The sequence below is a fragment of the Pseudomonas putida genome (assembly GCF_002741075.1).
Taxonomy (GTDB): domain Bacteria; phylum Pseudomonadota; class Gammaproteobacteria; order Pseudomonadales; family Pseudomonadaceae; genus Aquipseudomonas; species Aquipseudomonas putida_T.
In genome coordinates, this window is the sequence record NZ_CP016634.1 from 541333 (window position 1) to 598071 (window position 56739).

General features: G+C 62.5%; 52 protein-coding genes and 7 tRNA genes (2 of these 59 cut by a window edge). 49 read left to right on the forward strand and 10 right to left on the reverse strand.

Features of this window, described 5'->3' with window-relative positions:
• A protein-coding gene (locus IEC33019_RS02930) for an acyl-CoA dehydrogenase (protein WP_099593024.1) crosses the window boundary here: on the reverse strand, nt 1-33 show its start. 2415 nt of this gene lie to the left of the window's left edge; 33 of the gene's 2448 nt are visible here — the first part of the coding sequence; its start codon is at nt 31-33; the stop codon falls past the left edge of the window.
• A gap of 185 nt (nt 34-218) precedes the next feature.
• On the opposite strand from IEC33019_RS02930, the gene IEC33019_RS02935 reads away from it, so the two are divergent.
• From IEC33019_RS02935 to IEC33019_RS02945, 3 genes are all read left to right on the forward strand, one after another.
• Entirely contained in the window at nt 219-842 is a 624-nt protein-coding gene (locus tag IEC33019_RS02935) for a glutathione S-transferase (RefSeq protein ID WP_070092600.1), read from the forward strand.
• 141 nt (nt 843-983) lie between these two features.
• On the forward strand, nt 984-1916 hold the full coding sequence (locus tag IEC33019_RS02940) for an ABC transporter ATP-binding protein (RefSeq protein ID WP_070092599.1): 933 nt from the start codon (nt 984-986) through the stop codon (nt 1914-1916).
• On the forward strand, nt 1913-2692 hold the full coding sequence (locus IEC33019_RS02945; protein WP_070092598.1) for an ABC transporter permease: 780 nt from the start codon (nt 1913-1915) through the stop codon (nt 2690-2692). Before IEC33019_RS02940 ends, IEC33019_RS02945 begins: the two co-directional genes overlap by 4 nt.
• On the opposite strand, the gene IEC33019_RS02950 is transcribed toward IEC33019_RS02945, so the two are convergent.
• Entirely contained in the window at nt 2576-3217 is a 642-nt protein-coding gene (locus IEC33019_RS02950) for a DUF2062 domain-containing protein (RefSeq protein ID WP_139139875.1), read from the reverse strand. The genes IEC33019_RS02945 and IEC33019_RS02950 overlap by 117 nt on opposite strands.
• 143 nt (nt 3218-3360) lie before the next feature.
• Between IEC33019_RS02950 and IEC33019_RS02955 the strand changes: the two genes are divergently transcribed.
• The 8 genes from IEC33019_RS02955 (at nt 3361) to murB (ending at nt 10233) form a co-directional block, all read left to right on the forward strand.
• Nucleotides 3361-5580 (forward strand): DNA internalization-related competence protein ComEC/Rec2, encoded by a 2220-nt coding sequence (locus IEC33019_RS02955; RefSeq protein ID WP_070092597.1) that lies wholly within the window; start codon nt 3361-3363, stop codon nt 5578-5580.
• A 110-nt stretch (nt 5581-5690) separates the two neighbouring features.
• Complete coding sequence (locus IEC33019_RS02960) at nt 5691-6326, forward strand: MotA/TolQ/ExbB proton channel family protein (protein ID WP_070092596.1); 636 nt, start codon at nt 5691-5693, stop codon at nt 6324-6326.
• Nucleotides 6323-6757, forward strand: coding sequence for an ExbD/TolR family protein (locus IEC33019_RS02965; protein ID WP_070092595.1), 435 nt, complete (start codon nt 6323-6325; stop codon nt 6755-6757). The genes IEC33019_RS02960 and IEC33019_RS02965 overlap by 4 nt, the downstream gene beginning before the upstream one ends.
• Nucleotides 6757-7767 carry a tetraacyldisaccharide 4'-kinase gene (lpxK, locus tag IEC33019_RS02970; protein ID WP_070092594.1) on the forward strand — a complete coding sequence of 337 codons (1011 nt, stop codon included), beginning with the start codon at nt 6757-6759 and terminating at the stop codon, nt 7765-7767. Before IEC33019_RS02965 ends, lpxK begins: the two co-directional genes overlap by 1 nt.
• Before the next feature lie 42 nt (nt 7768-7809).
• Nucleotides 7810-7995, forward strand: a complete 186-nt coding sequence (locus tag IEC33019_RS02975) for a Trm112 family protein (protein ID WP_003247142.1) — start codon at nt 7810-7812, stop codon at nt 7993-7995.
• Complete coding sequence (gene kdsB / locus IEC33019_RS02980) at nt 7992-8756, forward strand: 3-deoxy-manno-octulosonate cytidylyltransferase (protein WP_070092593.1); 765 nt, start codon at nt 7992-7994, stop codon at nt 8754-8756. The genes IEC33019_RS02975 and kdsB overlap by 4 nt, the downstream gene beginning before the upstream one ends.
• Nucleotides 8756-9220, forward strand: coding sequence for a low molecular weight protein-tyrosine-phosphatase (locus IEC33019_RS02985; protein WP_070092592.1), 465 nt, complete (start codon nt 8756-8758; stop codon nt 9218-9220). Before kdsB ends, IEC33019_RS02985 begins: the two co-directional genes overlap by 1 nt.
• On the forward strand, nt 9217-10233 hold the full coding sequence (gene murB, locus IEC33019_RS02990; protein ID WP_070092591.1) for a UDP-N-acetylmuramate dehydrogenase: 1017 nt from the start codon (nt 9217-9219) through the stop codon (nt 10231-10233). The genes IEC33019_RS02985 and murB overlap by 4 nt, the downstream gene beginning before the upstream one ends.
• Before the next feature lie 98 nt (nt 10234-10331).
• Here murB and rne read toward each other — a convergent pair whose 3' ends face one another.
• Nucleotides 10332-13517 carry a ribonuclease E gene (gene rne, locus IEC33019_RS02995; RefSeq protein ID WP_070092590.1) on the reverse strand — a complete coding sequence of 1062 codons (3186 nt, stop codon included), beginning with the start codon at nt 13515-13517 and terminating at the stop codon, nt 10332-10334.
• 909 nt (nt 13518-14426) lie between these two features.
• Here rne and rluC point away from each other — a divergent pair.
• Genes rluC through IEC33019_RS03015 form a run of 3 tightly spaced genes read left to right on the forward strand, consistent with a single transcriptional unit; the run spans nt 14427 to nt 17064 of the window.
• Complete coding sequence (gene rluC, locus IEC33019_RS03005; RefSeq protein ID WP_070092589.1) at nt 14427-15383, forward strand: 23S rRNA pseudouridine(955/2504/2580) synthase RluC; 957 nt, start codon at nt 14427-14429, stop codon at nt 15381-15383.
• Between the two features lie 6 nt (nt 15384-15389).
• Entirely contained in the window at nt 15390-16079 is a 690-nt protein-coding gene (locus IEC33019_RS03010) for an HAD family hydrolase (RefSeq protein ID WP_070092612.1), read from the forward strand.
• On the forward strand, nt 16072-17064 hold the full coding sequence (locus IEC33019_RS03015) for a S49 family peptidase (RefSeq protein WP_070092588.1): 993 nt from the start codon (nt 16072-16074) through the stop codon (nt 17062-17064). Before IEC33019_RS03010 ends, IEC33019_RS03015 begins: the two co-directional genes overlap by 8 nt.
• A gap of 106 nt (nt 17065-17170) precedes the next feature.
• On the opposite strand, the gene IEC33019_RS03020 is transcribed toward IEC33019_RS03015, so the two are convergent.
• Complete coding sequence (locus IEC33019_RS03020) at nt 17171-17749, reverse strand: Maf family protein (RefSeq protein WP_070092587.1); 579 nt, start codon at nt 17747-17749, stop codon at nt 17171-17173.
• Nucleotides 17750-17845: 96 nt separating this feature from the next.
• Here IEC33019_RS03020 and IEC33019_RS03025 point away from each other — a divergent pair, with 96 nt between their 5' ends.
• From IEC33019_RS03025 to IEC33019_RS03100, 16 genes are all read left to right on the forward strand, one after another.
• Nucleotides 17846-18373, forward strand: a complete 528-nt coding sequence (locus tag IEC33019_RS03025) for a YceD family protein (RefSeq protein WP_043214407.1) — start codon at nt 17846-17848, stop codon at nt 18371-18373.
• Between the two features lie 13 nt (nt 18374-18386).
• Nucleotides 18387-18569 carry a 50S ribosomal protein L32 gene (gene rpmF, locus IEC33019_RS03030; protein ID WP_008096416.1) on the forward strand — a complete coding sequence of 61 codons (183 nt, stop codon included), beginning with the start codon at nt 18387-18389 and terminating at the stop codon, nt 18567-18569.
• 3 nt (nt 18570-18572) lie between these two features.
• The gene (plsX, locus tag IEC33019_RS03035; RefSeq protein ID WP_081337452.1) at nt 18573-19583 is read left to right on the forward strand and encodes a phosphate acyltransferase PlsX; all 1011 of its coding nucleotides are present in this window, start codon (nt 18573-18575) and stop codon (nt 19581-19583) included.
• Between the two features lie 124 nt (nt 19584-19707).
• On the forward strand, nt 19708-20646 hold the full coding sequence (gene fabD / locus IEC33019_RS03040; RefSeq protein WP_070092586.1) for an ACP S-malonyltransferase: 939 nt from the start codon (nt 19708-19710) through the stop codon (nt 20644-20646).
• Between the two features lie 16 nt (nt 20647-20662).
• Nucleotides 20663-21403 carry a 3-oxoacyl-ACP reductase FabG gene (gene fabG, locus IEC33019_RS03045; protein WP_070092585.1) on the forward strand — a complete coding sequence of 247 codons (741 nt, stop codon included), beginning with the start codon at nt 20663-20665 and terminating at the stop codon, nt 21401-21403.
• A gap of 206 nt (nt 21404-21609) precedes the next feature.
• A complete protein-coding gene (gene acpP, locus IEC33019_RS03050; RefSeq protein WP_070092584.1) occupies nt 21610-21846 on the forward strand; it encodes an acyl carrier protein in 237 nt (78 codons plus the stop codon).
• A gap of 152 nt (nt 21847-21998) precedes the next feature.
• The gene (gene fabF, locus IEC33019_RS03055) at nt 21999-23243 is read left to right on the forward strand and encodes a beta-ketoacyl-ACP synthase II (RefSeq protein WP_070092583.1); all 1245 of its coding nucleotides are present in this window, start codon (nt 21999-22001) and stop codon (nt 23241-23243) included.
• Entirely contained in the window at nt 23243-24064 is an 822-nt protein-coding gene (pabC, locus tag IEC33019_RS03060; RefSeq protein ID WP_070092582.1) for an aminodeoxychorismate lyase, read from the forward strand. The genes fabF and pabC overlap by 1 nt, the downstream gene beginning before the upstream one ends.
• Before the next feature lie 3 nt (nt 24065-24067).
• Entirely contained in the window at nt 24068-25225 is a 1158-nt protein-coding gene (mltG, locus tag IEC33019_RS03065) for an endolytic transglycosylase MltG (protein ID WP_070092581.1), read from the forward strand.
• Nucleotides 25226-25234: 9 nt separating this feature from the next.
• A complete protein-coding gene (tmk, locus tag IEC33019_RS03070; protein ID WP_070092580.1) occupies nt 25235-25867 on the forward strand; it encodes a dTMP kinase in 633 nt (210 codons plus the stop codon).
• Entirely contained in the window at nt 25860-26846 is a 987-nt protein-coding gene (locus IEC33019_RS03075) for a DNA polymerase III subunit delta' (RefSeq protein ID WP_099593026.1), read from the forward strand. The genes tmk and IEC33019_RS03075 overlap by 8 nt, the downstream gene beginning before the upstream one ends.
• 33 nt (nt 26847-26879) lie before the next feature.
• Nucleotides 26880-27665 (forward strand): TatD family hydrolase, encoded by a 786-nt coding sequence (locus IEC33019_RS03080; RefSeq protein WP_070092578.1) that lies wholly within the window; start codon nt 26880-26882, stop codon nt 27663-27665.
• 423 nt (nt 27666-28088) lie between these two features.
• Nucleotides 28089-28724: a TetR/AcrR family transcriptional regulator gene (locus IEC33019_RS03085; RefSeq protein ID WP_043215450.1), complete on the forward strand. Its 636-nt coding sequence runs from the start codon at nt 28089-28091 to the stop codon at nt 28722-28724.
• Nucleotides 28725-28833: 109 nt separating this feature from the next.
• Complete coding sequence (locus IEC33019_RS03090; protein ID WP_070092577.1) at nt 28834-29802, forward strand: GTP 3',8-cyclase MoaA; 969 nt, start codon at nt 28834-28836, stop codon at nt 29800-29802.
• A gap of 66 nt (nt 29803-29868) precedes the next feature.
• The gene (locus tag IEC33019_RS03095) at nt 29869-30474 is read left to right on the forward strand and encodes a DUF4823 domain-containing protein (protein ID WP_070092576.1); all 606 of its coding nucleotides are present in this window, start codon (nt 29869-29871) and stop codon (nt 30472-30474) included.
• Nucleotides 30475-30484: 10 nt separating this feature from the next.
• Complete coding sequence (locus IEC33019_RS03100; protein ID WP_070092575.1) at nt 30485-31042, forward strand: DUF1285 domain-containing protein; 558 nt, start codon at nt 30485-30487, stop codon at nt 31040-31042.
• 179 nt (nt 31043-31221) lie between these two features.
• Here the strand turns inward: IEC33019_RS03100 and IEC33019_RS03105 are convergent.
• Both IEC33019_RS03105 and IEC33019_RS03110 read right to left on the reverse strand, forming a co-directional pair.
• Nucleotides 31222-31297 (reverse strand) — tRNA-Asn (locus tag IEC33019_RS03105).
• Nucleotides 31298-31359: 62 nt separating this feature from the next.
• Nucleotides 31360-32556, reverse strand: coding sequence for an amino acid aminotransferase (locus IEC33019_RS03110; protein ID WP_070092574.1), 1197 nt, complete (start codon nt 32554-32556; stop codon nt 31360-31362).
• Between the two features lie 287 nt (nt 32557-32843).
• On the opposite strand from IEC33019_RS03110, the gene uvrB reads away from it, so the two are divergent.
• Complete coding sequence (gene uvrB / locus IEC33019_RS03115) at nt 32844-34859, forward strand: excinuclease ABC subunit UvrB (protein ID WP_070092573.1); 2016 nt, start codon at nt 32844-32846, stop codon at nt 34857-34859.
• A 68-nt stretch (nt 34860-34927) separates the two neighbouring features.
• On the opposite strand, the gene IEC33019_RS03120 is transcribed toward uvrB, so the two are convergent.
• Nucleotides 34928-36418 carry a DHA2 family efflux MFS transporter permease subunit gene (locus IEC33019_RS03120; protein WP_170831776.1) on the reverse strand — a complete coding sequence of 497 codons (1491 nt, stop codon included), beginning with the start codon at nt 36416-36418 and terminating at the stop codon, nt 34928-34930.
• Nucleotides 36419-36467: 49 nt separating this feature from the next.
• Nucleotides 36468-37523, reverse strand: a complete 1056-nt coding sequence (locus IEC33019_RS03125; RefSeq protein WP_070092571.1) for an HlyD family secretion protein — start codon at nt 37521-37523, stop codon at nt 36468-36470.
• Nucleotides 37524-37666: 143 nt separating this feature from the next.
• Here IEC33019_RS03125 and gltX point away from each other — a divergent pair, with 143 nt between their 5' ends.
• The 12 genes from gltX to IEC33019_RS03185 all read left to right on the forward strand — a co-directional run bounded on the left by gltX (nt 37667) and on the right by IEC33019_RS03185 (nt 43855).
• Entirely contained in the window at nt 37667-39148 is a 1482-nt protein-coding gene (gene gltX, locus IEC33019_RS03130; protein WP_070092570.1) for a glutamate--tRNA ligase, read from the forward strand.
• Nucleotides 39149-39434: 286 nt separating this feature from the next.
• Nucleotides 39435-39510, forward strand: a tRNA-Ala gene (locus IEC33019_RS03135).
• Nucleotides 39511-39589: 79 nt separating this feature from the next.
• Nucleotides 39590-39665: transfer RNA gene (locus tag IEC33019_RS03140), tRNA-Glu, on the forward strand.
• A gap of 51 nt (nt 39666-39716) precedes the next feature.
• Nucleotides 39717-39792, forward strand: a tRNA-Ala gene (locus IEC33019_RS03145).
• A gap of 43 nt (nt 39793-39835) precedes the next feature.
• A tRNA-Glu gene (locus tag IEC33019_RS03150) sits at nt 39836-39911 on the forward strand.
• A gap of 68 nt (nt 39912-39979) precedes the next feature.
• Nucleotides 39980-40055, forward strand: a tRNA-Ala gene (locus IEC33019_RS03155).
• A 42-nt stretch (nt 40056-40097) separates the two neighbouring features.
• A tRNA-Glu gene (locus IEC33019_RS03160) sits at nt 40098-40173 on the forward strand.
• 171 nt (nt 40174-40344) lie between these two features.
• Entirely contained in the window at nt 40345-40884 is a 540-nt protein-coding gene (locus IEC33019_RS03165; protein ID WP_070092569.1) for a TetR/AcrR family transcriptional regulator, read from the forward strand.
• Nucleotides 40885-40909: 25 nt separating this feature from the next.
• Nucleotides 40910-41743 (forward strand): alpha/beta fold hydrolase, encoded by an 834-nt coding sequence (locus IEC33019_RS03170; RefSeq protein WP_070092568.1) that lies wholly within the window; start codon nt 40910-40912, stop codon nt 41741-41743.
• Nucleotides 41744-41787: 44 nt separating this feature from the next.
• On the forward strand, nt 41788-42222 hold the full coding sequence (locus IEC33019_RS03175; RefSeq protein WP_070092567.1) for an acyl-CoA thioesterase: 435 nt from the start codon (nt 41788-41790) through the stop codon (nt 42220-42222).
• 51 nt (nt 42223-42273) lie between these two features.
• On the forward strand, nt 42274-43254 hold the full coding sequence (locus tag IEC33019_RS03180; protein ID WP_099593028.1) for a tRNA dihydrouridine synthase: 981 nt from the start codon (nt 42274-42276) through the stop codon (nt 43252-43254).
• Between the two features lie 157 nt (nt 43255-43411).
• Nucleotides 43412-43855: an Hsp20 family protein gene (locus IEC33019_RS03185; RefSeq protein WP_070092565.1), complete on the forward strand. Its 444-nt coding sequence runs from the start codon at nt 43412-43414 to the stop codon at nt 43853-43855.
• A gap of 152 nt (nt 43856-44007) precedes the next feature.
• Here IEC33019_RS03185 and IEC33019_RS03190 read toward each other — a convergent pair whose 3' ends face one another.
• Both IEC33019_RS03190 and IEC33019_RS03195 read right to left on the reverse strand, forming a co-directional pair.
• Entirely contained in the window at nt 44008-47307 is a 3300-nt protein-coding gene (locus IEC33019_RS03190) for a PAS domain S-box protein (protein WP_070092564.1), read from the reverse strand.
• 58 nt (nt 47308-47365) lie between these two features.
• A complete protein-coding gene (locus IEC33019_RS03195) occupies nt 47366-48244 on the reverse strand; it encodes a LysR family transcriptional regulator (protein WP_070092563.1) in 879 nt (292 codons plus the stop codon).
• A 131-nt stretch (nt 48245-48375) separates the two neighbouring features.
• Here IEC33019_RS03195 and leuC point away from each other — a divergent pair, with 131 nt between their 5' ends.
• The 6 genes from leuC to IEC33019_RS03225 all read left to right on the forward strand — a co-directional run.
• Nucleotides 48376-49809 carry a 3-isopropylmalate dehydratase large subunit gene (leuC, locus tag IEC33019_RS03200; protein WP_070092562.1) on the forward strand — a complete coding sequence of 478 codons (1434 nt, stop codon included), beginning with the start codon at nt 48376-48378 and terminating at the stop codon, nt 49807-49809.
• On the forward strand, nt 49806-50450 hold the full coding sequence (leuD, locus tag IEC33019_RS03205; RefSeq protein WP_043206841.1) for a 3-isopropylmalate dehydratase small subunit: 645 nt from the start codon (nt 49806-49808) through the stop codon (nt 50448-50450). Before leuC ends, leuD begins: the two co-directional genes overlap by 4 nt.
• Before the next feature lie 117 nt (nt 50451-50567).
• Nucleotides 50568-51650 carry a 3-isopropylmalate dehydrogenase gene (gene leuB, locus IEC33019_RS03210; RefSeq protein WP_070092561.1) on the forward strand — a complete coding sequence of 361 codons (1083 nt, stop codon included), beginning with the start codon at nt 50568-50570 and terminating at the stop codon, nt 51648-51650.
• Nucleotides 51651-51713: 63 nt separating this feature from the next.
• The gene (asd, locus tag IEC33019_RS03215; protein ID WP_070092560.1) at nt 51714-52826 is read left to right on the forward strand and encodes an aspartate-semialdehyde dehydrogenase; all 1113 of its coding nucleotides are present in this window, start codon (nt 51714-51716) and stop codon (nt 52824-52826) included.
• 302 nt (nt 52827-53128) lie between these two features.
• Complete coding sequence (locus tag IEC33019_RS03220) at nt 53129-54133, forward strand: aspartate-semialdehyde dehydrogenase (RefSeq protein ID WP_070092559.1); 1005 nt, start codon at nt 53129-53131, stop codon at nt 54131-54133.
• A gap of 71 nt (nt 54134-54204) precedes the next feature.
• Nucleotides 54205-56739, forward strand: partial view of a FimV/HubP family polar landmark protein gene (locus IEC33019_RS03225; protein WP_070092558.1) — the 5' portion only. It continues 165 nt past the right edge of the window; only the first 2535 of its 2700 coding nucleotides appear in the window; its start codon is at nt 54205-54207; its stop codon lies off the right edge, out of view.

A 56739-nucleotide genomic window follows, 5' to 3' on the forward strand; every position in this document is an offset into this window, starting at 1 on the left:
GAGCACCAACACCACTAACCACAGCAGCAACATAGTCCTTCCTCCATGGAACATTGGGTTCGAGCTATCCCACAGAGCTTAGACCTGCCTGGCGGGACGGCTCGGCCTGAACAGTGACAGGGTATGGCAGCAAGCGTTCAGCCCAGTCGGGTGTTTCACCAAACCAGCGGGTGGATTGGAGTAGACTATCGCCCCTCTGCATACCAAAGGATGCTGTCATGCTGAAGATCTGGGGCCGGAAGAATTCAAGCAATGTGCGCAAGGCGTTGTGGATTGCCCATGAACTGGGCCTGGACTTCGAAGCGATAGACGCTGGCGGCGCCTTCGGGGTGGTGGACGAGCCGTATTATCGGGCGCGCAATCCCAATGGCCTGGTGCCTATGCTCGAAGATGGCGAGCTGGTGCTTTGGGAATCCAATACCATCGTGCGCTACCTGTGCGCCCAGTATGGTCGCGAGCAGGGCTGGTATCTGGACGACCCGCGCCAGCGCGCCCTGGCGGACAAATGGATGGATTGGACCACCTCGTCTTTCGCCACGCCCTTCCGGCCGTTGTTCTGGGGCCTGCTGCGCACGCCAGAGCACCAGCGCGACTGGGTGGCGATCAATGCCGCCCACAAGCAATGCGCGCAGTTGTTGTCGATCGCCGACCAGGCCCTGGCGCACCAGCCTTACCTGTCCGGCCAGCAGATCGGCATGGGCGATATTCCCTTGGGCAGTTTCATCTACGCCTGGTTCGAGATGCCGATCGAACGACCCGATATGCACCACTTGCGGGCCTGGTACGAGCGTCTGCGCCAGCGCCCGGCGTACCAGGCTGCGGTGATGACGGCATTGACCTGAACACCTCGGCCAGTTCGATAGTCATTATCGATACACATGACTGTACTTGCGTGGCCAAGGCTTGCACCATTGGTCGCACTCACTGCGCCAGTGATCAGCCCTGGCGTGTCCTGAACCCTTTTTCTCGGTACCTGACCCGCTATGAGTTCCGCCCTGTCCATTCGACAGCTGACCAAGACCTACGGCAACGGCTTCCAGGCCCTCAAGGGCATCGACCTGGATGTCGCCGAGGGCGACTTCTTCGCCTTGCTCGGCCCCAACGGCGCTGGCAAGTCCACCACCATCGGGATCCTTTCGACCCTCGTCAACAAGACCAGCGGCACGGTGAATGTCTTCGGGCATGACCTGGACCGTGACCCCGCCGCGCTCAAGCGTTGCCTGGGCGTGGTGCCCCAGGAATTCAACTTCAACCAGTTCGAGAAAACCTTCGACATCGTGGTCACCCAGGCGGGGTACTACGGCATCCCGCCCAAGCTTGCCAAGGAGCGCGCCGAACAGTACCTGACCCAATTGGGCCTGTGGGACAAGCGGGACGTGCAGTCGCGCTCGCTCTCCGGCGGCATGAAGCGCCGCTTGATGATCGCCCGAGCGCTGATTCATGAACCACGCCTGTTGATTCTCGATGAGCCAACTGCGGGTGTGGATATCGAGTTGCGCCGTTCGATGTGGAGTTTTCTCACCGAGCTTAACCAGAAAGGCATCACCATCATCCTGACGACCCATTACCTGGAGGAAGCTGAGCAACTGTGCCGCAACATCGGCATCATCGATCACGGCACCATCGTCGAGAACACCAGCATGCGTAAGCTGCTGGGCAAGCTGCACGTGGAAACATTCGTCCTCGACCTCAAGCAGGACCTTGCCCAGGCGCCGGTGCTGCAGGGCTACCCGTGCCGACTGATCACGCCGCACACCCTGGAAGTGCAGGTGGACAAAGCCATGGGTATCACCGCGCTGTTCGGCCAACTGGCACTGCAGCAGATCGAAGTGCAGAGCCTGCGCAACAAGACCAACCGACTCGAGGAGCTGTTCGTGTCCCTGGTGGAAAAAAACCTGTCGAAGGTGGCGGTATGAGCCTGGACCTGCGCACCAACTGGGTCGCCCTCAACACCATCGTCTACCGTGAAGTCCGGCGCTTCTTGCGCATCTGGCCGCAAACCCTGTTGCCGCCGGCGATCACCATGGTCCTGTACTTCGTGATCTTCGGGAATCTCATCGGCCGGCAGATCGGCGACATGGGCGGCTTCACGTACATGGAGTACATCGTGCCGGGGCTGATCATGATGTCGGTGATCACCAACTCCTACGGCAACGTGGTCTCGAGTTTCTTTGGCAGCAAGTTCCAGCGCTCGATCGAAGAGCTGATGGTCTCGCCGGTATCGCCGCACACCATTCTCGTCGGCTATGTGCTCGGGGGCGTGTTGCGTGGCCTGGCCGTCGGCGTGATCGTGACCATCCTGTCGATGTTCTTCACCCACCTGCAGGTCCATCACCTGGGGGTGACCGTGGTGGTGGTGTTGCTGACCGCGACCATTTTCTCGCTGTTGGGCTTCGTCAACGCGGTGTTCGCGCGCAACTTCGACGATATCTCGATCATCCCAACGTTCGTGCTGACGCCGCTGACCTACCTCGGCGGGGTGTTCTATTCGATCAGCCTGCTGCCACCGTTCTGGCAGACCGTGTCGTTGGCGAACCCGGTACTGCACATGGTCAACTCGTTCCGCTACGGCATTCTAGGGGTGTCGGATATCCGTATTGGCACTGCGATCACCTTCATGCTGGTGGCCACTGCCGTGCTGTATCTGTTGTGCGTTCGTCTGCTGGTGAGTGGCCGCGGCATGCGCGCCTGAGGCGTGCTTGCCTGACACCTGGGCCTTGCGCCGGCGCCACTGCCGGCCAACCCACCAGCGCCAGTACAGCATGGTGGCGAAGTAAGCGAAGACGCCCAGCACCAGCCCGCACACCACCGAGCCCAGCAGGAAGGGCTGCCAGATCGTCGAAAGTTGGTCCGTGACCCACTGGACGGTGATTTCGTCCGGCAGGTTGCGCGGCGGTACCTGCATCAGCCAGGCGCCGGTCATGTAGGTGACGAAGAAGACCGGTGGCATGGTCAGTGGATTGGTCAACCAGACCAGGCTGACCGCGATTGGCAAGTTGCCCCGCAGTGGGATGGCCAGGCTGGCTGCCAGCAGCATCTGCATCGGCATGGGGATCAGTGCCGCGAACAGACCCACCCCCATGGCCCGCGCCACCGAATGGCGGTTCAGGTGCCAGAGGTTCGGATCGTGCAGCAACTTACCGAAAAAGCGTAAGGACTTGTGTTCCCGAATGCTGGTTGGATCCGGCATGTAGCGTTTGAATAGACGGCGCGGCATGTACGCTCCCGGCGGGGTGAAGAGGGCCAGTATGCCTTTTTTGCCTGACGACCTTGTTCAGAGTTTGTGACAATTATTGAGCAAGGTCGGTCGACTTTTCAGCTAAGCCTCAGAAGGCCGTTTCGCTTCTGGAGCTCTATCTCATGCGCACAGGGATGTTCGCGCTCGCGCTCGGGCTGTTGGGCCTGCGTTTTCTACCTGCTTTGCCATCGGTCGGCGCGCTGCTGACGATGCTGGTGCTTGGTATGTTCTGCCTCTTTGGCAGGGCCAGGCCTGTTGGCTGCTTTCTACTCGGATTGAGCTGGGCCTGTTGGTCGGCGCAGCAAGCGCTGGATGACCGTCTGGAGGCTGCGCTGGATGGGCGTACGCTGTGGCTGGAGGGCCGCGTGGTGGGCTTGCCGGTGCAGCGGGGTCGGTCTGTCGGCTTCGAACTCGAAGAGGCTGTTTCACGCCGTGCTGTCCTGCCGCAGCGGCTCCAGTTGAATTGGTTCGAAGGACAACAACCGAGGCCCGGCGAACATTGGCGCCTGGCTGTCACGCTCAAGCGTCCTCATGGGCTTCTCAACCCTCATGCTCCCGATCGGGAAGCGCTTTTGCTGGCGCGTCGGATCGGTGCGGTCGGCACGGTCAAGGCCGGTCAGTTGCTAGAGCCTGCCACGAGTAACTGGCGCGGCGCTCTACGCCAGCGCCTGCTGGCTGTCGATGCGCAGGGGCGTGAAGCCGCCCTGGCGGCATTGGTGCTGGGGGATGGCTCAGGGCTTGCACGCGCTGACTGGCAGGCGTTGCAGGCCACCGGCACGGTGCACCTGATGGTGATCTCCGGCCAGCACATTGGGTTGGTGGCTGGGCTGGTCTATGGCTTGGTGGCGTGGCTGGCGCGCCTGGGCCTGTGGCCCTTGCGACTGCCGTGGTTGCCCTGGGCATGCGCGCTGAGCTTGGTCTCGGCGCTGGGTTATGGCGGGCTCGCCGGGTTCGGTGTTCCTGTGCAGCGCGCCTGCCTGATGTTGGCGATGGTTTTGCTCTGGCGTCTGCGCTTTCGCCAGCTTGGGGCGCTCATGCCGTTGTTGGCGGCCCTGTGTGGCGTACTGCTGATCGAGCCGTTGGCGAGCCTGCTGCCGGGGTTCTGGCTGTCATTCGCCGCCGTGGCGGTGCTGGTTTTCTGCTTTGCCGGGCGCCTCGGCGGCTGGCGGCCTTGGCAGGCCTGGAGCCGGGCGCAATGGGGGGTTGCAGTGGGGCTGTTGCCGGCGTTGCTGGCGCTGGGCTTGCCGATCAGTCTGACGGCGCCGGTGGCCAACCTGCTGGCGGTGCCCTGGGTCAGTTTTGCCGTGTTGCCGCTGGCGCTGCTGGGCAGTGCGTTGCTGCCATTGGGTCAGCCCGGGGAGCTGTTGCTGTGGTTGGCAGGTGGATTGTTGGAGGTGTTGTTTCAGCAATTGGCGCTGTTGGCACAGTGGCGTCCGGCATGGGAGCCCCAGGCATTGACGCCGTTGGCAGGGTTGCTGGTTGGCCTGGGGGCGCTGTTGCTGTTGCTGCCCCGGGGCGTGCCGCTGCGCGGCCTGGGGGGCGTGATGCTGATGGCGTTGTGGGCGCCTCGGGAGCCGGTGCCGCAGGGGCAGGTCGATGTCCTGCAACTGGATGTGGGGCAGGGCCTGGCGGTGCTGTTGCGAACCCGCACGCATAGCCTGCTGTACGATGCCGGCCCCGCCAAGGGTGAGGTGGACCTGGGCGAACGTGTGGTGTTGCCGACTTTGCGCAAGCTGGGCGTCAAGCAGCTGGACCTGATGCTGATCAGCCATGGTCACGCCGATCATGCCGGTGGCGCCGGGGCCATTGGTCGTGGTCTGCCGCTGGGCAGGGTGCTTGCGGGTGAGCCTGGGCAGTTGCCGCAGGCATTGCAGGCGCAACCTTGCGTCAGCGGTGAACGCTGGCAGTGGGACGGGGTGGACTTCATGCTCTGGCAGTGGGCCCAGGGGCCGGCCGGCAACGAGCGGTCCTGTGTGCTGCTGGTACAGGCCCACGGCGAGCGGCTGTTGCTGGCTGGGGACATGGAGGCCGGCGCCGAGCGGGCCTGGCTGGCCGCGAGCGACGCGCCGCGCATCGACTGGTTGCAGGCGCCGCACCATGGCAGCCGCAGTTCATCCACAGAGCCGTTCATCCGCGCCATGGCGCCCCGTGGGGTGTTGATTTCGCGTGGGCGCTACAACGGCTTCGGCCATCCGCATCCCCAGGTAGTGGCGCGTTACCGACGGTACGGAGTGAGCGTTCATGACACGGCGCTGGAGGGAGCGCTGCGCTTGCGCCTGGGCAGCCATGGCGAGGTCGAGGGGGTCCGGGCGCAGCGGCGATTCTGGCGGCTGGTGCAATGATCTGCCCGATCGTTTCTCATGGCATGAGCGGGCGACTCCCTGACCTTCGGCAGATGAGCCCCCCACGGTCCTATGGTAGAGTGGCGGCCTTTTTCAAGGGGATGCTTACTGTGTGGGAATTGGTCAAGTCCGGTGGTTGGATGATGCTGCCGATCATTCTGAGCTCCATCGCCGCCATGGCTATCGTCGCCGAGCGCCTGTGGACGCTGCGCGCCAGTCGCGTGACCCCGCCACACCTGCTTGGCCAGGTGTGGATGTGGATCAAGGACAAGCAACTGACCAGTGACAAGCTCAAAGCCCTGCGCGCCGATTCACCGTTGGGCGAGATCCTCGCCGCGGGCCTGGCCAACTCCCGCCATGGTCGCGAGATCATGAAGGAGTGCATCGAGGAGGCCGCATCCCGGGTCATCCACGAGCTGGAGCGTTATGTCGGTACCTTGGGCACCATCGCTGCGATGGCCCCCTTGCTGGGCCTTCTGGGCACGGTGTTGGGCATGATCGATATCTTCAGCGCCTTCATGGGCTCGCAGATGACCGCCAACCCGGCCGTGCTCGCAGGCGGTATTTCCAAGGCTCTGGTCACCACCGCCGCCGGTCTGATGGTGGGGATCCCGGCGGTCTTCTTCCATCGCTTCCTGCAGCGACGCATCGATGAGCTGGTGGTCGGCATGGAGCAGGAGGCGATCAAGCTGGTCGAGGTGCTGCAGGGCGATCGCGAAGTGGAAGTGGCCGGAGGCAAGGCGTGAAGTTCCGGCGCAACCGCCAACGGGAAAGCGTGGACATCAACCTGGCGTCGCTGATCGATGTGGTGTTCGTCCTGTTGCTGTTCTTCGTGGTTACCACCACCTTTACTCGCGAGACCCAACTGCGTGTGGAGCTGCCCGAGGCCGTCAGTGCCAGCCAGGCGCCGGCGCAGGAGGGCAAGCTCGTGGAAATCACCATCAGTGCGGACGGCGTCTATTCGGTCAACAATCACCTACTGCCCAAGAGCGATCTGGCCACGCTCACCGAGGCGATCGAGCGCGAGTCGGGCGGGGATATCACCCTGCCGTTGGCGATCAGCGCGGACGGCAAGACGCCGCACCAGGCTGTGGTCACCGCAATGGATGCGGCCGGCAAGCTCGGCTTCAGCAAGTTGCGCATGACCACCGTCGAGGCTGCGCAGGGTACCCCCTGATGGCCTTCGGTGACCGTCTGCTCGCGGCCTGGTATGACGGGCACCCGGCGCTTGCACTGTTGCGTCCGCTCGAGTCCCTGTACCGGCGCGTGGTCACGCGCAAACGCGCGCGTTTTCTCAGTGGTGATAGCGCCAGCTACCGGGCACCGGTGCCGGTGATCGTGGTGGGTAATATCACCGTCGGCGGGACCGGCAAAACGCCGATGATCCTCTGGCTGATCGAACATTGCCGCCTTCGCGGGCTCAGCGTCGGTGTGGTTAGCCGGGGCTATGGCGCAACGCCGCCAAGCCTGCCCTGGCGTGTCCGGGCAGACCAGAGCGCGCAGCACGCCGGTGATGAGCCGCTGTTGATCGTTCAGCGCACAGGCGTGCCCCTGATGATCGACCCCGATCGCTCCCGTGCCGTGCAGGCGTTGCTGGCCAGCGAGCCGGTGGATCTGATCCTGTGCGACGATGGCATGCAGCACTACCGTCTGGCGCGTGATCTGGAACTGGTGCTGATCGATGCAGCCCGTGGCCTGGGTAATGGGCGCTGCTTGCCGGCGGGGCCGTTGCGTGAGCCGGTCGAGCGTCTGGCCGAGGCCGATGCGGTGCTGTACAACGGCGCCAAGGCGGACCAGGACGGCGACTTCGCCTTCGGCCTACGGCCCTCGGCCCTGGTCAACCTGCGCAGCGGCGAGCGCCGCCCGCTCGATCACTTTCCTGCTGGCCAGGCATTGCACGCCGTGGCTGGCATCGGCAATCCACAGCGTTTCTTCAATACATTGCAAGGGCTAAACTGGCAGCCGATACCGCATCCCTTTGCCGATCATGCGCAGTTCAGCGTCGAGAACCTAGCGTTCAGCCCGGCGCTGCCGCTGGTGATGACCGAGAAGGATGCAGTGAAGTGCCGGGCCTTCGCGGCCGACGACTGGTGGTACCTGGCGGTCGACGCCGTACCCTCCCAGGCCTTCGCTCGCTGGTTCGACGGGCAATTGCAACGCCTGTTGCCCGAACGTCTCCAGCCCTGAGCCTTTTTCTTTTTTCCGGCCTCTGGCCTCAAGGAAGTCTCCATGGACACCAAACTGCTCGATATCCTGGCCTGCCCCATCACCAAAGGCCCGCTCAAACTCAGCGCCGACAAGACCGAGCTGATCAGCAAGGGCGCGGGCCTGGCCTATCCGATTCGTGATGGCATCCCGGTGATGTTGGAAAGCGAAGCGCGCACTCTGACCGACGACGAGCGCCTGGACAAATGAGCTTGAACTTCACTGTGGTGATTCCTGCCCGCCTGCGCTCCACGCGCCTGCCGGGCAAGCCGCTGCTGCCGATTGCAGGCAAGCCAATGGTTCAGCATGTCTGGGAGCAGGCGCGCAAGAGTGGTGCCAGCCGCGTGGTCATTGCCACCGACGATGTCACTATCGTCGAGGCTTGCCAGGCCTTCGGTGCCGAGGTCCTGCTGACCCGCGCCGATCACGAGTCGGGCACTGACCGGCTCGCCGAGGTGGCCGCGCGCCTGGGCCTGCCGGCCGATGCCATCGTGGTCAATGTGCAGGGTGACGAGCCCCTGATTCCGCCGGTGATCATCGACCAGGTGGCTGCCAATCTTGCGGCTCATCCGGAAGCGGGCATCGCCACACTGGCCGAGCCGATCAACGAGCCCGAAACCGTGTTCAACCCCAACGCGGTCAAGGTGGTCAGCGACAAGCATGGCCTGGCCCTGACTTTCAGCCGGGCGCCGCTGCCTTGGGCCCGGGATGCGTTTGCCAAGAGCCGCGACAGCGTCCCCGCAGGTGTCCCGTACCGCCGTCATATCGGTATGTACGCCTACCGCGTGGGCTTTCTCCAGGACTTCGTCAGCTGGGGCCCTTGCTGGCTGGAGCAGACCGAGGCGCTGGAGCAATTGCGGGCGCTGTGGCATGGCGTGCGCATCCACGTCGCTGACGCTATCGAGGCCCCGGCGGTGGGCGTGGATACCCCTGAAGACCTGGAGCGCGTACGGCGCTTGCTGGAGGCCTGATGCGCGTTCTGTTCGTCTGCCTGGGCAATATCTGTCGTTCGCCGACTGCCGAAGGCGTATTGCGTCACCAACTGCAGGCCGCGGGGCTTGCCGAGCAGGTGCAAGTGGCCTCGGCCGGTACCGGTGACTGGCACGTGGGCAAGGCGCCCGACAGCCGTACCTGCCGCGCGGCCTTGGCGCGGGGCTATGACTTGTCCCGACAGCGCGCCCAGCAGGTCAAGGCAGAACATTTTGCCGAGTACGACCTGATCCTGGCGATGGACAAGAGTAATCTGGGTCATCTCCAAGCCATGCGTCCCCACGTTGCCGGCGGTGAACTCGACCTGTTCCTGCGCCGCTACGGTGCAGCCCTGGATGAGGTGCCGGACCCTTATTACGGTGGTGCCGAAGGTTTCGAACAGGTCCTGGACCTGATCGAGGCGGCGTGCCGGGAGCTGGTCGTGGAAATCAAGGGGCGGTTATGACGAGCTGGCAGGAATGGATCTCGCTCAAGCCCTACAACACCTTTGGCATCGACGTGAAGGCGCGCTACTTCACCCAGGTCCATGACGATGCGCAGGTTCGCCAGGCCCTGGCCGACGCGGACGAGCGACAAGTGCCGGTGCTGGTGATCGGTGGGGGAAGCAACCTGCTGTTGACCCGCGATGTCGACGCCCTGGTGCTGCACATGGCGAGCCATGGGAAGCGCGTGCTGCAAGACGATGGTGATCATGTCGTGGTCGAGGCCGAGGCCGGTGAGCCTTGGCATCCCTTCGTGCAATGGAGCCTGGCGCAGGGCTTTTGTGGCCTGGAGAACCTCAGTCTGATCCCGGGCACTGTTGGCGCCGCGCCCATGCAGAATGTCGGCGCCTATGGCGTGGAGATCAAGGACGTATTCGCAGGCCTCACCGCTCTGGACCGGGAAACCGGCGAATTGCGGGATTTTACCCTGGAGGAATGCGCCTTCGCCTACCGGGACAGCCTATTCAAGCGCAACCCTGGGCGTTGGCTGATCCTGCGGGTGCGTTTCGCCCTCAGTCGTACCCTGCATGCGCACCTGGATTACGGGCCGGTTCGCCAACGCCTGTTGGAGCAGGGCGTGCAGACGCCGACCGCCATGGCTATCAGCGAGGCCATCTGCAGTATTCGTAGAGAGAAGCTGCCTGACCCGGCCGAGTTGGGCAATGCCGGGAGCTTCTTCAAGAACCCGGTTGTACCGACCGCACTGGCCGAACAAATCCGTGAGCGTTTCCCGAGTGTCGTGGCTTATCCACAAGTCGATGGGAGCGTGAAGCTGGCCGCGGGCTGGCTGATCGAGCAGGCGGGATGGAAGGGGTACCGGGACGGGGATGCTGGTGTGCATCGCCTACAGTCGCTGGTCCTGGTGAATTATGGCCAGGCGAGCGGGGCGCAGTTGCATGACCTGGCGCGCAGGATCCAGGCAGATATCTTCGAACGCTTTGGCGTCGAGTTGGAGATGGAGCCGAACCTGTACTGATCCTTGCGGGCTGCTGCGCAGCCACGCGATGACTGTTCCAGATATGAAAAAGCCCCGCCAGTTCGCACTGGCGGGGCTTTTTCATTCAACCGATGGCATCAACCGTGGTTAGGCTTCTGCTCTTCGGTGGTTTCCAGCGCTTCGATAGCCTGTGACTCGGCGGCAGCCTTGGCAGCGGCCTCGGCTTCACGCTTGCGGCGACGCACTTCACGTGGGTCATTCGGTGCGCGGCCGTTCGGCAGCATGACAGTGGCAGGCTCGACCGGAGCCGTTGCTTGCCCTTGTGCTTCGGTTTCGGCGGCTACCGGAGCAGGCTCTGCCACTTCTGGCTTGGCCTCGACAACCTCGACAGCCTGTTCGGCAACCGGTGCTGGCGCAGCAGCCTGTTCGATGGCAGGGGCTTGCTCGACTTCACCGGATTCCACGACCGCCGCTTCGACGACCGCTTCGGCGGCAGGGGCTTCGACGACGGGTTGTGGGGCCACTTCGACCACAGGTTCGGCACTCGGCTCTACCACTGCGACAGGTTCACTGATCGGCTGCTCGACCGCAGGCGCGATGGCGACTTCTTCGGCCTGGACGGTCTGCTCGACGAACTGCTCGGCAGGCTGGGTCACTTCCTGGGCTTCGGCAACCACGGTGGTGGCCTGTTCGGCCTGTTGGTTGGCCTGGGCTTCGGCTTCGGCACTGATGTTGCTGGAGGCGACGGCGGCAGTGACGGCAAGGCCGGCGGCCAGCTCTGCACCCAGCTCGGTCGCCTGGTGCTGTGCCGGTTGCTCATCGCTTGCGGCTTCGTCTTCGCTGCCTTCGATCAGCTCGCCATCGGCATTGCGTTGACGCTCGCGACGGTTGCTACGACGACGCTGGCCACGGGAACGGCGACGTGGGCGTTCGCCATCGGCGCCGTCCTGTTGCTCATCCTGCAGCAGCTCTTCGTTTGGCAGTTGTTCCTCGGCAGCCTCGGCAACTTCGGCAGCAGGGCGAGGCTGGCGCTCTTCGCGAGGTGGACGAGGCTGACGCTCTTCACGCTCGGCACGTTCTTCACGTGGGGCGCGTTCTTCACGCGGAGCACGCTCTTCGCGTGGGGCGCGTTCTTCACGAGGTGCACGTTCTTCACGAGGCTGACGCTCTTCGCGTGGCTGGCGCTCTTCACGTGGTACGCGTTCTTCGCGGGCTACACGCTCTTCGCGCGGGGCGCGTTCTTCACGTGGTTGACGCTCTTCGCGGGCGACAGGGGTGGCATCCAGAGGCTCGCGCAGTTCGCGCACGCGTTCTTCACGGTTGCCGCGGCGGTCTTCGCGTGGCTGACGTGGCTGGCGCTCTTCACGTGGAGCACGTTCCTCGCGAGGTGCGCGCTCTTCGCGTGGTGCACGCTCTTCACGTGGTTGACGCTCTTCACGCGGGGCGCGCTCGCTGCGCTCTTCACGCGGCTTGCGTTCTTCGTCGCGACGGCCATTGCGGTTGCGGCTCTGTTGGCGACCGTTACGGCGCTCTTCGTTGCGCTGTGGGCGCTCTGCAGCCGGCTTCTCGGTGTTGGCGACCGGGGCGGCTACGGGTTCGTCCTTGCCGGCGAACAGGCTTACCAGCGACTTGACCAGGCCTTTGAACAGGCTTGGCTCCGGCGCGCTCGGCGCTGGTGCGACCGGTGCGGCTGGCGCAGGTTCGGGCGTGCTCGGCACGGGTGCGTTGGCGCGGGCCGGGGCGGTCTTGACCGCGGCTTCCTGGCGAACCAGGGTGCGAGTGGCGGTCGGCTGCGGTGCCTCTTCGGTTTCGGTAGCGGCGATCTCGTAGCTGGACTGGTTGTTCAGCACGTCCGGATTGTCGTCGCGCAGGCGCTGGACTTCGAAGTGCGGGGTTTCCAGGTGATCGTTCGGCAGGATGATGATGCGTGCGCGGGTACGCAGTTCGATCTTGGTGATGGAATTGCGCTTTTCGTTGAGCAGGAAGGCTGCAACCGGGATCGGCACCTGGGCGCGGACCTCGGCGGTACGGTCCTTCAGTGCTTCTTCTTCGATCAGGCGCAGGATGGCCAGGGACAGCGATTCGACGTCACGGATGATGCCGGTGCCGGAGCAGCGCGGGCAGACGATGCCGCTGCTTTCACCCAGGGATGGGCGCAGGCGCTGGCGGGACATTTCAAGCAGGCCGAAGCGCGAGATGCGACCAACCTGGACGCGGGCGCGGTCGGCCTCGAGGCATTCACGCACACGCTCTTCGACGGCGCGCTGGTTCTTGGCCGGGGTCATGTCGATGAAGTCGATGACGATCAAGCCGCCGATGTCGCGCAGGCGCAGCTGGCGGGCGATTTCCTCGGCCGCTTCCAGGTTGGTCTGCAGGGCGGTTTCCTCGATGTCGCTGCCTTTGGTGGCGCGCGCCGAGTTGATGTCGATGGAGACCAGGGCCTCGGTTGGGTCGATAACGATGGAGCCGCCGGACGGCAGGTCGACCACACGCTGGAAGGCGGTCTCGATCTGGCTTTCGATCTGGAAGCGGTTGAACAGCGGGACGCTGTCTTCGTAAAGCTTGACCTTGCTGGCGTACTGCGGCATGACCTGGCGGATGAAGGTCAGGGCTTCTTCCTGGGCGTCGATGCTGTCGATCAGTACTTCGCCGATGTCCTGGCGCAGGTAGTCGCGGATGGCGCGGATGATGACGTTGCTTTCCTGGTAGATCAGGAAAGGTGCGGCGCGATCCTGGGAGGCTTCCTTGATGGCGGTCCACAGCTGCAGGAGGTAGTCGAGGTCCCACTGCATTTCTTCGCTGCTGCGGCCAAGGCCAGCGGTGCGCACGATCAGGCCCATGTCGCCTGGGACGGTCAGGCCGTTGAGGGCTTCGCGCAGCTCATTGCGCTCTTCGCCTTCAATGCGGCGGGAGATGCCACCAGCGCGTGGGTTGTTGGGCATCAGCACCAGGTAGCGACCGGCCAGGCTGATGAAGGTGGTGAGGGCGGCGCCTTTGTTGCCGCGCTCTTCCTTCTCGACCTGGACGATGACCTCTTGGCCTTCGCTCAATACTTCCTTGATGTTGACGCGGCCTTCGGGCGCCTTCTTGAAGTATTCGCGGGAGATTTCCTTGAGCGGCAGGAAGCCGTGACGTTCGGAGCCGAAGTCGACGAAAGCGGCTTCGAGGCTGGGTTCGATCCGGGTGATCCGGCCTTTGTAGATGTTGGCCTTCTTCTGCTCGCGCGCCCCGGATTCGATATCCAGGTCGTAGAGACGTTGGCCATCCACCAGGGCTACACGCAACTCTTCGGGTTGAGTTGCGTTAATCAGCATTCTTTTCATGTTGTACCGTCGGTTTCCGGGCTGCCGGAAACGGCGTTCGGCACACACGACTTCTCATGGTCGGTGCCAAGGTGCGCAAAGGGTGGCGGGCCACCCCCGTGTCCAGCGACATTCGGCACCAGCCGGTTGCCCAGCCTGCCGTGGTCGCGACGACGCGTCCTGTTTTGCGGTGCCTGGTGGCCGGTGTGGTCGAGCCGAGTACTTCACCTCGGCGCCAGGGCTTGCCTCGCTGCATTGCCATTGCTCGGCGTAGCTTGGCTACGACGGAACGTGGCGCCTTGCCTGGCAAACCCGGGCACTCGAAGTTGAATCCTCGAACAACCGTACAGGCCACTTGCACTCAGTCAGGAGGAGGAATCAGCCGTGGGGCCGTGGACACCCTCGGGGGTGTCTGCGAAGCCCGGGTCCGCTCGCCAGGCCAGCCTGGGGCTGGTGGCCGGATGCCGTGCTACACGGTCCGAGGTCTGTGCATCTCCACCCTGCACGTATCCCTGATAGTTCGGGTGCTGCCGCGCGCTGAATCCGCAACGGGTTGCATTTTTCGTCAGTTCCGATTCGGGAACTGGCGCCATTTATGTCCAAGGCAGGTATTTCCGAAGCATTCGCCGGGCGATGCGTGCAAGCGCCAAGGGGGCGGGCAGAGGTACGGCGAAAAGAAGCGGGTAAGCAGGTGAAACACCGCACTTGTCGTTTTTTTTCGGTCTTCTCTACACGGCGCTGGTGGCGATTCCAGGCATTTCGGTAAACTGGCGAAAACCCCGTCGGACGGCCTCGCGTCCTCGAGAATTGCGATGGTCAGGGGCGGGCCTGGAGCCTGCTGCCGCTGGCCTGCCGCTTTTGGCGGCGTTCGCGACTATAGCAGCAATGATTAAGTGCTTCAATTCCATAAAAAATTGTTATGATTCCGCCATGACGACCAATACCCCTCCGACTTCCGGCGTTCAGCTGATCGAAGTCGCGCCGGAGCTTGCCGGCCAACGCATCGACAATTTCCTTATCACGGCCCTCAAGGGCGTGCCCAAGACCTTGGTCTACCGCATCTTGCGTAAAGGCGAGGTGCGGGTCAACAAAGGGCGGATCAAGCCTGAGTACAAGCTGCAGGCCGGAGACATCGTCCGCGTGCCGCCTGTCCGGCTGCCTGAGCGCGACGAGCCGGCGCCGGTCGCCCAAGGCCTTTTGCAGCGCCTGGAAGCGGCCATTGTCTATGAAGACAAGGCGCTGATCGTGCTCAACAAGCCAGCTGGTATCGCGGTACATGGCGGCAGTGGCCTGAGCTTTGGCGTGATCGAGGCGCTGCGCCAACTGCGTCCGGATGCCAAGGAACTGGAGCTGGTGCATCGCCTCGATCGCGACACCTCCGGGCTGCTCATGATCGCCAAGAAGCGCAGCATGCTGCGGCACTTGCACGCCGCGCTGCGGGGTGACGGTGTCGACAAGCGTTACATGGCCTTGGTGCGTGGCCACTGGCCAACGTCCAAGAAACAGGTCAATGCGCCGCTGCAAAAGAGCAATCTGCGCTCCGGCGAGCGCATGGTCGAGGTCGATGAAGAAGGTAAGGGGGCGCTGACGCTGTTCCGCGTCCTGCGTCGCTTCGGCGACTTCGCGACCATGGTCGAGGCGCGTCCGGTGACCGGTCGTACCCACCAGATCCGTGTGCACACCTTGCATGCCGGCCACAGCATTGCCGGGGACAGCAAATATGGCGACGAAGACTTCTCCAAGGAGATTCGCGACCTGGGCGGCAAGCGCCTGTTCCTGCATGCCTATGCCCTAACGGTGCCGCTGCCCGATGGCGGTGAGCTCAAGCTTGAGGCGCCGGTGGATGAAGTGTGGGCCAAGACCGTGGAGCGCTTGAGTGCGACCTGATTGTTCATGAATAAACGCTATGAGTTGTTGATCTTCGATTGGGACGGCACCCTGGCTGACTCGATCGGGCGCATTGTCGAGGCCATGAATGTCGCCGCCGAGCGTGCGGGTGAGGCACCAAGCAGCGACGCTGCGATCAAGGGCATCATCGGCCTGGCGCTGGGGGAGGCGATCTCCACGCTCTATCCTCATCTCGATGCTGTCGAGGTCGAGGTTTTCCGGCAGCACTACGCCGATGTCTACATGGCCCTGGATCAGCAACCCTCGCCGTTGTTCGAGGGCGTGGTCGAGTCGTTGGAGGCTTTTCGCGCCGAGGGCTACCGGCTTGCGGTCGCCACCGGCAAGGCGCGTCGCGGTTTGGATCGGGTGCTCAAGGCCAATGGTTGGGAGCGGTACTTCGACATTACACGTGCCGCCGACGAAGCGCGCGGCAAGCCGCATCCGCTGATGCTTGAGCAGATTCTTGCCCATTGTCGGGTCGAACCCCATCAGGCGTTGATGGTCGGAGACTCTGCGTTCGACTTGCAGATGGCCAGCAATGCCAGGATGCATTCGGTCGCGGTAGGGTATGGCGCCATGTCGCTGCAGGCCTTGAGCGAATTCGGCCCGCAGGTGTGCATCGATCATTTTTCACAGTTGCGCGAATGGCTCGTCCGTTCACGCGCAGTCAATTCCAAGGTAGGTGAGCATGGCTGACGAATGGCGGGCGCCCGAGCCCGAGGGGTCTGAAGATCGCGAAGATCGCAAGAGCTGGAAGCTGCTGGAAAAGACCCTGCTCGCAGGTGTCCAGGAGCAGCGCAGGGCGCGGCGCTGGGGGATCTTCTTCAAGCTGCTGACCTTTGTGTATCTGTTTGGGCTGCTGGTGCTGTTCACGCCCATGATGGACGTGGACAAGGCCGCTTCGCGCAGTGCCAGCCATACGGCGCTGGTGGAGGTGCGCGGCATGATCGCTGACGAAGAGCCGGCGAGTGCCGACAACATCATCAAGAGCCTGCGGGACGCCTTCAAGGATGCCAAGACCAAGGCTGTGATCCTGCGTATCAACAGTCCTGGCGGCAGCCCGGTGCAGTCGGGTTACATCTACGACGAGATCCGTCGCCTGCGCGGCGAATACCCTGCGATCAAGCTCTATGCGGTGATCGCCGATCTGGGGGCGTCCGGGGCTTACTACATCGCCAGTGCGGCTGACGAAATCTATGCCGACAAGGCCAGTCTGGTTGGCTCCATCGGTGTGACCGCTGCAGGTTATGGCTTTGTCGGCGCGATGGAAAAACTGGGTGTGGAGCGGCGGACCTATACCGCTGGCGAGCACAAGGCGTTCCTCGATCCGTTCTCGCCGCAAAAGCCGGAGGAGACCGCCTTTTGGCAGGGGGTGCTCGATACCACGCATCGCCAGTTCATCGCCATGGTCAAACAGGGGCGAGGTGATCGCCTGAAGGACAAGGATCATCCTGAGTTGTTCAGTGGCTTGGTCTGGTCGGGTGAGCAGGCCAAGGCGCTGGGGCTGGTGGATGGGTTGGGCAGTGCCAGCTATGTGGCGCGCGAGATCGTGGGTGAGAAGGAGTTGGTGGACTTCACCGTCCAGGAGTCGCCGTTCGATCGCTTTTCCAAGCGCTTGGGCGCCAGTGTGGCCGAGCATCTGGCCATGTGGATGGGGTTCCAGGGGCCATCGCTGCGCTAAGGGGGGCTGGTGATGCTGTAGCGGGGCGGGCCTGCTCCTTCGCTGACTTCGTCGCTCGCGCATGACGGGTGGCGCGAGGAGGAGTGGGCTTACCCCGCGCCGCGTTTCAGGGAATCTGCACGCCTTCGTTCAAAAGCATGTCCACCAGTCGGATCAAGGGTAGCCCGACCAGGCTGGTCGCGTCGCAGCCGTGGGTGCTCTGGAACAGGCTCACTCCCAGCCCTTCGGCCTTGAAGCTGCCCGCGCAATCCAGAGGTTGTTCCGCTGCGACATAGCGCTCCACGCATTCGCGATCCAGTTCGCGCAGATTCACGGTAAACGGCACGCAATCCACCTGGCATTTGCCTGTGGCGCTGTTGAGTAGTGCCAGGCCGGTCAGGAACGTGACCTGCTGTCCGCTGGCGGCCAGCAGTTGCTCGCAGGCGCGTTCGAAGGTGTGGGGCTTGCCCAGGATCTGCTCGCCGAGTACCGCCACCTGATCCGAACCGATGATCAAGTGGTCGGGATGGCTGTCGGCCAAGGCCTCGGCTTTTTGGCGTGCCAGGCGACGAACCAGGGCGGCAGCCGGTTCTTCATCATGGCGCTGCTCGTCTATATCGGGGCTTGCCCAGCTGAAGGGCAGGCGCAGGCGCTCGAGCAGTTCGCGCCGGTAGGGAGAGCTGGAAGCCAGTAACAGGGGAAGCATGGTAGACTCCTGGGCAGATGAACCAAATTCTAACATGCGAGATGCCGCCGAATTTCCTTTGACAGGGGCGGGGGGCATCCCTAGAATGCTGCGCCTATGTTGAATGACCCGATTCCACCTCACGTTGACCCGCGCAAATTGGCCGATCGTGGCGTAACCATCCAAGGTTCGCTGCAACTCGCTGATTTGGAAAGACTCTGCGACCCGCTGTCCGACGATGTCGGTACGGTGCAGGCGAAGTTCGATTTTGAGCGAGACGAGCAAGGCGCTGTGGTGTTTCACAGCGAACTCGATGTCGAAGTCAAGATGGTTTGCCAGCGTTGTCTTGAGCTGGTCACCCTGCCGATTCACAGCGAATGTACATACGCTGTGGTGAAGGAGGGTGCGAATACCCAGTCGTTGCCGAAAGGCTATGACGTGCTGGAACTGGGCGAAGATCCTTTGGATCTGCAGGCGTTGATCGAGGAGGAGCTATTGCTCGCCTTGCCGATCGTGCCTGCTCATCATCCGGAAGAATGCCAGCAGCCGGCGGGCGCAGATGAGCCCGAATCGAGCAAGGACGAGGTATCGCGGTCCAACCCGTTCAGTGTTTTGGCGCAGTTAAAGCGTGACCCAAACGTTTAGGAGTTAATCAATTATGGCTGTTCAGCAGAACAAAAAATCCCGCTCTGCCCGTGACATGCGCCGTTCCCACGACGCCCTGTCGGAAAACGCGCTGTCCGTAGAGAAGAGCACCGGTGAAGTACACCTGCGCCACCACGTTTCGCCAGAAGGCGTATACCGTGGTCGCAAAGTGATCGACAAGGGCGCTGACGAGTAATCCTTGTCCGCTCAGATCATCGCGATCGACGCAATGGGCGGGGACTTCGGTCCCCGCAGCATTGTTCAGGCAAGTATTGCTTGCCTCTCGGCTACCCCCTCGCTACACCTGACCCTCGTCGGTCAACCCTCCTTCCTTGAAGATCTTGTCAGCGGCCTGCCGGCTGCGGATCGCGCGCGCCTGCAGATTGTGGCGGCAAGCGAAGTGGTGGGTATGGACGAGCGGCCATCCCAGGCGTTGCGGGGTAAGCCCGACTCGTCGATGCGCGTCGCCTTGGAGTTGGTGCGCGACGGCAAGGCGCACGCCTGCGTGAGCGCCGGCAATACCGGTGCGCTGATGGCGCTGTCGCGCTTCGTGCTCAAGACGCTGCCAGGTATCGATCGGCCAGCGATGGTGGCGGCGATTCCCACTCAGGCAGGCTACTGCCAGTTGCTGGATCTCGGGGCCAATGTCGACTGCAGTGCCGAGAACCTCTACCAGTTCGCCGTGATGGGCTCGGTTGCCGCCCAGGCGTTGGGTATCCATCGTCCGCGGGTGGCGCTGCTCAATGTCGGCACAGAGGACATCAAGGGCAATCAGCAGGTCAAGCTGGCGGCGAGCCTTCTGCAGAATGCCCGTGGGCTCAACTATATCGGCTTCGTCGAGGGTGACGGTCTCTACCGTGGTGAGGCCGATGTGGTCGTGTGCGACGGTTTCGTCGGCAATATCCTGCTCAAGTCCAGCGAAGGTCTGGCCACCATGATCGGTGCGCGCATCGAGGCGCTGTTCAAGGGGAGTGTGTTGGCCCGGGCAGCCGGTGCCATGGCCATGCCCTTGCTCAAGCGCCTGCAGGCCGACCTGGCCCCGGCGCGGCACAATGGTGCGAGTTTTCTGGGGTTGCAGGGTATCGTCATCAAGAGTCACGGTTCTGCCGGGGTGCAGGGCTTCCAGAGCGCCATCCAACGGGCGCTGATCGAAATCCAGGAGAACCTGCCGCAACGCCTGCATGGTCGCCTGGAAGATCTCTTGCTTTAATTCCCGCCGTGAAATGGTTAAATGTGACCGCTTGGTCTCTTTTCCCATCCAAGTTTTCAGTTTCTGCGTCCAGCCCTTGGCTCGACGCACCCTATCCGACGACAAGATCATAAGGGCTTGTTCAATGTCTGCATCCCTCGCATTCGTCTTTCCCGGTCAAGGTTCCCAGTCGCTGGGCATGCTCGCCGAACTCGGCGCAGAGAAGCCGGTAATCGTCGAGACCTTCAAGGAAGCTTCCGAGGCTCTGGGCTATGACCTGTGGCAACTGGTCCAGCAAGGTCCGGAAGAGCAACTCAATCAAACCGACAAGACCCAGCCGGCCATCCTCACGGCGTCCATCGCCCTGTGGCGCCTGTGGCTGGAAGAGGGTGGCGCACAGCCGGCCTTCGTTTCCGGCCACAGCCTGGGTGAGTACAGCGCCTTGGTTGCCGCTGGCAGCCTGAGCTTGAAGGACGCCGTTCGCCTGGTCGAGCGTCGTGGCCAGCTCATGCAGGAGGCCGTTCCAGCAGGTCATGGTGCCATGGCCGCGATCCTGGGTCTGGATGATGCCGATGTCGTGGCGATCTGTGCTGAAGCGGCTGAAGATGAAGTGGTCAGTGCGGTCAACTTCAACTCGCCAGGTCAAGTGGTCATCGCCGGCAACAAAGCTGCGGTCGATCGTGCGATCGAGCTGTGCAAGGCCAAGGGCGCCAAGCGCGCGCTGCCGCTGGTGGTCAGCGTGCCGTCGCACTGTGCATTGATGAAGCCTGCCGCCGAGCGCTTCGCCGAAGCGGTCAACGCCATCGAGTGGAAAGCCCCGCAGATTCCGGTCGTGCAGAACGTCACCGCCGCGATCGCCGCCGACCTCACTGCCCTCAAGCACGACCTGCTGGCCCAGCTGTATCAGCCGGTGCGTTGGGTCGAGTGCGTGCAGACCCTGGCCGCTAATGGCGCGATCAACCTGGTCGAGTGTGGCCCCGGCAAGGTCCTGGCTGGCCTGAACAAGCGTTGCGCCGATGGCGTGACCACCTACAACCTCAATACCCCTGACGCCGTCGCCGCCACTCGTGCGGCGCTGGCCTGAAACTGGAGAAGCTTGCATGAGCCTGCAAGGTAAAGTTGCCCTGGTCACCGGCGCCAGCCGCGGTATCGGCCAGGCTATCGCCCTGGAACTGGGCCGCCAGGGCGCGACCGTGATCGGCACCGCTACCTCGGCCTCGGGTGCCGAGCGCATCGCTGCGACCCTGAAGGAGCACGGCATCACCGGCACCGGCATGGAACTGAACGTGACCAGCGACGAGTCGGTCAGTGCCGTGCTCGCGGCGATCGGTGAGCAGTTCGGCGCACCGGCCATCTTGGTCAACAACGCCGGTATCACCCGTGACAACCTGATGCTGCGCATGAAGGACGATGAGTGGTTCGACGTGGTCGATACCAACCTCAACAGCCTCTACCGTCTGTCCAAGGGCGTACTGCGCGGCATGACCAAGGCTCGCTGGGGTCGTATCATCAGCATCGGCTCGGTCGTTGGCGCCATGGGTAACGTCGGTCAGGTCAACTACGCTGCCGCCAAGGCGGGTCTGGAAGGCTTCAGTCGTGCTCTGGCGCGTGAAGTGGGCTCGCGTAACATCACCGTCAACTCGGTGACTCCGGGCTTCATCGATACCGATATGACCCGTGAGCTTCCAGAAGCACAGCGCGAAGCCCTGCAGTCGCAGATTCCGCTGGGCCGCCTGGGTCATGCCGAAGAGATTGCCAAGGTGGTTTCCTTCCTGGCATCCGATGGCGCGGCCTACGTGACTGGTGCCACCGTGCCGGTCAACGGCGGCATGTACATGTAAAAACCTGCAGCACCAATGTGACGGATTGCTTCAAAAAAGTGTCATACACGGAGCCTAAAATCCGTTATAAAGCTGCAACCAGATTCCAGGCAGAGGGTCAGGTGACTTCGAGATCGGCGCGTTCCGCTTGAAAAGCAGGCGTCTTTCTATAAACTTGGTCACCGGCCAGCTGCCTGACATATGTCCATTAGGAGTGAAAACTAGGTATGAGCACCATCGAAGAACGCGTCAAGAAAATCGTCGCCGAGCAACTGGGCGTCAAGGAAGATGAAGTGACTGCTGAGAAGTCCTTCGTCGATGACCTGGGTGCCGATTCGCTTGACACCGTTGAGCTGGTGATGGCTCTGGAAGAGGAATTCGAGACCGAAATCCCTGACGAAGAAGCCGAGAAGATCACTACCGTTCAAGCTGCTATCGACTACGTCAAAAACCACCAGGTCTAAGACGCAGTAGTCGACGCTTCTTGTCGGGAAAAACCGCACTGCCTTTGCCGGCGTGCGGTTTTTTCTTTGCGAGCACCGAGAGCCTGTTGCCATTTCATTCCATTGCCTGAATGCAATGGCAAGAGACTCTGTTATTAGAAGAGGAGAGTACTGTGTCGCGTAGACGCGTCGTGGTCACCGGTATGGGTATGCTTTCGCCGCTGGGTACCGATGTACCGAGTACCTGGCAGGGCATTCTGGCTGGCCGCAGTGGCATTGGGCCGATCGAACACACGGACCTGTCTGCCTATACCACCCGTTTTGGCGGCTCGGTGAAGGGCTTCGAGGTTGAGCAGTACCTGTCGGCCAAGGAAGCTCGCAAGCTCGATCTGTTCATCCAATACGGCCTGGCGGCCGGTTTCCAGGCGGTGCGCAATGCCGGCCTGGAGGTCACCGACGCCAATCGTGAGCGCATCGGCGTGGCCATGGGCTCGGGCATCGGTGGTCTGACCAACATCGAAGAAACCAGCCGGACCCTGCACGATCAGGGGCCGCGACGGATTTCGCCGTTCTTCGTGCCGGGGTCGATCATCAACATGATTTCTGGTTTCCTGTCGATCCATCTGGGGCTGCAGGGGCCGAACTACGCCATCGCCACCGCCTGCACCACCGGTACCCACTGCATCGGTATGGCCGCGCGCAACATCGCCTATGGTGAAGCCGACGTGATGATCGCCGGTGGTGCCGAAATGGCTGCCTGCGGTCTGGGCATGGGCGGCTTCGGTGCTTCTCGTGCGCTGTCGACACGCAATGATGAGCCGACCCGTGCCAGCCGTCCATGGGACAAAGGCCGTGATGGCTTCGTGCTCTCCGATGGTGCTGGTGCACTGGTCCTCGAGGAGCTTGAGCACGCCAAGGCCCGGGGCGCGACCATCTATGCCGAGTTGGTTGGCTTTGGCATGAGTGGCGATGCCTATCACATGACCTCGCCGCCCGATACGGGTGATGGCGCTGCGCGCTGCATGGCCAATGCCCTGCGTGATGCGGGTGTCCAGCCGGAAGAGGTCAGCTACATCAATGCCCACGGTACCTCGACCCCTGCGGGCGACATTGCCGAAGTGGCTGCGATCAAGCGGGTATTCGGCGAGCATGCCTACAAGCTGGCCGTGAGTTCGACCAAGTCGATGACCGGTCACCTGCTGGGCGCTGCCGGTGCGGTAGAAGCGATCTTCAGCGTGCTGGCGATCAACAGCCAGATGGCGCCGCCAACCATCAACCTGGACGAGCCGGACGAAGGCTGTGACCTGGACTTCGTGCCTCACGAAGCCCGTAGCATGCCCATCGACGTGGTGCTGTCCAACTCCTTCGGCTTTGGCGGGACCAACGGTTCGCTGGTGTTCCGCCGGTTCGTCGGCTGATGCATAGCTGGGTCGACGGCCAGTGCGCGACTGCACTCAACCTGCAGAACCGCGGCCTGGCCTACGGCGATGGTCTGTTCGAGACCATCGCCGTGCGTGCCGGCAGGCCTAGCCTGCTCACGCTGCACCTCGATCGCCTGGCGCTGGGTTGCCAGCGGCTGGCGATCGAGGCCGACCTGCCACTGATTCGCGACGAAATCATCGCCTACGCCAGCCAACTCGGTGAAGGCGTGGCCAAGCTCATTCTCACCCGTGGCGACAGCCTGCGCGGCTACGCACCTGCCGTAGGTGCCGCGCCTCGTCGTATCCTCCAGGGCAACCCGCTGCCTGCCTATCCTCACGAAAACGCCGAGCACGGCGTACGACTGTTCGACTGCCAAACTCGCCTGGCGGAACAACCGCTGCTGGCTGGCCTCAAACACCTGAACCGCCTGGAGCAGGTAATGGCCCGTGCGGAGTGGCAAGGCGCCGATCATGCCGAAGGGCTGATGCGCGACATGCGCGGGCGATTGATAGAGGGTGTGTACAGCAACCTGTTCCTAGTGTGCGACGGCGTACTGCTGACGGCGGACCTGAGCCGCTGCGGCGTGGCGGGCGTGATGCGGGCGGCATTACTGGAGCAGGCTGCCGCGAGCGGTATCCCGACTCAGGTGCGCGACCTTGAGCAGGCGCAGCTGGAGCAGGCCGACGAAGTGTTCCTATGCAATAGTGTGTATGGCGTCTGGCCGGTGCGCGAGTTCGCTGCGCTCAAGCTTGACTGGTCGCCAGGCCCGCTCACCCGTAAACTGCAGGCCGTTGCCCGTACGTTACTGGAAACCTGATTCGTGAGACGTAAATTCCTGCTGCTGCTGGAAATGGGGTTGATCCTGGCTGGCCTGGCCGTGGGCTGGTCGGCCTGGAAGGTCAACTCGGTCCTGGAGCAGCCTCTGCACGTGACGCAGGAGCAACTGCTCGACGTGCCCAGTGGCACTACCCCCAATCGTATGTTCTATCGCATGCAGAGCGATGGGCTGCTCGATGATGCTGTCTGGCTGCGCCTGTACTGGCGTTTCAATATGGCTGGAACCCCGCTGCACACCGGCGAGTACCGCCTCACCCCGGGCATGACCGTGGCCGAACTATTCGAAGCCTGGCGTCGTGCCGACGTGGTGCAGTACAACCTGACCCTGGTCGAGGGCTGGACTTTCCGCCAGGTGCGCGCCGCAGTGGCCAAGCACGAGAAGATCAAGCATACCCTCGATGGCCTGTCCGACGCCGAGGTGATGGACAAACTGGGGCATACCGGCGTGTTTCCTGAAGGGCGCTTCTTCCCTGACACCTATCGTTTCGTAAGGGGCATGAGCGATGTCGAACTGCTGCAGCAAGCCTATATGCGCCTGGAAGAGGTCCTGGCCAAAGAGTGGGCCGAGCGGGTCACCGACCTGCCGTACCGTGACCCGTACCAGGCGCTGATCATGGCGTCTCTGGTGGAGAAGGAAACCGGTATTCCCCAGGAGCGTGGGCAGATCGCCGGCGTGTTCGTGCGTCGCCTGCGTCTAGGCATGATGCTTCAGACCGACCCGACCGTGATCTACGGCATGGGCGAGCGCTATAACGGCAAGATCACCCGCGCCGATCTGCGCGAGCCGACGCCCTACAACACTTACACGATGACCGGCTTGCCGCCGACGCCGATCGCCATGGTCGGTCGCGAGGCGATCCATGCCGCGCTGAACCCATCCGATGGCTCCAGTCTGTATTTCGTCGCCCGCGGCGATGGCAGCCATGTGTTCTCGGATGACCTGGACGATCACAACAGCGCAGTACGTGAATTCCAGCTCAAACGCCGCTCCGACTACCGCTCCAGCCCCGCGTCGCAGACGCAGCCGGATGCGAGCGAGCAGGCGCCCGTCGAGCCGGGCGTTAGCCCGACCCCCGAGGGCGATGCACCTGCCAGCGAACCTGCGCCGAGCGATGCGCCGGCACCTGATGAACAACAGTAAGGACTGCCTGTGAGCGGCTTGTTTATTACCCTGGAAGGCCCCGAAGGCGCGGGCAAGAGCACCAATCGCGAGTACCTGGCCGAGCGCTTGCGCGAGCAGGGGCTGGACGTGGTCATGACCCGTGAACCCGGCGGTACGCCGCTGGCCGAGCGGATCCGTGAGCTGTTGCTGGCGCCCAGTGACGAGACCATGGCGGTCGATACCGAGCTGCTGCTGATGTTCGCCGCCCGTGCCCAGCACTTGGCACAGGTCATTCTCCCCGCGTTGGACCGTGGTGCGGTGGTGCTCTGCGATCGCTTCACCGATGCCACTTATGCTTATCAAGGCGGTGGTCGCGGGCTGCCCCAGGCGCGTATCGCCACCCTGGAAACCTTCGTTCAAGGCTCGCTGCGTCCCGACCTGACTCTGGTGTTCGACCTGCCGGTCGAGGTCGGCCTGGCCCGCGCTGCTGCCCGTGGTCGCCTGGACCGCTTCGAGCAGGAAGGCCAGGCCTTCTTCGAGGCTGTGCGCCAGGCGTACCTGCAGCGTGCCCAAGGCGATCCGCAGCGCTACAGCGTCCTGGATGCCGCCCAGCCGCTGGAGGCGGTGCAGCGTGCCATCGATGCGCTGCTGCCGGGCATTCTGGAGCGGTGCCGTGGCTGAGGCCTATCCCTGGCAGAAGGTCCTTTGGCAACAGTTGGCCGGACGTGCCCAGCATGCCCACGCCTACCTGCTGCACGGGCCGCAGGGCATCGGTAAGCGCGCGCTGGCCGAGCGCCTGATGGCGCGTCTGCTGTGCCAGCAGCCCCAGGGGCTGGATGCGTGTGGCCAGTGCAAGGCGTGCCTGCTGCTCAAGGCGGGGAGTCATCCGGACAATTTCGTGCTCGAACCTGAGGAGGCCGACAAGCCGATCAAGATCGACCAGGTACGTGAATTGGTGTCCTTCGTGGTGCAGACCGCCCAGCAGGCCGGGCGCAAGGTGGTGCTGATCGAACCGGTCGAAGCGATGAACATCAATGCGTCCAACGCTTTGCTCAAGAGCTTGGAAGAGCCGTCCGGCGACACTGTGTTGCTGCTGGTCAGTCATCAGCCGAGCCGCTTGCTGCCGACCATCAAGAGCCGCTGTCAGCAGGTTGCCTGTCCGCAACCGAGTCTGGCCCAGAGCCAGGCTTGGCTGGCCGGTGCCTTGCCCGAGAGCAGCGCCGAGGAGCGTGATGAGCTGCTGACCCTCGCCGCCGGTTCGCCGCTGATGGCTGTCAGCCTGCAGGGCCAGGGCGTGCGCGAACAGCGTGCGCTGGTCACCGAGGGGGTGAAGAAGCTGCTCAAGCAGCAGCAATCGCCCAGTCAACTCGCCGAGGCTTGGAACAACGTACCCTTGCTTTTGTTGTTCGATTGGTTCTGCGACTGGTCGCACCTGATCCTGCGCTATCAATTGACCCAGGACGAAGAGGGGCTAGGCTTGGCCGATATGCGCAAGGTGGTTCAGTACCTGGCGCAGAAGAGCCGCCAGGGCAGGGTGCTGGAGGTCCAGGCATGGATTCTCGAGCAACGCCAGAAAGTCCTGGCCAAGGCCAATCTCAATCGTGTCTTGCTACTGGAAGCCTTGCTGGCCCATTGGGTCCAATTGCCAGGCGCCCGCTGACTTCTTTCGTTTTCTCATGTGTGCCGTGATTCCATGCTCGTAGATTCCCATTGCCACCTCGATCGTCTGGACCTCAGCGCCCACCAGGGCTCCCTCGATGCTGCGCTGCAGGCGGCCCGCGAGCGGGGTGTCGGGCATTTTCTGTGTATTGGCGTGAGTGCCGAGAATGCTGGTGCCGTCAAGGCATTGAGCGAGCAGTATGCCGATGTGGATTGCTCAGTAGGGGTGCACCCGCTGGACCTGGCTCCTGGAGAAACGCCGGCGCTGGAGTGGCTGCTGCGTGAGCTGACCCATCCCCATGTCATCGCTATTGGCGAAACCGGTCTGGACTACCACTACGAGCCAGAGGCGGCAGCGCTGCAGCAGGCGTCCTTCCGTCTGCACCTGGAGGCATCTCGCCAAACGGGCAAGCCGGTGATCGTCCATACCCGTGCGGCGCGGACCGACACCCTGGCATTGCTGCGCGAGGCCAATTTGCCTCAGGCCGGTGTGCTGCACTGCTTCACCGAAGACTGGGACATGGCCCGACAGGCTCTGGACCTGGGCTATTACATCTCCTTGTCAGGCATCGTCACCTTCCGCAATGCGGACGCCCTGCGCGACGTCGCCCGCCAGGTCCCCGCCGACCGCCTGTTGGTGGAGACCGACTCGCCCTACCTGGCGCCGATTCCGTACCGGGGCAAGCCGAACCTGCCGCAATATGTGCGTGAAGTGGCCGAGTACGTGGCGTCGCTGCGAGGCGTCAGCTATGGCCAGCTGGCCGAGCAGACCACGGCCAACTTCAAGCGGCTGTTCCCCCTGGCGCGGGTGGCTGGCTGATCGTTTTGCTTTGACCCTCGAGGTCCCGGTCACTTGCGCCTGGAAGGGGGCGCTCCTGCGTGGGCGCCGGGCAAAAAAAACCCGGGTTCTGGGGGGGGAATCCGGGTTAAGACCATTAGGAGTAAAACAAAGGTACCGCGGTCCCTGGGCACCTTTATTGACGCGCCACTTGGGGGGATGCGCCGCGCCAACACTCCAAGTATTGGTCAGGTTTGGCACAGTGCCAGCGACAATTGGTCGTTTTTTAAACAGATTTGGAATACGCCTTGGAACCATTGGGCCATCCCTGTATGGCCGAGCGTATTTCCTGGGGTCGCGAGGGCGCCGTTGCACGTATCGTGATACATAGATGCTTGGATGATCCGTGCAATTTCCCGCAAGTTAGGCATAATAAACCGCTTCGATTGTCATCCAGTCCTTCCTATGCAGAAAGAACCTCGTAAGGTCCGTGAGTTTCGCCGCCGCGAACAAGAGATCCTCGATACCGCGCTCAAGCTGTTTCTCGAACAAGGGGAAGACAGTGTCACCGTCGAGATGATCGCCGACGCCGTGGGCATCGGCAAAGGCACGATCTACAAGCACTTCAAGTCCAAGGCGGAGATTTACCTGCGTCTGATGCTCGACTATGAGCGCGACTTGAACGCGCTATTGCATTCGGACGACGTCGACCGTGACAAGGAAGCCCTGTCGCGTGCCTACTTCGAGTTCCGTATGCGCGATCCGCAGCGCTACCGGTTGTTCGACCGCCTTGAAGAGAAAGTGGTCAAGGGCAACCAGGTGCCGGAGATGGTCGACGAACTGCACCGCATCCGTGCCTCAAACTTCGATCGCCTCACCCTGTTGATCAAGGGGCGCATCAGCGAGGGCAAGCTCGAGGACGTGCCGCCGTACTTCCACTATTGTGCCGCTTGGGCGCTTGTACACGGCGCCGTCGCGCTGTATCACTCGCCGTTTTGGAGCAATGTGCTGGAGGATCAGGAAGGCTTCTTCCAGTTCCTGATGGATATTGGCGTACGCATGGGCAATAAGCGTAAACGCGACCCAGAAATCGCGAACTGAAGGTCTCTCCGGGCTTTGCCCGGTACCGTCCGGCATTGAGGCTTGCAAAAACCTGATTTTTGAGTCAGGTTTTGCGGGCCCGATTTTTCCATGCCGGAGTCATTCATTCATGATCGTCGATCGTCAAGGCAGGCGTTTTCGCAACCTGCGTGTCAGCTTGACGGCTGCCTGCAACTACGCCTGTACCTACTGCGTGCCTGATGGTAAGCGCCTGGTGGCGGCACAAGATGAACTCCCGGCTGAAACCCTGGCCCGCGGCGTGGCCTATCTGGTCGAGGCGGCAGGCATCGAGCGGCTGCGCATCACCGGGGGCGAACCATTGGTCAGTCCTCGGTTGGAGGGCTTTCTAAAGTCGGTGGCCAAGTTGGGGTTGGTCGATATCGGCCTGACCACCAACGGACAGTTGCTGTCGCGCAAGCTGCCGCTGCTGCGGGCTGCTGGTATTCGCCGACTGAATGTTTCCCTCGATACCCTCGATCCTCAGGCTTTTCGTCGAATCGCCCGCGGGGGTGACCTGCAGAGCGTGTTGACCGGCATGGAGCAAGCCAGTAACGCGGGCATGAGCATCAAAGTGAACATGGTGCCGATGCGGGGGCAGAACCTCGATCAGGTGCTGCCGCTGCTCGACTATTGCCTGGAGCGTGGTTACGAGCTGCGTTTCATCGAGCTCATGCGCATGGGGCATCTGGCCCGCGATCAAAACGCGTTTTTGCAGCAATTCGTGAGCCTGGAGCAACTGCTCGGGTTGATCGGCCAGGCCCATGCCTATCAGCAGGCCAGTGCGCCAATCGATGCCACGGCGCTGCGCTATCGCATTGCGGGTAAAGGGCATTTCGGCGTGATCGCCAATGAGAGCGTGCCATTCTGCCGAACCTGCTCACGCCTGCGGCTTTCTTCCACCGGCTGGCTGCATGGCTGCCTATCGTCGGGTAATCGGCACTTTGTCGGCGATCTGCTCGACAAGCCACGTCATCAGGCGCTCCCCAGCCTGCAGCGGCTATTGGTCAAGGCCTTGGCCGACAAGCAGGACCTGGCGTTTTCCGGTGGTGCGACGATCATGAAAGTGATCGGTGGCTGATTCTGGCGCAAAAGCTGCATCTGGCGGCTATTCGCCGGTTTTTCGTCGCCGGTTTCTGGAGGAATGATGCGTAGCCTGGTCTTGTCGCTCGCCCTGATGGCGTTGGGCGGCTGCATGAATGTCAGTGATATGGGAGAGGGCGTTCGCTACCACATGAGCGATGCTGGGCTACTGGACCACAGCGAGACCCGGCGTAGCTTGTCAGTGCGTTTGCAGCCTGACTCGTTCATCTTCATCGGCCAGGGCCACTTCGTACCGCCGGCCAAAGGTCCGCTCCCGCGCCAGAACGCAGTCGCCGAGGAGGCGTACAAGAACTTTGTCGAGTACTTCCCGCTGGTACGCCGTGCGCAAGGGCCTCTGGGGCTGGAAGAGGCGATTGCCGAGGCGCGTTCGGTCGGCGCTGACTACGTCCTGTACACCCGCTTCGCCCGTACCGATGACCGCATCGGCAATGGGAATGAATGGTATGACGAACAGGCCGTGGATCGCTTGGGCGTCGATACCGGAGTGGTTCAGATGATGCTGATCGAAACCAACACGCGCTACCTGATCGACACTGTGCGGATCAAGAGCCGTGGCGGTTTGTTGACGTTCCACGACAAGGCGCCGGAAGATTTGCTTGGTCCACCCATGCGCGATTACGCTCGTAGTCTCGTGGGTATGAGTCGTTGAGGGCAGGGGCATGACAGGTAGCGGCAAGGCCAACGATCTTCTGGCGCAGATCCCCAAGGAGAAGGGCCTGCCTCCGGTGCACTTGTGGAATCCTGACTTCTGCGGTGACATCGACATGCGCATCGCCCGGGATGGCACTTGGTACTACCTGGGTACCCCTATTGGGCGCAAGCCGATGGTGCGGTTGTTTTCCACCATCATTCGCCGCGATGGCGATGACTATTTCCTGGTTACCCCGGTGGAGAAGGTTGGTATTCGCGTCGATGACGCACCGTTCGTCGCAGTCGCGCTGGACGTGGAAGGCAGTGGCGAGCACCAGGTGCTGCGCTTTACCAGCAATGTCGATGACCAAGTCGCTGCGGGCCAGGATCATCCCCTTCGCGTCGAAATCGATCCGCGGACCCAGGAGCCTTCGCCGTATATCCTCATGCGCAGCAACCTCGAGGCGTTGATTCACCGCAACGTGTTCTACCAATTGGTCGAGTTGGCGGTGCCGCGCGAAATCAATGGGCAAACATGGCTGGGTGTTTGGAGTGGCGGCGAGTTCTACCCGATCGGTCGGCCATGAGCCGCTAAAGGGTGCAATGAACCGCTCAGCGGCCCCTGAACCGGCCCCGATTGGCCTCAACCTGCTGGTATGGAGCCTGGTCGATCAAAGGAAGCCTGTCACTGAACCGCTGAAATAAAACGCAACGCCAGATACTGAAAAACCTCCAGTGCTTGCGCATCTGGAGGTTTTTCAGTATCTGGCTCCGCGACCTGGACTCGAACCAGGGACCCAATGATTAACAGTCATTTGCTCTACCGACTGAGCTATCGCGGAATCTGCGCGTATCTTACTGATCGCCAAGGGGAAGTCAAGCTTCCCCCTGGGCAATCAATAGGTTACAGCACTTCGACGATGGCCTTGGTGACCACGTGGATGTTGCTCTGGTTCAGCGCGGCAACGGCGATACGGCCGGTGTCCAGGGCATAGATACCGAAGTCGTTCTTCAGGCGCGCGACTTGATCAACGGTCAGGCCCGAATAAGAGAACATGCCTACTTGGCGACCGACGAAGCTGAAGTCGCGCTTGGCGCCATATTGGGCCAGCAGCTCGACCATCTGCTTGCGCATGCCGTGGATGCGCTCGCGCATTTCGCCCAGCTCCGCTTCCCACATCTGACGCAGTTCGGCGCTGTTGAGCACGGTGGCGACGATGGTGGCGCCATGAGTCGGTGGGTTGGAGTAGGTGGTGCGGATCACACGCTTGACCTGCGACAGCACGCGGGTGCTTTCGTCCTTCGAGGCGGTGACGATCGACAGCGCGCCAACGCGCTCGCCGTACAGCGAGAACGACTTGGAGAACGAGCTGGAAACGAAGAACTCCATGCCCGACTCGGCGAACAGGCGCACGGCGAAGGCGTCTTCGGCGATGCCGTCACCAAAGCCCTGGTAGGCCATGTCAAGGAATGGCACATGGCCCTTGGCCTTGACCACGTCCAGAACGTTTTTCCAATCGTCCAGGGTCAGATCGACGCCGGTCGGGTTATGGCAGCAAGCGTGCAGCACGACGATCGAGCCGGAAGGCAGGTTGTTCAAGTCCTCGAGCATGCCGGCGCGGTTGACGTCATTGCTCGGCGCGTCGTAGTAGCGGTAGTTCTGTACCGGGAAGCCAGCGCTTTCGAACAGGGCGCGGTGGTTTTCCCAGCTCGGATCGCTGATGGCCACTACGGCGTTAGGTGAAATACGCTTGAGGAAGTCGGCGCCGATTTTCAGAGCACCGGTACCGCCAACGGCCTGTACGGTGACCACGCGGCCAGCGGCCAGCAGGGGTGACTCGGTGCCGAACAGCAGCTTCTGCACGGCCTGGTCGTAGGTGGCGATACCATCGATCGGCAGGTAGCCGCGCGAGGCATGCTGGGCAGCACGCTGGGTTTCGGCTTCGATCACGGCGCGCAGCAGCGGAATGCGGCCTTCCTCATTGCAGTACACACCTACACCCAGGTTGACCTTGTCGGTACGTGGGTCGGCGTTGAATGCTTCGTTGAGGCCCAGGATGGGGTCGCGGGGTGCCAGCTCGACAGCGGAAAACAGGCTCATTGTTACCTTGGCTCTGATTGGAGAGTGATAGGACGCGCACACTCCGGCCGAGTGCACAGAAGTGGTGCGCAAACGGGGAGTCAGTATAGTGATACCGATCGGTCACGGCGACAGTCTGGCGCACGTTTTGCGGGCTTTTGTGCGAATATTTTTCGACCATTGGTCGAATTGCCCGGTCCACTGTAATGCGCGTTCACACCTGGGCCTTGATTCGGGTCCCGGGCGGGTGCATTTGGGTATAGACTACTGGCTAAATTTACAGTTGCTGCGTTACCGCGAGGTCCGTCATGTCCGAGTTCCAGCTCGTCACCCGTTTCCAGCCGGCCGGCGACCAGCCCGAGGCCATCCGCCTGATGATCGAGGGCATTGAGGCCGGGCTTTCGCACCAGACCCTGCTGGGCGTGACCGGCTCGGGCAAGACCTTCAGCATCGCCAACGTCATCCAGCAGGTGCAGCGCCCGACCCTGGTACTGGCGCCGAACAAGACCCTGGCGGCGCAGCTGTACGGCGAGTTCAAGGCGTTCTTCCCGAACAACGCGGTGGAGTATTTCGTCTCCTACTACGACTACTACCAGCCTGAGGCCTATGTGCCCTCGTCCGACACCTTCATCGAGAAGGACGCCTCGATCAACGATCACATCGAGCAGATGCGCCTGTCGGCGACCAAGGCCCTCTTGGAGCGTCGCGACGCGATCATCGTCACCACGGTATCCTGTATCTACGGCCTGGGCAGCCCGGAGACCTACCTGAAGATGGTCCTGCACGTCGATCGTGGCGACAAGCTCGATCAGCGAGCCCTGTTGCGCCGACTGGCGGACCTGCAATACACCCGCAACGAGATGGATTTCGCCCGTGCCACCTTTCGCGTGCGGGGTGATGTGGTCGATATCTTCCCTGCTGAATCGGACCTTGAGGCCATCCGCATCGAGCTGTTCGATGACGAGGTGGAGAACATCGCCGCATTCGACCCGCTCACCGGCGAGGTCATCCGCAAGCTGCCGCGTTTCACCTTTTACCCCAAGAGCCACTACGTCACGCCGCGCGAGACCTTGCTCGAGGCTGTGGAGGGTATCAAGGAGGAACTCAAGGATCGCCTCGACTACCTGCAGAAGGCCAACAAACTGGTAGAGGCCCAGCGTCTGGAGCAGCGCACCCGCTTCGACCTGGAGATGATCCTCGAACTTGGTTACTGCAATGGCATCGAGAACTACTCGCGCTACCTGTCCGGCCGCCCAGCCGGAGCGCCCCCGCCAACCCTGTATGACTATCTGCCGGCGGACGCGCTGCTGGTGATCGATGAATCCCATGTCAGCGTTCCCCAGGTCGGTGCGATGTACAAGGGCGACCGCTCACGCAAGGAAACCCTGGTGGAGTACGGCTTCCGCCTGCCGTCGGCGCTGGACAACCGTCCCATGCGCTTTGACGAGTGGGAGTCTGTCAGCCCGCAGACCATCTTCGTCTCGGCTACCCCCGGCCCTTACGAAGCCGAGCACGCCGGACGGGTGGTGGAGCAAGTGGTGCGCCCCACCGGCCTGGTGGATCCACAGGTGGAGGTGCGACCGGCGCTGACCCAGGTCGATGATCTGCTTTCGGAAATCCACAAACGGGTAGGGGCTGGCGAGCGAGTGCTGGCGACCACCCTGACCAAGCGCATGGCCGAGGACCTCACCGACTACCTGGCCGATCACGACGTGCGGGTGCGCTACCTGCACTCGGACATCGACACCGTCGAGCGGGTGGAGATCATTCGTGATCTGCGCCTGGGGGCTTTCGACGTGCTGGTGGGCATCAACCTGCTGCGTGAGGGCCTGGACATGCCCGAGGTGTCCCTGGTAGCCATCCTCGATGCGGACAAGGAAGGCTTCCTGCGCTCGGAGCGCTCGCTGATTCAAACCATCGGCCGTGCCGCACGTAACCTCAACGGCAAGGCGATCCTGTACGCCGATCAGGTCACCGGTTCCATGCAGCGCGCCATCGACGAGACCGAGCGACGTCGGGCCAAGCAGATCGAGTTCAACCTGGCCCACGGCATCGTGCCCAAGGGCGTGGTCAAGGACATCACCGACATCATGGAGGGTGCGAGCGTCCCGGGTGGGCGCAGCAAGAAGCGCAAGGGCATGGCCAAGGCTGCGCAGGAGAGCGCCCGCGACGAAGCCGAATTGCAGACCCCGGCGCAGATCACCAAGCGCATCAAGCAACTGGAAGAGAAGATGTTCCAGTTCGCCCGCGATCTGGAGTTCGAGGCCGCGGCCCAGTTGCGCGACGAGATTGGTCAGTTGCGCGAACGGTTGATCGCCAGCTGAGAGCTATGACCGGTACCGGCTTTTTTGCGGGTTACCCGCGAAAAGGCCGGTATAGGCGGCAACTCCATTCAATGGGCCTCGCCTGGCTTCAGCCCGGGGGGCAATGTACGGGTCATCAGCACGGCCACCATGCTCACCACCAACCCGAGTCCGACCCAGTGGAAAGCATCGTTGTAGGCCATGATCAATGCCTGTTGGTGGGCTATCTCGCTCAGTTTGCCCAGCGCCGCGTTATCACTGCCCAGTCGCTCGGCCAACTGCGCCAGCCGCTCGGCCACTTGCGGATTGTTCGGTACCACTGATTCACGCAGGTAATCGAAGTACACCTTGGTCCGTGAATCCAGCAGCGTGGCCAGCAGCGCGATACCTATCGCCCCGCCCAGGTTGCGCAGGATATTGAACAGGCTCGACGCCGAGCCCGCGTCTTCCGGCAGGATGTAGGCGGTAGCGATAAGCGATATGGTCACCATGATCATCGGCTGCCCCACGGCGCGGATGATCTGGATCTGATCGAATTGCGGCCCGGCAAAGTCAGGGTTCAGCACTCCTGAACCGAAGCTGGCCAGCCCGAACAGACAAAAGCCCAGCGCACAGAGTACCTTGGGCGGGATCACTCTCATCAACAGCGGCACCAACGGAATCAGGAACAGCTGCGGCAACCCCATCCACATGATCACCTCGCCGATCTGCAGGGCGTTGTAGCCCTGGACCTGCGCCAGGTACAGCGGCAACAGGTAAATCGAGCCATACAGCCCAACACCCATTCCCAGGCTCGCCACGCTGCTGAGCCCGAAGTTGCGGTTGCCCAGGATGCGCAGGTTGATCAGCGGGTGAGGCCTGGAGAACTGCAGGATGACGAAGGTGATCAGGCTGATCAGCGCGACCGTGCCCAGGCTGACGATGAGGTTCGACTCCAGCCAATCCTTGCGATGACCTTCCTCCAGAAACACTTGCAAGCAACCCAGGCCCAGCCCCAGCGTAACGATGCCGGCGTAGTCGGTGCGCTTGAGCAGGTCCCAGTGTGCTGGCTTCTTCTCAAGGCCATAGAGCAGGCCTGCGATCATCACGATCCCCGGTGGCACATTGATGTAGAAGATATATTCCCAGCCCCAGTTCTCGGTCAGCCAGCCGCCCAGGGTCGGGCCGATCGACGGGGCGAACGTAGCGGTCATGGCGAACATGGCCATGCCCTTGGCGCGTTGATGCTCCGGCAGCTTGATGAGGGTGAGCGTGAATGCCAGGGGAATCAGTGCGCCCCCAGTGAAACCCTGGAGAGCGCGAAAGAGAATCATGCTCTCCAGATTCCAGGCCATGGAGCACAGCAATGAAGAGGCGAGAAACCCCAGGGATACCCAGACTGCCAAGCGCCGGGCCGAGAGTAGCTGCACCAGCCAGGCGGTGAGGGGGATCATGATGATCTCCGCCACCAGGTATGAGGTGGAAATCCACGAACCTTCCTCAAGGGTGGCTGAGAGCGCGCCTTGAATGTCCTTGAGCGATGAGTTGGTGATCTGGATATCCAGCACCGCCATGAAAGCGCCGAGCATCGCGCTCATCACCGCGATCCAGTCGCGGCGGCTCGGCTCCGCGGTGGGGCGTATCAGCGCATCACCGGCCATCGTGGCCTTCGTCCGCGTCTCGCAGGTCAACGGTCGCGGTCACCGACATGCCCGGGCGGATGCGCCCATGCAGCGGGTTGTCGGCGGCAAAGGTGAGCTTCACCGGGATGCGTTGGACCACCTTGGTGAAGTTGCCGGTGGCGTTGTCCGGTGGCAGCAGGCTGAACTGGGCGCCGGAAGCCGCGAACAGGCTGTCCACCCGACCTTCGATCGGGGTGTCCGGGTAGCTGTCGAACACCAGCTCTGCGCGTTGTCCAGGCCGCATTCGGCCTATCTGGGTCTCCTTGAAGTTGGCCTGTACCCAGATGTCTTCGTCCGGAACGATCGACAACAGGTAGGCGCCAGCTTGAACCACCTGGCCATTGCGTGCGTTGCGCTGGCCAATGGTGCCGCTGATCGGTGCGCGAATTTCGCAGCGGCTCAGATTCAGTTCGGCCTGGGCCAAGTCGGTGCGAGCATTGGCGATTTGCGCATCGAGACGCTTGAGGTCTGCGCTCAGGGCATTGACCTGCTGACGCTGGCTTTGCAGGTCGGCTTGGGCTTTGTCGACCTGGGAACGGGCCACGTGGCTTTCTGCCGAGAGGGTGGTGACGCGTTCCTCAGAGACAAAACCCGGCTTACGCAAGGCTTGGGCACGGTTGAGGTCCAGCTGCGAGCGGTTGAAGGTCGCTTGGTTGGCGGCTACCTGGGCCTGGCCGGCTGCAATCAGGCTGCCTTGCTGGGTCAGCCGGCTTTGCGCTTGCTCGCGTTCGGCCTCGCGCGTAGCGAGGGCCGCGCGGGCGCGCTCGACGGCCAGCTCGAAGTCGGCGAGCTCCAAGTGAACCAAGAGCTCGCCCTTGCTCACATGTTGGTTGTCCTGGACCAGGACGTTGTCGATGCGTGCGCCGAGCTGGCTGGAAATGCGCGTGATTTCGCCCTGGACGTAGGCATTGTCGGTGCTCTCGTAGAAGCGGCCCTTGAAGAACCAATGGGCCAGGAAGGCGAGGGCGACGAGCAGGACCAGGGTGAAGAAGATCAGCAGGCGGCGTTTGAGCTGGGCGGGCATGAGGACTATGGTTCCAGAAGTGTAAGTAAATTTAACAGCGAGTACTGGCGTCCTAACAAGTGACAATCGCGCCATTGCTGGAGCCGGATGCCCGCTCCCTGCTAACATCCCGCCTTTGTTTCATCTTTCGTTCGAGACTCTCCATGACCACCGTTCGCACGCGCATCGCGCCATCGCCTACCGGCGATCCCCACGTCGGCACCGCCTACATCGCCCTGTTCAACTACTGCTTTGCCAAGCAGCACGGCGGTGAGTTCATCCTGCGTATCGAAGATACCGACCAGTTGCGCTCGACCCGTGAGTCGGAGCAGCAGATCTTCGACGCCCTGCGTTGGCTCGGCATCGAATGGAACGAAGGCCCGGACGTCGGCGGCCCCCACGGCCCGTACCGGCAGAGCGAGCGCGGTGAAATCTACGCCAAGTACGCCAAGCAATTGGTCGATGCCGGGCATGCCTTCTATTGCTTCTGCACCGCCGAGGAACTGGAGCAGATGCGTGCCGAGCAGATGGCCCGTGGCGAGACCCCGCGCTACGACGGCCGGGCGCTGTTGCTGAGCGCCGAGGAAGTCCAGCGCCGCCTGGATGCTGGAGAGCCCCACGTGATCCGCATGAAGGTGCCGAGCGAAGGTGTCTGCGTGGTTCCGGACATGCTTCGTGGCGACGTCGAGATCCCATGGGATCGCATGGACATGCAGGTGTTGATGAAAAACGACGGCCTGCCGACCTACTTCCTGGCCAACGTGGTCGACGACCACCTGATGGGCATCACCCACGTCCTGCGAGGCGAGGAGTGGCTGCCATCGGCGCCGAAGCTGATCAAGCTGTACGAATACTTCGGCTGGGAGCAGCCCAAGCTTTGCTACATGCCGCTGCTGCGCAATCCCGACAAGTCCAAGCTGTCCAAGCGCAAGAACCCGACCTCGGTGACATTCTACGAGCGTATGGGGTTCATGCCCGAGGCCATGCTCAACTATCTGGGCCGCATGGGCTGGTCGATGCCGGACGAGCGCGAGAAGTTCTCCCTGGCTGAAATGGTCGAGCACTTCGATCTGTCGCGCATCTCGCTGGGTGGCCCGATCTTCGATATCGAGAAGTTGTCCTGGCTCAATGGCCAATGGCTGCGCGAACTGCCGGTGGAAGAATTCGCCGCACGCGTGCAGAAGTGGGCCTTCAACAGTGACTACATGATGAAGATCGCGCCGCATGTGCAGGGCCGGGTGGAGACCTTCAGCCAGATCGCCCCATTGGGAGGCTTCTTCTTCGAAGGCGCGCTCAAGCTCGATGCCAAGCTGTTCGAGAGCAAGAAGCTGTCCGCCGATCAAGTGCGTCAGGTCATGCAATTGATCCTGTGGAAGCTCGAGAGCCTGCGCCAGTGGGAGAAGGACCGTATTACCGGCTGCATCCAGGCGGTGGTCGATGCCCTGGAGCTGAAGCTGCGTGACGCCATGCCGTTGATGTTCGCTGCGGTCACGGGCCAGGCCAGCTCGGTGTCGGTGCTCGATGCCATGGAGATCCTCGGTCCTGACCTGACCCGCTACCGTCTGCGCCAGGCGCTGGACCTGCTCGGTGGCGTGTCGAAGAAAGAAAACAAAGAATGGGAAAAGCTGCTGGCGAGTATCGCCTGACAGCTTTCCGAAGGTCGCGGCCGAACCTGCGCAAGCGGGTTCGGCCGCGAATACCGGGGGCATCCACCTCGGCATTTGCGGATAAACCCGCGTCTGCAGTGGGCGGTGCTCCGGGGGCGCCGGGGCAGGGCGGTAAGTGATTGTTATCTGTGAAAAATTTTTTGAGGTTTTTCAAAAATTTGTTTGACAGCCCAGCAATCGGAACTTAATATGCGCCCCGTCCACAGCGATGAGTGAAATGAAGCGCAAGGCACCCAGCCAGCACTTCAGCTCAAAGCGACATTGTGGGGCTATAGCTCAGCTGGGAGAGCGCCTGCATGGCATGCAGGAGGTCAGCGGTTCGATCCCGCTTAGCTCCACCAAATTCCGCTTTGCGATCAAGGTTATTGGTCGCGAAGAAAGATCGGATTCCAGCAATCCGGTCTTTGAGGTAGAAGGTTCGTCCCCTTCGTCTAGTGGCCTAGGACACCGCCCTTTCACGGCGGTAACAGGGGTTCGAGTCCCCTAGGGGACGCCAGTTTTGCACAAGCGATGTTTCGATTTCGCTGGGCCGAGAGGCTAAAAATCCGGGGCTATAGCTCAGCTGGGAGAGCGCCTGCATGGCATGCAGGAGGTCAGCGGTTCGATCCCGCTTAGCTCCACCAATTTTGCCGCGGTTCGTGAAAACGGATCGGCACGAAGGTTGTTGTCCCCTTCGTCTAGTGGCCTAGGACACCGCCCTTTCACGGCGGTAACAGGGGTTCGAGTCCCCTAGGGGACGCCACTTTACCCGCGTTTGCGGGAGTTGAAAGGCTCATTCGCATGTTTGGATGGGCCTTTTATTTTCACCTTGGGGCTATAGCTCAGCTGGGAGAGCGCCTGCATGGCATGCAGGAGGTCAGCGGTTCGATCCCGCTTAGCTCCACCAATTTTGCCAAGGTACGCGTAAGCGGACCTGCACGAAGGTCACGTCCCCTTCGTCTAGTGGCCTAGGACACCGCCCTTTCACGGCGGTAACAGGGGTTCGAGTCCCCTAGGGGACGCCACTTTTACCCGCGTTTTGCGGGACTTTAAAGGCTCATTCGCATATTGAATGGGCCTTTTGTTTTTCCTGCCTCGAAAAAAGTTCAGCCATCCGACGGAAAGGGGCTGTTTTCTGCTTGCCAAAAAATATTACAGGCATAATATTTCGCTCATAATATTTTTCGAGCTTGGCCATGAGCGACAAGAAGAGCAAAACCCGCGAGCGCATCCTGGAAGCGGCCTGCAGCGCCTTGATCCAGCACGGTCCCGCCGACCCGAGTGTAAGCCAGGTAATGGGCGCCGCCGGGCTGACGGTCGGGGGGTTCTATGCCCATTTCGACAGCAAGGATGAGCTTATGCTCGAGGCCTTTCGTCAATTGCTGGGTGAGCGCCGGGCCTTGCTTGCCCAGGTCGACCCGAGCCTCGATGGGGCGGGGCGGCGTGCGCTGGTGGCGGCGTTCTACTTGTCGCGCAAACATCGCGATGCCCAGGAGCATGCCTGCCCCCTGCCTACAGCCCTGAGCGAGATGCAGCGACTGCCCGAGACATTCCGTGAGGTGCTCGCCGAGCACATCGAGCTGATGACCGCGCAGATGGTCGATCGCCCGGAAGACATCGACAAAGCCTTTGCCGACCTGTCCCTGATGATAGGCGGGCTTACCTTGGCGCGGGCCTTGGGTGATAGCGAGCTGTCCGACCGTATCTTGCGTGCCGCCAAAGCGGCGGTGATCTGAGCTAACCGACCCCTGGAGCAAGGTGATGACAACCCTGAGCTGGATTCGTGGCGTCAATGGCACCCTGGGCCGTCTGGCTCCTGAGCATGTCGCCGGCAAGATGCGCCGAGCCTTCATGACCCCGCGTCCCCTGCCGCCCAGGCACTGGGAGTTGCCTCTGTTGGCTAAGGCCGAGCGCATCACCTTGCGCTTTGGGCTCTCGGCCTTGCGCTGGGGTAAAGGCCCGACTGTCTTGATGATGCATGGCTGGGAAGGCCGGCCAACCCAGTTCGCGGCCCTGATCGAGACCCTGGTGGCGGCCGGGCACACGGTGGTGTCTCTCGAAGGGCCTGGTCACGGACAGTCTCCGGGGCAACACGCCCATGTAGGGCTGTTTGCTCGCGCTTTACTGGAAGCGGCCGCCGAACTGCCGCCGCTGCGTGCGGTGGTGGGGCATTCCATGGGCGGTGCCAGCATGCTGCTGGCTCTGCAATGGGGGCTGCGTACCGAGGTGGCGGTGAGCATCGCGGCACCGGCGCAATTGCTCGGCGTATTGCGGGGCTTTGCCCATCGTCTGGGGCTGCCGGCCCGAGCCAGGGCGGCATTCATCCGACAGGTGGAGCAAGATGTCGGCGTGCAGATCTCACGGCTGGACGTGAGCGGCTACCAGTTGGACTTGCCTGGCCTGGTGGTGTACGCCAGCGACGACTCCTTGGTGCCGGCCACTGAGGCCCAGGCCATCCACAACGCGTGGTTCGACAGCCGCCTGATGCTGCTGGAGGAGGGTGGCCACCAGCGGGTGCTGGCCGATCCGCAGGTGAATCAGGCAGTGCTCGAGCTGCTGGCGCGCACGCCACAAGGAGCACGGCAAAGCGCCTGAGCATCCGGTACACTCTGCCCGATCACTGACCAAGGAGAGCGGGCATGAGTTGGGATCTGGCATCGCCATTCATCATTGATCTTCGCGTCGGCACCGAGGACATCGACGGCCTCGGCCATGCCAATAACGCGGTCTACGTCACCTGGCTGGAGCGCTGCGCCTGGCGCCATTCGCAGCGCCTGGGGTTGGATCTGGCCGAGTACCGCCGTCTGGACCGGGCCATGGCCGTGGTCCGTCATGAGATCGACTACCTCGCCGCCGCCTACGAGGACGACGAACTGCAACTGGCCACCTGGATCATCGATTGGGACCAGCGTCTGCGCATGACCCGGCGCTTCCAGCTCACGCGCCCGCGTGATGGCGTCACCCTGTTGCGGGCGCAGACCACCTTTGCCTGCATCGAATTGTCCAGCGGCAAGCCCAAGCGCATGCCGGCAGAATTTATCGAGGGTTATGGTCCGGCGCTGGCCGGTGCCTGAATCGGCAGTCTTTTTTGCTAGACTGCCGCCTTTTTTCGCCGAGACCCTGACATGCAAATTGCCCTGGCCCCCATGGAGGGTCTGGTAGACAACATCCTGCGCGACGTCCTGACCCGGGTGGGGGGCATCGACTGGTGTGTCACCGAGTTCATCCGCGTCTGTGATCGCCTGCTGCCGGCTTCGTCATTCGACAAGCTCGCGCCCGAGCTGCGCCAAGGTGCGCGAACGGCCGCCGGGGTACCGATGCGCGTGCAATTACTGGGTTCGGATCCTGTCTGCCTGGCCGACAACGCCGTGCTGGCCTGTGAGCTGGGCGCGCCGGTGATCGACCTGAACTTCGGCTGCCCGGCCAAGACTGTAAACAAGTCCCGTGGTGGCGCAGTGCTGCTCAAGGAGCCCGAACTGCTGCATGCTATCGTTCGCGAGGTTCGTCGCGCAGTGCCGGCTCACATTCCGGTGACCGCGAAGATGCGCCTGGGCTTCGACAGCCCGGACGGCGCCCTGGAATGCGCTACGGCGCTGGCCGAAGGCGGTGCCGAGCATCTGGTGGTGCATGCCCGGACCAAGGTCGAGGGCTACAAGCCGCCGGCCCATTGGGAGTGGGTGGCGCGGGTGCAGGATGTGGTGAAGGTGCCGGTGTTCGCCAACGGCGAAATCTGGACTGTCGACGATTGGCGGCGGTGCCGCGAGGTCAGCGGAGCCGAAGACATCATGCTCGGCCGCGGCCTGGTGTCGCGACCAGATCTGGGATTGCAGATCGCTGCGGCTCGCGATGGGCGGGAATATCAGCCGATGACCTGGGATGATTTGCTGCCGCTGCTGCGTGAGTTCTGGCGCCAGGCTCAGGCCAAGCTGTCGCCGCGTTATGCGCCCGGGCGCTTGAAGCAGTGGTTGGCCATGCTGACCCGCAGTTATCCCGAGGCGGTGGTGCTGTTTGCCGAACTGCGGCGCGAGGACGATTGCCAGCGGATCAGTCGGCTGCTCGGTATTGAGCAGGCGGTAGCGGTGGATCTTGATGCTTGCGTGGCCTGAGCCGAATTTTGCGCTTACAGCCTCGTCAACGATGCCGCCAAAAAAATTTTTGAATGACCTCTTGAAACCCTCTTGTCGGGCCTTATCTCTTGAGTACGCGATGCCGAAGTCGGGTCGCGTAATGACTTAACTTGCTGAAACTCAGGAGTTCATGACCATGACTACCGCTTTCTCTCTCGCACCACTGTTCCGCCATTCCGTTGGTTTCGATCGTTTCAATGACCTGTTCGAGTCCGCGGCACGTAACGAGGCGGGTAGCAGCTACCCTCCCTACAACGTGGAAAAACATGGCGATGACCACTATCGCATCGTGGTTGCCGCAGCCGGTTTCCAGGAGCAGGACCTCGACCTGCAGGTCGAAAAAGGCGTCCTGACCGTGATCGGTGGCAAGCGCGACAGCAGCACCGAAGGCGTAACCTACCTGCACCAGGGCATTGCCCAGCGCGCCTTCAAGCTGTCCTTCCGCCTGGCTGACCACATCGAAGTGAAAGCCGCGGGCCTGGCCAACGGCCTGCTCAGCATCGACCTGCTGCGCATCGTGCCGGAAGAGGCCAAGCCAAAGCGCATCCCGATCAATGGTGAGAAACCAGCGTTGAACTAAGTTCAGCTAGATGAGAAAGGGCACCTTCGGGTGCCCTTTCTGCATTGTGAGCCGGGCCTATCCCAGGGACCTTTTGGGAGCGGGTTTACCCGCGAATACGATAGCGAATTCACCGGTATCCGCGGGCAGGTTCGCCCCCCCGAGCGCAGGGCTCAGTAATCCGCCGGTGCTTCCATCAGCATCTGGCGAAACTCCGGTAAGGGCAGTGGGCGGCTGTGCAGGTAGCCTTGATACAGATAGCAGCCTTGGCGCTCGAGAAACTCCAGTTGATCGGACTGCTCCACCCCTTCGGCGATCACCGCCAGGTCCAGGCTACGGGCCATGGCCACGATGGCGCGGACAATCTCGGCGTCGTTGGGGTCGATCGGGGCATCCCGCACGAAGGTCTGGTCGATCTTCAGCGCATCCACCGGCAGGCGTTTGAGGTAGGTCAGCGAAGAATAGCCGGTGCCGAAGTCGTCCATGGCAAAGCTCACCCCATAGCGCTTGAGCTCGCGCATCTTGCTGATGGTGTCTTCCAGGTTCTGGATGACGATGCCTTCGGTGATCTCAAGTTTGAGCATTCGTCGCGGCAGGCGGTAATCGTCCAGGCTACGCAGTACCCGTTCGACGAAATTGTTCTGGCGAAACTGCCGGGGGCTGATATTGACGCACAGGCTGAAATCATCGGCGTCGATCAGCCCATCCTCGAGCATGCGCGCACAGGCATCACAGGCCTCGTCGAGGATCCAGCTGCCTACTTCCAGAATCAGGCCACTTTCTTCAAGCACCTGGATGAACTGCGATGGGGGCTGTTGGCCCAGTTGCGGATGGTGCCAGCGCAGCAGGACCTCGGCACCGACGATGCGGTTGTCGCGGGCATCCACCTGCGGCTGGAAATGCAGCGCGAGTTCGCCGCGGGCCAAGGCCAGGCGCAGGTCGGTCTCCATGCGCAGGCGTTCGCTCGCAGCCTTCTGCATGGTGGTGTGGAACAGTTGCGTGGTGTTGCGCCCGGAATCCTTGGCTCGATACAGAGCGATGTCGGCGCGCTTGAGCAGGTCGGCGGGTGTCGCGCCATGGTCCGGTATCAGCGCCACGCCGATGCTGGGTGTGACCTGCAGGCGCTGGCCATCCAGGGACATGGGTTCGGCAAGCAGCTCGCGCAGGGTGTCGGCCAGTTCGCGGACTTTCTCCTCCACTTGATCGCGGCTGCCCTCCAGACCGCTGAGCAGCACCACGAACTCGTCGCCGCCCAGGCGGGCCACGGTGTCCTCCAGGCGTACGCTGGCCTCCAGGCGCGCGGTGATGATCTTGAGCACCGTATCGCCCACCGGGTGGCCGAGGGAGTCGTTGATGTGCTTGAAATGGTCAAGGTCCAGGAACAACAGCGCGCCGCGCAGGTTGTGGCGCTTGAGCAGGGCGATCTGTTGGCTCAGACGGTCCATCAGCAGGGCGCGGTTGGGCAGGTTGGTCAGCGGGTCGTGGTAGGCCAGATGGCGAATCTGCGCCTGGGCGTTCTTCAGTTGGCTGACATCGCGGGCGGTGAGCAATAGACAGTCGGCCTCGTTGAGGCTCAGCGGCTCCACCGAGACCTCCACGGTGAGGATATCGCCGCGTTTGTTACGGCCCAGCATTTCGCGGTGGTGCACCCGGCCGCGCTCCCTGAGTTCGGTGAGCAGGGCGGCGCGTTGCTTGTCGTCGGCCCAGATGCCGACTTCATAGACCGTGCGCCCGATCACTTCGGCGCTGCTGTAACCGGTCAACCGGCAGAAACCGTCGTTGACTTCGAGGTAGCGGCCTGTCGTGCGCTCGGTAAGCGTGATGGCGTCGGGGCTTGAGTGGAAGGCCTTGGCGAATTTCTCTTCGCTGGCCTTGAGGGCTGCTTCGGCGCGCTGCTGTTGGGTAATGTCGCGCAGGGTGGTGACGCTGCAGGGCTGGTCGTCGACGGTGATCTGGCAACTGGAGATGACGCACGTCAGCGACGAGCCGTTGTGGTGATTGACCACCACCGCCACATTGTTCAGTGCCCGTTCGCGGATCACTTGCTCAATGCGCTGTGCCCGTTGCGCCGACTCCGCCCACAGGCCGATCTGCTCGGCGGTGCGACCGATCACCTGCTCGGCGCTCCAGCCGAAGGTCTGGGTGAAGGCGCGGTTGATTTCAATGAACTGGCCGTTGTCCTGGCGGGTCACGCAGATCGGATCCGGGCTGACCTGGAACAGGCTGGCGAATTTTTCCTCGGAGGCGCTCAGGCGCTGTTCGCGCTCCACCTGGTCGGTGATGTCGAGCAGGGTGCCGGCCATGCGCAGTGGGTTGCCCTGTTCGTCGCGATAGAGGCGGGCGCGGCTTTCGATGTAGCGTGAAGCGCCGTTGTCCAGTTGCACCCGGTAGGTGACCTGATAGTTGCCCGCCGGCCCTTCGCGCAGGCTGCGGTAGGTCTGGCGCATGACACTGCGCTCCTGCTCCGACACGCCCTCGAAGAAAGCCTCGAACGACTCGTGGAACGGCACCGGGGCCAGGCCATGCAACTGCGCGGCGCGGGCCGAGCCATAGAGCATGCCACTGGGGATGTGCCAGTCCCAGGTGCCCAGTTGCGCGGAATCCAGGGCCAGGTCTAGGCGCTCCTGGCTGTCTTTGAGGGCTTGCTCCGCGCGTTTGCGTTCGCTGGTGTCGACAAAAGTGCTGAGCAGGTAGGTCACGCCTTCGAGCTCGATGCTCTGGGTGCAGAGGATGCCATCGTGGATCTTGCCGGTGCTGGCGCGAAACTGCACCTCGAGGGTCAATGGGCCGCCATTGTTGCTGCGTGTGCTGTCCAGCACCTGGTGGCGCAGCTCGGGGTTGACCCACAGCCCCAACTCCAGGGTGGTCTTGCCGATCACCTGGGTGCCGGGCCAGCCGAACATATCTTCGAAATGCTGGTTGACCTCGAAGATCATGCCGTCGTGACGGCGGGTCAGAAGAATGACATTGGGGCTCAGGTGAAAGAGGGTGGCGAAGCGCTTTTCGGAGTTGATCAGCGCGGTTTCTCGCTCGTGTTGGCGGGTGATTTCCCGCACGACCCCGATCATCTGCGGGCGACCGTCTGGGGCATGGGTCAGGCTGCCGGTGACTTCCAGCCAGTGCATGCTGCCGTCCGGCCAGCGTATGCGATGGCGCATGGCCGTCTCCACGGGTTCGCCATTGACCACGGCCTGGAACATCTGGCGCGTGCGGGCGCGATCCTCCTCTGGCAGCAGATCGAGGTAGTCGATGTCGTTGGGCAATGGTCGATCAGGTGCGAAGCCGAACAGCGCCTGGGTTGCCCGCGACCAACTGATCCGGCCGCTGTCGATATCCCACAGCCAAGCGCCCAGGCGCGCGCCATTGAGCGCTGCCAGCAACTGCGGAGCGTTCTGCCAAGTCTGCTCCGACTCCTGGGGAGCTGCCGCGTGGATGCGCGGCAGGCGCGGAAAACGGTTTGCTGATTTGGGCATCGGTACCAGACCTTTGGCGGATGACGCATCCCTGTTTGGAAGATCGGCCGGACTGGGCTCAGGCGGCCGCTGCATGACTGTCGAGCAACGCCATGAAGGCCTTTGCCGCGTTCGACAGCGTGCGTTCGGTATGCAGAATGTAGCCTAGCTGGCGTGACAGCTGTATGCCGGGCAAGGCGATGGGTGCAACCTGCTCGTCGAGCATCGTGCGCGGTAGCACGCTCCAGGCAAGGCCAATGGAAACCATCATCTTGATGGTCTCCAGATAGTTGGTACTCATGGCGATGTTCGGTGTCAGGCCCTGGCTTTCGAACAGACGCTGGACGATATGGTGGGTGAAGGTATTGCCGCCAGGGAATACCGCCGGGTGGCGGGCGACATCGGCCAGGCTGACTTGCTGGTTGCTGGCCAGGGGATGCTCGGGTGCGGCGACGAAATCCAGTGCGTCGTCCCAGACGGGCACGGCGCGAATCAAGTGGTGGGGCTCCGGAGCCAAGGTGATGACCGCGATCTCTGCGCGCCCATGGAGAATTTCATCGTAGGCCGCTTCCGAATCCAGGAACTGAATATCCAGCGCCACCGACGGGTGCTGGCGGGTGAAAGCCCGCAACAGCGGGGGCAGGCGGTGCAAACCGATATGGTGACTGGTGGCGAGGGTCAGGCGACCACTCACCTCACCGGTCAAATTGGTCAGCGCCCGTCGGGTATCATCCAGAACGTTGAGGATCTGGTAGGCGCGGGGCAGCAGGGCGCGTCCGGCTTCGGTCAGGGTCACTTCCCGGCCGAGGCGATCGAACAGGCGCACGTCCAACTGCTGCTCGAGCCCGGCAATGCGCTTGCTGACGGCCGGCTGGGTCAGATGCAGGCGCTCGCCGGCACCCGAAAAGCTCCCGGTTTCGGCAATGGCAATGAAGGCACTGAGGTTGGCCAGGTCCACGACGTTGAATTCCTATTGGTTATCCAAAGCATAAAAATTATGAATTTGAGTTATTCAATCTAACCCCATAGCATCGACCGTACAAGCCAAGGGGTTATTGGCATAGAAATACGCTGATGAGGAATAGTCAGATGTCTGGCAAAACGCTCTACGACAAACTCTGGGATGCGCACGAAGTCAAGCGGCGCGACGATGGTTCGTCCTTGATCTACATCGATCGTCACATCATCCACGAAGTGACTTCGCCCCAGGCCTTCGAAGGCCTGCGCCTGGCCAACCGCAAGCCATGGCGGATCGACGCCAACATCGCGACCCCTGACCACAACGTGCCGACCACGCCAGAGCGCAAGGGCGGCATCGCGGCCATCGCCGACGAAGTATCGCGCCTGCAGGTGCAGACCCTCGACGAGAACTGTGACGAGTACGGCATCGTCGAATTCAAGATGAACGACGAACGTCAAGGCATCGTGCACGTCATCAGCCCCGAGCAGGGCGCCACCCTGCCGGGCATGACCGTGGTCTGCGGCGACTCGCACACCTCGACCCACGGTGCCTTCGGTGCACTGGCCCACGGCATCGGCACCTCGGAAGTCGAGCATGTGCTGGCCACCCAGTGCCTGGTCGCCAAGAAAATGAAGAACATGCTGGTGCGCGTCGAAGGGCAACTGCCTGCAGGCGTGACCGCCAAGGACATCGTCCTTGCCGTGATCGGCAAGATCGGCACCGCCGGCGGCAATGGCCACGCCATGGAGTTCGCTGGCAGCGCCATCCGTGAGCTGTCGATGGAAGGCCGCATGACCATCTGCAACATGTCCATCGAAGCCGGTGCCCGCGTAGGCCTGGTTGCCGTGGATGACACCACCGTTGCCTATGTCGAGGGCCGCCCATACGCGCCCAAGGGCGAGCAGTGGAAGCAGGCGGTCGCGGCCTGGAAGGGCCTGGTTTCCGATGCCGATGCGGTGTTCGACACCGTGGTCGAGTTGGACGCTGCGCAGATCAAGCCGCAGGTCAGCTGGGGGACTTCGCCTGAAATGGTCCTGGCCGTCGACCAGCGTGTGCCGGACCCGGCTGCCGAGCCTGACCTGATCAAGCGCGGCTCCATCGAGCGCGCGCTCAAGTACATGGGCCTGGCCGCCAATCAGGCGATCACTGACATCAAGCTCGACCGTGTGTTCATCGGCTCCTGCACCAACTCGCGCATCGAAGACCTGCGCGCCGCCGCCGAGATCGCCAAGGGCCGCAAGGTCGCAGCGAACGTCAAGCAAGCCTTGGTGGTGCCAGGCTCGGGCCTGGTCAAGGCTCAAGCCGAGCGCGAAGGGCTGGACAAGATTTTCATCGAGGCGGGTTTCGAATGGCGTGAACCTGGTTGCTCCATGTGCCTGGCGATGAACCCGGACCGCCTGGAAAGCGGCGAGCATTGCGCCTCGACCTCCAACCGCAACTTCGAAGGCCGTCAGGGCGCCGGTGGTCGTACCCACTTGGTCAGCCCGGCCATGGCCGCCGCCGCCGCGGTGACCGGCCACTTCATCGATGTCCGCGAGTTGATCCAAGGGAGCGCAGCATGAAAGCCTTTACCCAGCACATCGGCCTTGTCGCACCATTGGACCGCGCCAACGTCGACACCGACCAGATCATCCCCAAGCAGTTCCTGAAGTCGATCAAACGCACCGGTTTCGGTCCGAACCTGTTCGATGAGTGGCGCTACCTGGACGTGGGCCAGCCCTACCAGGACAACAGCAAGCGTCCGCTCAACAAGGAGTTCGTACTCAACCACGAGCGTTACCAAGGTGCCAGCGTGTTGCTGGCGCGGGAGAACTTCGGTTGCGGCTCGAGCCGTGAGCACGCGCCATGGGCGTTGGATGAATACGGTTTCCGTAGCGTCATCGCGCCGAGCTTCGCCGACATCTTCTTCAACAACAGCTTCAAAAACGGTCTGCTGCCGATCATCCTCAGTGACGAAGAAGTCGATGAGTTGTTCAAGCAGGTCGAGGCCAACCCGGGCTATCAGCTGACCATCGACCTGCAAGCGCAGGCCGTGACCCGTCCGGACGGCAAGGTGCTGCATTTCGAGATCGACGCTTTCCGCAAGCATTGCTTGCTCAATGGCCTCGACGATATCGGCCTGACCCTGCAGGACAGCGACGCCATCCAGGCGTTCGAGGCCAAGCATCGGGCCAGCCAGCCCTGGTTGTTCCGCGACGCCTGATACGCGGATTGCCCGGCAGGGCGACTCCTGTAACGATGTAAGGCAGGGGCCGTTTCGCCGGGCCGGTTTTTATCGGTGGGCCGAGCAGGCGCGCCGTTCGAATGGATAGAGGAAAGCATGAGCAAGCAGATTCTGATTCTCCCAGGTGATGGCATCGGTCCGGAAATCATGGCCGAGGCGGTCAAGGTGTTGGAGCTGGCCAACGACAAGTTCCAGCTCGGCGTCACCCTGGAGCACGACGTGATCGGCGGTGCGGCCATCGACAAGCATGGCATTCCGCTGGCCGACGAGACCCTGGAGCGCGCGCGCAAAGCCGATGCCGTACTGCTCGGCGCGGTCGGTGGGCCCAAGTGGGACAAGCTCGAGCGTGATATCCGTCCAGAGCGCGGCCTGCTCAAGATCCGTTCGCAACTGGGTTTGTTCGCCAACCTGCGCCCAGCGATCCTCTACCCGCAGTTGGCCGATGCCTCCTCGCTCAAGCCGGAAATCGTCGCGGGGCTGGATATCCTTATCGTTCGCGAGCTGACAGGCGGCATCTACTTCGGTGCGCCGCGCGGTCAGCGCGAGCTGGAAGGTGGCGAGCGCCAGGCCTACGACACCCTGCCGTACAGCGAGAGCGAAGTGCGCCGCATTGCCCGCGTCGGCTTCGACATGGCTCGCGTGCGTGGCAAGAAACTGTGCTCGGTGGACAAGGCCAACGTGCTGGCTTCCAGCCAGTTGTGGCGTGAAGTGGTCGAGGACGTGGCCAAGGACTACCCGGACGTCGAACTCAGCCACATGTACGTCGACAACGCCGCCATGCAACTGGTCCGCGCACCCAAGCAGTTCGATGTGATGGTGACCGACAACATGTTCGGTGACATTCTGTCGGATGAAGCTTCCATGCTGACCGGTTCCATCGGCATGCTGCCGTCTGCGTCCCTCGATGCCAACAACAAGGGCATGTACGAGCCTTGCCACGGCTCGGCGCCGGACATCGCAGGTCTTGGTATCGCCAACCCGCTGGCGACCATCCTGTCGGTGTCGATGATGCTGCGTTACAGCTTCAACCAAGTGGTCGCAGCCGATGCGATCGAGAAGGCTGTCAGCGTGGTGCTGGATCAAGGCCTGCGTACCGGCGACATCTGGTCGGCCGGCTGCAGCAAGGTAGGTACGCAGGAAATGGGCGACGCAGTAGTCGCAGCGCTGCGGAATCTGTAATCTCTCTGGCCCGCCATCGTCTTCCCTCGATGGCGGCCCACTTTTAGCAAAGGTGTAGTTGCGATGAAACGTGTAGGTCTGATCGGTTGGCGAGGTATGGTCGGTTCCGTGCTCATGCAGCGGATGCTGGAGGAGCAGGATTTCGACCTCATCGAGCCGGTGTTCTTCACCACGTCCAACGTGGGTGGCCAGGGTCCGAACGTGGGCAAGGATATTGCTCCGCTCAAGGACGCCTATAGCATTGAAGAGCTCAAGACCCTCGACGTCATCCTGACCTGCCAGGGTGGCGACTACACCAACGAAGTCTTCCCCAAACTGCGCGAAGCGGGCTGGCAGGGTTACTGGATCGATGCTGCTTCCTCCCTGCGCATGCAGGATGACGCCGTAATCATCCTCGACCCGGTCAACCGCAAGGTCATCGACCAGCAGCTCGATGCTGGCACCAAGAACTACATCGGCGGCAACTGCACCGTCAGCCTCATGCTGATGGGCCTGGGCGGCCTGTTCGAAGCCGGTCTGGTCGAGTGGATGAGCGCCATGACCTATCAGGCGGCCTCCGGTGCCGGTGCGCAGAACATGCGCGAGCTGATCAAGCAGATGGGTGGCATCCACGCGGCGGTCGCCGATGACCTGGCCAACCCGGCCAGTGCCATCCTCGACATCGACCGCAAGGTTGCCGAAACCATGCGCGGCGAAGCCTTCCCAACCGAGAACTTCGGCGTACCGCTGGCAGGCAGCCTGATCCCATGGATCGACAAGGAGCTGCCTAACGGCCAAAGCCGTGAGGAATGGAAAGCCCAGGCCGAGACCAACAAGATCTTGGGCCGCTTCAAGAACCCGATCCCGGTCGACGGCATCTGCGTGCGCATCGGCGCCATGCGTTGCCACAGCCAGGCGCTGACCATCAAGCTGAACAAAGACGTGCCGCTGGCGGATATCGAAGGCATGATCAGCCAGCACAACCCTTGGGTGAAACTGGTGCCGAATCAGCGTGAGATCAGCATGCAGGAGCTGAGCCCCACCACGGTGACGGGGACCCTGAACGTGCCGGTTGGTCGTCTGCGCAAGCTGAACATGGGATCGCAGTATCTGGGAGCCTTCACTGTAGGTGACCAACTGCTGTGGGGCGCTGCCGAGCCGCTGCGTCGCATGCTGCGGATTCTGCTGGAACGTTGATCGCACCTTTGCTTTGACCGAGAACCCACGCCTGGCGTGGGTTTTCTGTTTTTTGGTGTTGGTGTCGCGGGTTGTGGGCATATCCGTTTTTTGGGTGACGCTTAGTCACCTTTGCGCCTTTACGGCGGGTCACGTTGGCCAAGACCAACGTGACCCGCCGTAAAGGCGCAAAGCGCCGGTGGCGCCACCACCAAAAATGGATATGCTCAAAACTCAAAACGCCCAACCCCAAGCAAAACTACTCCCCACCACTCAATCCAAGTAAAGTGCCGCACCCCAAGTTCCACCAGAAGGCCCAAACCATGCCCCAGCCCATAGACATCGCCATCATCGGCGCCACCGGCAGCGTCGGCGAAACCCTCGTCCAGATCCTCGAGGAACTCCAATTCCCCGTCGCCACCTTGCACCTGCTGGCCAGCATGGAATCCGCTGGCAGCAACATGATGTTCGCTGGAAAGAAACTGCGCGTACGTGAAGTCGACAGTTTCGACTTCAGCCAGGTCAAGCTGGCTTTCTTCGCCGCAAGCCCCGCTGTCACCCGCAGTTTTGCCCCCAAGGCCCAGCAGGCCGGCTGCTCGGTCATCGACCTGTCGGGTGGCCTGGAGCAGGCCCTGGCGCTGGTCCCGGAAGCCAACGGGGATAAGATCGCCCAGCTCAAGTCTCCTGTGCTGATTGCCAGCCCCAGCGCAGCGGCCGTTGCGTTGGCGGTAGCCCTGGCACCGCTCAAAGGCTTGCTCGACATCGAGCGGGTACAGGTGATGGCTTGTCTGGCCGTGTCGGCCCAGGGCCGTGAAGCTGTCACCGAACTGGCCCGCCAGACCGCCGAACTGCTCAATGCTCGGCCGCTGGAGCCGCGCTTTTTCGATCGTCAGGTCGCTTTCAACGTACTGGCGCGGGTCGGAGCCGCCGACGAGCACGGTCACACCAGCCTGGAACGGCGCCTGGTCGATGAGCTGCGCGTGCTGCTTGACCTGCCGGCGCTGAAAATCTCTGTGAGCTGCGTTCAAGTCCCAGTGTTTTATGGCGATAGCTTCAGTGTGGCGGTGCAGAGCCGTCGCCCGGTCGATCTGGAGGCGGTCAACGAGGCGCTCGAGGCCGCCGCTGGCATCGAGCTGGTCGAGCCGGAGGATTATCCGACAGCCGTCGGCGACGCAGTGGGCCAAGACGTGGTCTATGTTGGTCGTGTACGCCATGGCATCGACGAGCAAGAACAACTCAACCTCTGGCTGACCACCGACAATGTGCGTAAAGGGGCCGCCCTTAACGCCGTGCAAGTGGCCGGATTGTTGATAAAAGACATGGTGTAAAAGATACTGGCGCGTACTTTTGTCCTACACCACACGCAGGTCTAGGGACGATTCTTAGAAGGGAAGAGGTCATGCTTCGAATTCGCAAACTGGTTCTGGCCATGGCAGCAGCCTCGGCGCTGTCGTCTGGCATGGCCAATGCCCTCGGGTTGGGTGAGCTGACCCTCAAGTCGGCGCAGAACCAGCCGCTGGACGCCGAGATCGAACTGCTCGACGTGCGTGACCTCACCGCTGCCGAAGTGGCGCCGAGCCTGGCGCCACCGGAAGAGTTCTCCAAGGCCGGGGTGCCTTACCCGTCCTACCTCGAAGACCTGACCTTCACACCGGTGATCAACCCCAACGGCAAGAGTGTGTTGCGGGTGACCTCCAGCCAACCGTTGCCGGCACCGGTGGTGAAGTTCCTGGTCCAGGTGATGTGGCCGCAAGGTCGCTTGCTGCGTGACTACAACGTGTTGCTCGACCAGGCCAAGGCCCAGGGCGAGGCGGCGTCCGCCACCGGCATCGCGCCAGCGGTCAGTGGTGCCAGCCGCTACACCACCAAACGGCGCGATACGCTTTGGCAGATTGCCGCGCGCAACAGCCAGGGCGGCTCGGTCCAGCAGACCATGCTGGCTATTCAGGCCCTGAACCCGGATGCCTTCATCGGTAACAACATCAACCAGCTCAAGATCGGCCAGGTGCTGCGCCTGCCGGATCAGCAGCAGATCCAGAACATCCCTCAGGGCGAGGCGGTTCGCGAAGTCGCCGAGCAATACGCGGCCTGGCGTGAAGGCCGGCGCTTGGGGCCTCGCGCCCGCCAGCTGGATGCGACCCGCCGAGGCGCGGCCGAGGCTGCACCGGCGCGAATCGCCCAAGGCGACAACCTGCGCCTGGTCAGCCCGGATACCAAGGGCGCGGCGGGTGATGCCAAGGCGCTCAGCGACAAGCTCGCCGTGGCCCAGGAAAGCCTCGACACCAGCCGTCGTGACAACGAAGAACTCAAGAGTCGCATGGCTGACCTGCAGAGCCAGTTGGACAAGCTGCAGCGTCTGATCCAGCTCAAGAATGATCAACTGGCGCGCCTCGAGGCCCAGGGTGCGGCGGGGCAGCCCCCTGCTGCCACGCCCTTGCCCGGCGAGCCGGCCCCTGCGCAGCCTGCGGTCAATGCCCAACTGACACCGGCCGAGCCTGTGGTCGAGCCGGCACCGGCAGCGGTGGACACGGCGCCTGTCGTCAAGGAGACCCCTTATCAAGGCGTGCTCGACGAGCTGCTCGGCAACCCGCTGTTGCTAGGGCTGCTGGCCGGCTCGACCTTCCTGGTGTTGCTGTTGTTGCTGCTGCTTCTGGCACGCAAACGCAAAGCTCAGCAGGAGGCTGAGAAACACCTGCGCATGGCGCGTGCCCTGGCCGAGGAAAATGAGCGCGGCCCTGACCTGAACATGCCGCCAGGCAGCTTCGATGACCTGGATGTGTCGGCGCCGAGCGTGACGCTGTCACCCGCGGTGGTCGCAGCTTCCGCTGCCGCTGCCGTTGCCGCGGAGAAACCGGCCGCACCTGCACCGGAGCCTGCGCCCGCTGCCGCGCCTGTGGCAGCGGCTGATCCGCTGGCCGGCTTGCTGGCCGAGGTCGATCAGAGCCTGGCACAAGGCCGTCTGAACCACGCCGCCGACCTGCTCGAGCCTGCGCTGATTGCTCAGCCTGAGCGTGGAGATTTGCGTCTGAAGCTGATGGAAGTCTATGCCCGTCAGGGCGATCAGAACGCGTTCGCCAGCGAGGAGCGCCGTCTGGCGCCGACCGAACAGAACAAGGCCGAAGTCGAGTCGCTCAAGGAGCGTTTCCCGGCGATGGTGGCCGTAGCCGCTGCAGGTCTTGGCGCCGCAGCCCTGGCTGCCGAAATGGACGCGCAGTACGTTCAGGACCTGCTTCAGGAAAGCACTGATGAGGTCGCGGACAGCGAACCTGCGCCGGAGCCCGAACCTGAGACGGCAGCCGTTGACCAGGTCGAGCCTGAGCCACAAGCGGAGCCCGAGCTGGATGGGGTCATCGAGACGCCAGTCACCGATGAAAATGATCTGGACAGCGCCTTCGACCTCAGCCTGGATGATGATCTTCCCGAGGACGCAGCGCTTGGTCTCGCGTTGCCGGAAGAGCCCGTGGTCGCTGAAGAGCCCGTGCAGGAAAGCGTCGAGCCGGTCGCGCCACAGACCGATGCCGACGAAGATTTCGAAGCCTTGCTCGAGCAGGCTCAGGTTCAGGCCGAACCACAGAGCCTGGACGATCTGGCCGATTTCGATCTGGACATCGGCGAGGCGCAATCTACGGCGTCCACGCCCGCTCCCGCGCAAGCCGAAGAGGCGCCGGTGGATGTGGCGGCCGAGTTGGCAGCCTTCGATGAGATTCCTGAGTTCGATCCGCTTTCGGAGCTGGAGCTGCCCGAAGACTTCGATCTGTCCCTTTCGCTGGACGATGAGTCGCCGGCGGCCAAGAGCTTTGCCTCGGAGCTCGACGACGTCAATGCTGAGCTGGACAAGCTTTCCCAGAGCCTGGAGTCGCCTTCGCTCGAGCCGCACTTCACCGCTGAGGATGCCGCCAAGGAGCCGGATCCATTGGACGATCTGGACTTCGAC

Coding starts and splice junctions, on each gene's coding strand:
- leuC (WP_070092562.1), top strand. CDS start 48,376: ATGTCTGGCAAAACGCTCTACGACAAACTCTGGGATGCGCACGAAGTC.
- IEC33019_RS03025 (WP_043214407.1), top strand. CDS start 17,846: ATGTTGAATGACCCGATTCCACCTCACGTTGACCCGCGCAAATTGGCC.
- IEC33019_RS03100 (WP_070092575.1), top strand. CDS start 30,485: ATGACAGGTAGCGGCAAGGCCAACGATCTTCTGGCGCAGATCCCCAAG.
- IEC33019_RS03090 (WP_070092577.1), top strand. CDS start 28,834: ATGATCGTCGATCGTCAAGGCAGGCGTTTTCGCAACCTGCGTGTCAGC.
- pabC (WP_070092582.1), top strand. CDS start 23,243: ATGCATAGCTGGGTCGACGGCCAGTGCGCGACTGCACTCAACCTGCAG.
- IEC33019_RS03110 (WP_070092574.1), bottom strand. CDS start 32,556: ATGAGCCTGTTTTCCGCTGTCGAGCTGGCACCCCGCGACCCCATCCTG.
- IEC33019_RS03190 (WP_070092564.1), bottom strand. CDS start 47,307: ATGCCCAAATCAGCAAACCGTTTTCCGCGCCTGCCGCGCATCCACGCG.
- kdsB (WP_070092593.1), top strand. CDS start 7,992: ATGAGCTTGAACTTCACTGTGGTGATTCCTGCCCGCCTGCGCTCCACG.
- rne (WP_070092590.1), bottom strand. CDS start 13,517: ATGAAAAGAATGCTGATTAACGCAACTCAACCCGAAGAGTTGCGTGTA.
- IEC33019_RS03095 (WP_070092576.1), top strand. CDS start 29,869: ATGCGTAGCCTGGTCTTGTCGCTCGCCCTGATGGCGTTGGGCGGCTGC.
- IEC33019_RS03180 (WP_099593028.1), top strand. CDS start 42,274: ATGCAAATTGCCCTGGCCCCCATGGAGGGTCTGGTAGACAACATCCTG.
- rluC (WP_070092589.1), top strand. CDS start 14,427: ATGACGACCAATACCCCTCCGACTTCCGGCGTTCAGCTGATCGAAGTC.
- asd (WP_070092560.1), top strand. CDS start 51,714: ATGAAACGTGTAGGTCTGATCGGTTGGCGAGGTATGGTCGGTTCCGTG.
- fabG (WP_070092585.1), top strand. CDS start 20,663: ATGAGCCTGCAAGGTAAAGTTGCCCTGGTCACCGGCGCCAGCCGCGGT.
- IEC33019_RS02975 (WP_003247142.1), top strand. CDS start 7,810: ATGGACACCAAACTGCTCGATATCCTGGCCTGCCCCATCACCAAAGGC.
- IEC33019_RS03020 (WP_070092587.1), bottom strand. CDS start 17,749: ATGCTTCCCCTGTTACTGGCTTCCAGCTCTCCCTACCGGCGCGAACTG.
- leuD (WP_043206841.1), top strand. CDS start 49,806: ATGAAAGCCTTTACCCAGCACATCGGCCTTGTCGCACCATTGGACCGC.
- IEC33019_RS02950 (WP_139139875.1), bottom strand. CDS start 3,217: ATGCCGCGCCGTCTATTCAAACGCTACATGCCGGATCCAACCAGCATT.
- acpP (WP_070092584.1), top strand. CDS start 21,610: ATGAGCACCATCGAAGAACGCGTCAAGAAAATCGTCGCCGAGCAACTG.
- IEC33019_RS02955 (WP_070092597.1), top strand. CDS start 3,361: ATGCGCACAGGGATGTTCGCGCTCGCGCTCGGGCTGTTGGGCCTGCGT.
- leuB (WP_070092561.1), top strand. CDS start 50,568: ATGAGCAAGCAGATTCTGATTCTCCCAGGTGATGGCATCGGTCCGGAA.
- IEC33019_RS02940 (WP_070092599.1), top strand. CDS start 984: ATGAGTTCCGCCCTGTCCATTCGACAGCTGACCAAGACCTACGGCAAC.
- IEC33019_RS03085 (WP_043215450.1), top strand. CDS start 28,089: ATGCAGAAAGAACCTCGTAAGGTCCGTGAGTTTCGCCGCCGCGAACAA.
- murB (WP_070092591.1), top strand. CDS start 9,217: ATGACGAGCTGGCAGGAATGGATCTCGCTCAAGCCCTACAACACCTTT.
- lpxK (WP_070092594.1), top strand. CDS start 6,757: ATGGCCTTCGGTGACCGTCTGCTCGCGGCCTGGTATGACGGGCACCCG.
- IEC33019_RS03170 (WP_070092568.1), top strand. CDS start 40,910: ATGACAACCCTGAGCTGGATTCGTGGCGTCAATGGCACCCTGGGCCGT.
- IEC33019_RS02935 (WP_070092600.1), top strand. CDS start 219: ATGCTGAAGATCTGGGGCCGGAAGAATTCAAGCAATGTGCGCAAGGCG.
- gltX (WP_070092570.1), top strand. CDS start 37,667: ATGACCACCGTTCGCACGCGCATCGCGCCATCGCCTACCGGCGATCCC.
- IEC33019_RS02945 (WP_070092598.1), top strand. CDS start 1,913: ATGAGCCTGGACCTGCGCACCAACTGGGTCGCCCTCAACACCATCGTC.
- IEC33019_RS03165 (WP_070092569.1), top strand. CDS start 40,345: ATGAGCGACAAGAAGAGCAAAACCCGCGAGCGCATCCTGGAAGCGGCC.
- IEC33019_RS03220 (WP_070092559.1), top strand. CDS start 53,129: ATGCCCCAGCCCATAGACATCGCCATCATCGGCGCCACCGGCAGCGTC.
- IEC33019_RS03175 (WP_070092567.1), top strand. CDS start 41,788: ATGAGTTGGGATCTGGCATCGCCATTCATCATTGATCTTCGCGTCGGC.
- IEC33019_RS03125 (WP_070092571.1), bottom strand. CDS start 37,523: ATGCCCGCCCAGCTCAAACGCCGCCTGCTGATCTTCTTCACCCTGGTC.
- IEC33019_RS03080 (WP_070092578.1), top strand. CDS start 26,880: ATGCTCGTAGATTCCCATTGCCACCTCGATCGTCTGGACCTCAGCGCC.
- rpmF (WP_008096416.1), top strand. CDS start 18,387: ATGGCTGTTCAGCAGAACAAAAAATCCCGCTCTGCCCGTGACATGCGC.
- IEC33019_RS02985 (WP_070092592.1), top strand. CDS start 8,756: ATGCGCGTTCTGTTCGTCTGCCTGGGCAATATCTGTCGTTCGCCGACT.
- IEC33019_RS03015 (WP_070092588.1), top strand. CDS start 16,072: ATGGCTGACGAATGGCGGGCGCCCGAGCCCGAGGGGTCTGAAGATCGC.
- IEC33019_RS03185 (WP_070092565.1), top strand. CDS start 43,412: ATGACTACCGCTTTCTCTCTCGCACCACTGTTCCGCCATTCCGTTGGT.
- fabD (WP_070092586.1), top strand. CDS start 19,708: ATGTCTGCATCCCTCGCATTCGTCTTTCCCGGTCAAGGTTCCCAGTCG.
- IEC33019_RS03010 (WP_070092612.1), top strand. CDS start 15,390: ATGAATAAACGCTATGAGTTGTTGATCTTCGATTGGGACGGCACCCTG.
- uvrB (WP_070092573.1), top strand. CDS start 32,844: ATGTCCGAGTTCCAGCTCGTCACCCGTTTCCAGCCGGCCGGCGACCAG.